General features: G+C 59.2%; 39 protein-coding genes and 1 pseudogene. 19 read left to right on the top strand and 21 right to left on the bottom strand.

Annotation, left to right across the window (positions count from 1 at the left end):
- Position 1: 1 nt before the first annotated feature.
- Positions 2-1177 carry an RNA-guided endonuclease TnpB family protein gene (locus SYN60AY4M2_RS13410; protein ID WP_099813142.1) on the top strand — a complete coding sequence of 392 codons (1176 nt, stop codon included), beginning with the start codon at positions 2-4 and terminating at the stop codon, positions 1175-1177.
- 116 nt (positions 1178-1293) lie between these two features.
- Here the strand turns inward: SYN60AY4M2_RS13410 and SYN60AY4M2_RS13405 are convergent, their stop codons facing one another.
- Positions 1294-1875 carry a Uma2 family endonuclease gene (locus SYN60AY4M2_RS13405; RefSeq protein WP_011430559.1) on the bottom strand — a complete coding sequence of 194 codons (582 nt, stop codon included), beginning with the start codon at positions 1873-1875 and terminating at the stop codon, positions 1294-1296.
- A gap of 133 nt (positions 1876-2008) precedes the next feature.
- Here SYN60AY4M2_RS13405 and purB point away from each other — a divergent pair, with 133 nt between their 5' ends.
- The 7 genes from purB to SYN60AY4M2_RS13370 all read left to right on the top strand — a co-directional run bounded on the left by purB (position 2009) and on the right by SYN60AY4M2_RS13370 (position 10289).
- Positions 2009-3304 carry an adenylosuccinate lyase gene (gene purB, locus SYN60AY4M2_RS13400; RefSeq protein WP_099813141.1) on the top strand — a complete coding sequence of 432 codons (1296 nt, stop codon included), beginning with the start codon at positions 2009-2011 and terminating at the stop codon, positions 3302-3304.
- 10 nt (positions 3305-3314) lie between these two features.
- The gene (locus SYN60AY4M2_RS13395; protein WP_099813140.1) at positions 3315-4295 is read left to right on the top strand and encodes an aspartate carbamoyltransferase catalytic subunit; all 981 of its coding nucleotides are present in this window, start codon (positions 3315-3317) and stop codon (positions 4293-4295) included.
- A 520-nt stretch (positions 4296-4815) separates the two neighbouring features.
- Entirely contained in the window at positions 4816-5877 is a 1062-nt protein-coding gene (gene pstS / locus SYN60AY4M2_RS13390) for a phosphate ABC transporter substrate-binding protein PstS (protein ID WP_099813139.1), read from the top strand.
- A gap of 148 nt (positions 5878-6025) precedes the next feature.
- Complete coding sequence (gene pstC, locus SYN60AY4M2_RS13385) at positions 6026-7009, top strand: phosphate ABC transporter permease subunit PstC (RefSeq protein WP_099813138.1); 984 nt, start codon at positions 6026-6028, stop codon at positions 7007-7009.
- 38 nt (positions 7010-7047) lie between these two features.
- Positions 7048-7941 carry a phosphate ABC transporter permease PstA gene (pstA, locus tag SYN60AY4M2_RS13380; protein ID WP_099813137.1) on the top strand — a complete coding sequence of 298 codons (894 nt, stop codon included), beginning with the start codon at positions 7048-7050 and terminating at the stop codon, positions 7939-7941.
- A gap of 70 nt (positions 7942-8011) precedes the next feature.
- Positions 8012-8809, top strand: a complete 798-nt coding sequence (pstB, locus tag SYN60AY4M2_RS13375; protein ID WP_011433507.1) for a phosphate ABC transporter ATP-binding protein PstB — start codon at positions 8012-8014, stop codon at positions 8807-8809.
- A gap of 112 nt (positions 8810-8921) precedes the next feature.
- Positions 8922-10289, top strand: coding sequence for an FAD-binding oxidoreductase (locus SYN60AY4M2_RS13370; RefSeq protein ID WP_099813136.1), 1368 nt, complete (start codon positions 8922-8924; stop codon positions 10287-10289).
- 22 nt (positions 10290-10311) lie between these two features.
- Here SYN60AY4M2_RS13370 and SYN60AY4M2_RS13365 read toward each other — a convergent pair whose 3' ends face one another.
- The 4 genes from SYN60AY4M2_RS13365 to SYN60AY4M2_RS13350 all read right to left on the bottom strand — a co-directional run bounded on the left by SYN60AY4M2_RS13365 (position 10312) and on the right by SYN60AY4M2_RS13350 (position 13948).
- Complete coding sequence (locus tag SYN60AY4M2_RS13365) at positions 10312-10779, bottom strand: DUF29 domain-containing protein (RefSeq protein WP_099813135.1); 468 nt, start codon at positions 10777-10779, stop codon at positions 10312-10314.
- A gap of 168 nt (positions 10780-10947) precedes the next feature.
- The gene (locus tag SYN60AY4M2_RS13360; protein ID WP_099813382.1) at positions 10948-11997 is read right to left on the bottom strand and encodes a permease; all 1050 of its coding nucleotides are present in this window, start codon (positions 11995-11997) and stop codon (positions 10948-10950) included.
- 78 nt (positions 11998-12075) lie between these two features.
- Complete coding sequence (locus SYN60AY4M2_RS13355; protein ID WP_099813134.1) at positions 12076-13212, bottom strand: citrate synthase; 1137 nt, start codon at positions 13210-13212, stop codon at positions 12076-12078.
- Positions 13213-13405: 193 nt separating this feature from the next.
- A complete protein-coding gene (locus SYN60AY4M2_RS13350) occupies positions 13406-13948 on the bottom strand; it encodes an NYN domain-containing protein (protein WP_011430571.1) in 543 nt (180 codons plus the stop codon).
- A gap of 401 nt (positions 13949-14349) precedes the next feature.
- Between SYN60AY4M2_RS13350 and SYN60AY4M2_RS13345 the strand changes: the two genes are divergently transcribed.
- The gene (locus SYN60AY4M2_RS13345) at positions 14350-16203 is read left to right on the top strand and encodes an AarF/ABC1/UbiB kinase family protein (RefSeq protein WP_011430572.1); all 1854 of its coding nucleotides are present in this window, start codon (positions 14350-14352) and stop codon (positions 16201-16203) included.
- 242 nt (positions 16204-16445) lie between these two features.
- Here SYN60AY4M2_RS13345 and SYN60AY4M2_RS13340 read toward each other — a convergent pair whose 3' ends face one another.
- Together SYN60AY4M2_RS13340 and SYN60AY4M2_RS13335 are read right to left on the bottom strand one after the other, a co-directional pair.
- Positions 16446-16829, bottom strand: coding sequence for a hypothetical protein (locus tag SYN60AY4M2_RS13340; protein ID WP_011430573.1), 384 nt, complete (start codon positions 16827-16829; stop codon positions 16446-16448).
- 371 nt (positions 16830-17200) lie between these two features.
- Positions 17201-17740 (bottom strand): ATP synthase F0 subunit B, encoded by a 540-nt coding sequence (locus SYN60AY4M2_RS13335; RefSeq protein ID WP_228375231.1) that lies wholly within the window; start codon positions 17738-17740, stop codon positions 17201-17203.
- Positions 17741-17919: 179 nt separating this feature from the next.
- On the opposite strand from SYN60AY4M2_RS13335, the gene SYN60AY4M2_RS13330 reads away from it, so the two are divergent.
- From SYN60AY4M2_RS13330 to SYN60AY4M2_RS13315, 4 genes are all read left to right on the top strand, one after another.
- On the top strand, positions 17920-18174 hold the full coding sequence (locus SYN60AY4M2_RS13330) for a DUF751 family protein (RefSeq protein WP_041439081.1): 255 nt from the start codon (positions 17920-17922) through the stop codon (positions 18172-18174).
- An 11-nt stretch (positions 18175-18185) separates the two neighbouring features.
- Positions 18186-18356, top strand: coding sequence for a PCP reductase family protein (locus SYN60AY4M2_RS13325; protein WP_011430576.1), 171 nt, complete (start codon positions 18186-18188; stop codon positions 18354-18356).
- Positions 18357-18439: 83 nt separating this feature from the next.
- Complete coding sequence (locus SYN60AY4M2_RS13320) at positions 18440-19975, top strand: site-2 protease family protein (RefSeq protein WP_099813133.1); 1536 nt, start codon at positions 18440-18442, stop codon at positions 19973-19975.
- A 44-nt stretch (positions 19976-20019) separates the two neighbouring features.
- On the top strand, positions 20020-21843 hold the full coding sequence (locus SYN60AY4M2_RS13315; RefSeq protein ID WP_099813132.1) for an aspartate kinase: 1824 nt from the start codon (positions 20020-20022) through the stop codon (positions 21841-21843).
- On the opposite strand, the gene psbA is transcribed toward SYN60AY4M2_RS13315, so the two are convergent.
- The 9 genes from psbA to SYN60AY4M2_RS13265 form a co-directional block, all read right to left on the bottom strand.
- A complete protein-coding gene (gene psbA, locus SYN60AY4M2_RS13310) occupies positions 21840-22898 on the bottom strand; it encodes a photosystem II q(b) protein (RefSeq protein ID WP_099813131.1) in 1059 nt (352 codons plus the stop codon). The genes SYN60AY4M2_RS13315 and psbA overlap by 4 nt on opposite strands.
- 323 nt (positions 22899-23221) lie before the next feature.
- Positions 23222-26446 carry a carbamoyl-phosphate synthase large subunit gene (carB, locus tag SYN60AY4M2_RS13305; RefSeq protein ID WP_099813130.1) on the bottom strand — a complete coding sequence of 1075 codons (3225 nt, stop codon included), beginning with the start codon at positions 26444-26446 and terminating at the stop codon, positions 23222-23224.
- A gap of 409 nt (positions 26447-26855) precedes the next feature.
- Positions 26856-27515 (bottom strand): Na(+)/H(+) antiporter subunit B, encoded by a 660-nt coding sequence (locus SYN60AY4M2_RS13295; RefSeq protein WP_011430581.1) that lies wholly within the window; start codon positions 27513-27515, stop codon positions 26856-26858.
- Complete coding sequence (locus SYN60AY4M2_RS13290) at positions 27512-28033, bottom strand: DUF4040 domain-containing protein (protein WP_011430582.1); 522 nt, start codon at positions 28031-28033, stop codon at positions 27512-27514. The genes SYN60AY4M2_RS13295 and SYN60AY4M2_RS13290 overlap by 4 nt, the downstream gene beginning before the upstream one ends.
- Positions 28034-28042: 9 nt before the next feature.
- The gene (locus tag SYN60AY4M2_RS13285) at positions 28043-28324 is read right to left on the bottom strand and encodes a monovalent cation/H(+) antiporter subunit G (RefSeq protein ID WP_011430583.1); all 282 of its coding nucleotides are present in this window, start codon (positions 28322-28324) and stop codon (positions 28043-28045) included.
- An 11-nt stretch (positions 28325-28335) separates the two neighbouring features.
- A complete protein-coding gene (locus SYN60AY4M2_RS13280; protein WP_011430584.1) occupies positions 28336-28587 on the bottom strand; it encodes a hypothetical protein in 252 nt (83 codons plus the stop codon).
- A complete protein-coding gene (locus tag SYN60AY4M2_RS13275) occupies positions 28584-28988 on the bottom strand; it encodes a Na+/H+ antiporter subunit E (RefSeq protein WP_041438403.1) in 405 nt (134 codons plus the stop codon). Before SYN60AY4M2_RS13275 ends, SYN60AY4M2_RS13280 begins: the two co-directional genes overlap by 4 nt.
- On the bottom strand, positions 28972-30462 hold the full coding sequence (locus SYN60AY4M2_RS13270; RefSeq protein ID WP_099813129.1) for a cation:proton antiporter: 1491 nt from the start codon (positions 30460-30462) through the stop codon (positions 28972-28974). Before SYN60AY4M2_RS13270 ends, SYN60AY4M2_RS13275 begins: the two co-directional genes overlap by 17 nt.
- Entirely contained in the window at positions 30455-30793 is a 339-nt protein-coding gene (locus tag SYN60AY4M2_RS13265) for a cation:proton antiporter subunit C (protein WP_011430587.1), read from the bottom strand. The genes SYN60AY4M2_RS13270 and SYN60AY4M2_RS13265 overlap by 8 nt, the downstream gene beginning before the upstream one ends.
- Positions 30794-30962: 169 nt before the next feature.
- Here SYN60AY4M2_RS13265 and SYN60AY4M2_RS13260 point away from each other — a divergent pair.
- Together SYN60AY4M2_RS13260 and SYN60AY4M2_RS13255 are read left to right on the top strand one after the other, a co-directional pair.
- Positions 30963-32046: pseudogene (locus SYN60AY4M2_RS13260) on the top strand (transposase).
- Positions 32047-32375: 329 nt separating this feature from the next.
- Entirely contained in the window at positions 32376-32897 is a 522-nt protein-coding gene (locus SYN60AY4M2_RS13255) for a MarR family transcriptional regulator (protein ID WP_228375232.1), read from the top strand.
- Between the two features lie 9 nt (positions 32898-32906).
- Here the strand turns inward: SYN60AY4M2_RS13255 and SYN60AY4M2_RS13250 are convergent, their stop codons facing one another.
- Complete coding sequence (locus SYN60AY4M2_RS13250; protein WP_099813128.1) at positions 32907-33182, bottom strand: hypothetical protein; 276 nt, start codon at positions 33180-33182, stop codon at positions 32907-32909.
- A 208-nt stretch (positions 33183-33390) separates the two neighbouring features.
- Here SYN60AY4M2_RS13250 and SYN60AY4M2_RS13245 point away from each other — a divergent pair, with 208 nt between their 5' ends.
- Positions 33391-33918, top strand: coding sequence for an NINE protein (locus SYN60AY4M2_RS13245; protein ID WP_099813127.1), 528 nt, complete (start codon positions 33391-33393; stop codon positions 33916-33918).
- Between the two features lie 7 nt (positions 33919-33925).
- Here the strand turns inward: SYN60AY4M2_RS13245 and SYN60AY4M2_RS13240 are convergent, their stop codons facing one another.
- The 3 genes from SYN60AY4M2_RS13240 to mfd are packed head-to-tail and all read right to left on the bottom strand — an operon-like array spanning position 33926 to position 39172.
- A complete protein-coding gene (locus SYN60AY4M2_RS13240; RefSeq protein ID WP_011430591.1) occupies positions 33926-34708 on the bottom strand; it encodes an ABC transporter permease in 783 nt (260 codons plus the stop codon).
- Positions 34705-35697 carry an ABC transporter ATP-binding protein gene (locus SYN60AY4M2_RS13235; RefSeq protein ID WP_228375236.1) on the bottom strand — a complete coding sequence of 331 codons (993 nt, stop codon included), beginning with the start codon at positions 35695-35697 and terminating at the stop codon, positions 34705-34707. The genes SYN60AY4M2_RS13240 and SYN60AY4M2_RS13235 overlap by 4 nt, the downstream gene beginning before the upstream one ends.
- 46 nt (positions 35698-35743) lie before the next feature.
- A complete protein-coding gene (mfd, locus tag SYN60AY4M2_RS13230) occupies positions 35744-39172 on the bottom strand; it encodes a transcription-repair coupling factor (RefSeq protein ID WP_240527899.1) in 3429 nt (1142 codons plus the stop codon).
- 457 nt (positions 39173-39629) lie between these two features.
- On the opposite strand from mfd, the gene SYN60AY4M2_RS13225 reads away from it, so the two are divergent.
- Complete coding sequence (locus SYN60AY4M2_RS13225) at positions 39630-41063, top strand: cytochrome ubiquinol oxidase subunit I (protein ID WP_099813125.1); 1434 nt, start codon at positions 39630-39632, stop codon at positions 41061-41063.
- Between the two features lie 161 nt (positions 41064-41224).
- Complete coding sequence (gene cydB / locus SYN60AY4M2_RS13220) at positions 41225-42274, top strand: cytochrome d ubiquinol oxidase subunit II (protein WP_099813124.1); 1050 nt, start codon at positions 41225-41227, stop codon at positions 42272-42274.
- A 109-nt stretch (positions 42275-42383) separates the two neighbouring features.
- On the opposite strand, the gene SYN60AY4M2_RS13215 is transcribed toward cydB, so the two are convergent.
- On the bottom strand, positions 42384-43907 hold the full coding sequence (locus SYN60AY4M2_RS13215; protein WP_240527861.1) for a mechanosensitive ion channel: 1524 nt from the start codon (positions 43905-43907) through the stop codon (positions 42384-42386).
- 64 nt (positions 43908-43971) lie between these two features.
- Here SYN60AY4M2_RS13215 and SYN60AY4M2_RS13210 point away from each other — a divergent pair.
- Positions 43972-44229, top strand: a 258-nt coding sequence (locus SYN60AY4M2_RS13210) for a helix-turn-helix domain-containing protein (RefSeq protein ID WP_143597331.1), incomplete at its 3' end; no start/stop codon positions are given.

The following is a 44229-nucleotide window of genomic DNA, read 5'->3' as shown; positions in this document are numbered from 1 at the left end:
CATATCCTGCAAGCTCAAGGTGTCCCCGTCGCAAGCCGCCAAATTGGACGCGACGATGGATGCCTTTGTACAGGCATTGAACTGGGTCAACCAGAACACGCAGGAGAAGATCGTCAACGCGGTCAAGCTGCAATCCCTTTGCTACTACGAGATTCGAGCCCGGTTCGGCTTGTCCAGTAACTTGGCTCAACAGGTGTGCAGACGGGTAGCGGGTTCCCGCAAAGTGGCTAAGCAGAAAAAGCGTCCCGTCAAGGAGTTTAAGAGCGGCTTTGTTACCTACGACGCTCGCATCTTTTCGTTCCGTCAAAAAGACTGGACGGTGTCGCTGACCACGGTTGAAGGGAGAGAACGCTTTGAACTGGCCATTGGCAACTACCAGCGTGGGATGCTGGCTGGTTCCAACCCAAAAGCTGCCACGCTGGTCAAGCGCAAAGATGGCTCCTACTACATCCAGATTTGCGTAGAGGAAAAGCCACCCAAGCAACAAGATACCGACAAGGTGATCGGGGTGGACTTGGGAAGGACAGATATTGCCCATACATCGGAAGGAGATAACTGGAATGGACAGCAGTTGAACCGAGTCCGAGACCACTACTCCCGGTTGAGGGCGGCACTCCAACGCAAAGCCAGTAAGGGCACACGCAGTTCGCGGCGCAGATGCAGAGAACTGCTGCAACGGCTGTCTGGCAAGGAGAGACGCTTTCAAGCGTGGGTCAATCATCGCATCTCTAAAGCTATTGTCTCTAGGGCAAAAGCTACCAACAGCGCTATTGCTCTGGAAGACTTGACAGGGATACGGGAGCGTATCAACCAACAACCCCGCAGCAAAGCCGAGCGACGCAGGGCCAACAGTTGGGCGTTCTACCAACTGAGGCAGTTTCTGGAATACAAGACTCTGCGTGCAGGAGTTGCTTTGATTCTGGTGCCGCCTGCCTACACGTCGCAGACCTGTCACAAGTGTTTGCACATCCATCCCGACCCTGCGCAATCCTATCGCAGTGGCAAGTCGTTCAAGTGTGGGCACTGTGGATGGGAAGGGGATGCGGACTGGAATGGGGCCAACATGATTGCCAAACTTGGGGCTGTCGTAAACCAGCCTAGAGGTCCGTGGTTGGCTTGCCAACTGCAGGGCTACCGAAAGCCCGCCCCGTACTGCGAAGCAGTCAGGGTCGGGTAGTTTACGGTCGAGATACCGACTCCTCTGCCAAGTCGTTCTGTGACGCGGGGCAGGAATGCCCAATGGCAAGGTTGGGAGGCCCAAGCTCTATTGGCTAGAGTGAGGGCGGGGGGATGTTACAAGGAAAGCTTCTGGAATAGATGAGCCACCGGCAGGGCAAATCCTGGAATAACCTCTTCACCTTCTAGAAGATCAACCGATTTCAGGAGGCGGTCAGGCTCTTGAGAGCTGCGATACACCAGGACGTAGTGCTCGCTGGGGTGAACCAGCCAAACCAGGCGGCTGCCATTTTCAAAGTACTCCACCAGCTTGTCATGAATTTCTTCAACCGTATTGCGGGGGGAAAGCACTTCAACAGCCAGATCTGGAGCGCCTTCCAAAAATCCTGTGGGCAGTTCAGCCATGCCCTGCAAGCGTTCTTTAGCAAAAAAAGAGATGTCAGGGGAGCGCCAATTTCCACTCTTCATCTTAAAAGCAGTGCTGGAATCTAAAACGATCCCCAGCTTGTTGGACAAAACGTAGGGGGTCAAAGCTGCCAATAGGAGGCTGCAGACATAACCATGGAGTGCCCCCGCGCTTCCCATATCAATTGGCTTTCCATCAACAATCTCGTAGCGATGTCCCTCCCTGGACAACGCCATGAATTCTTCGGCTGTCCAAGCTCTTTTTCCCTGAGTTGGCACAGCTCCGACGGTCATCTGCAAACTCCTTGCTGCTCCTTCGACACCGCAAGCCAAGCCCGCAGGGATCCCCCAGCGGCTTTTCCTCGAGGGGGGACGCCAAAGGCTAGAATAGTTTAGATCATCCTAATGTACCGACGGAAAAGGCACCTTGATCGAGCGCTACACTCTGCCCGAAATGGGTCAGATTTGGTCCACTGCCCACAAGCTCCAGACCTGGCTGCAGGTGGAGCTGGCTGTCTGTGAAGCGCAAGCGGAGCTGGGGCGGATCCCGCAAGAAGCCCTGCAGGAGATCAGAGCCAAAGCCGCCTTTGACCCGGCGCGGGTTTTGGAAATTGAGGCGGAAGTGAAGCACGATGTTATTGCCTTCTTAACCAACCTCAACGAGCACGTGGGCGAGGCAGGGCGCTACATCCACCTGGGCCTGACCAGCTCGGATGTGTTGGATACGGCCCTGGCCCTGCAGCTTGTGGCCTCGGTGGAGATCTTGCAAGCCCGCCTGGCCGACCTCATCGCTGCTATCCGCGACCAAGCTCGGCAGCACCGCTACACCCTCATGATCGGCCGCACCCACGGTGTTCACGCCGAGCCGATTACCTTTGGCTTTAAGCTGGCAGGGTGGCTGGCCGAGTGCCTGCGCCATCAGGAGCGGCTGGAACGCCTGCAAGAGGTGGTGGCAGTGGGCAAGATCTCGGGGGCAGTGGGCACCTACGCCAACGTGCCTCCCCAGGTGGAGCAGTTGGCCTGCGCCCGCTTGGGGCTCAAGCCGGATACGGTCTCAACCCAGGTGATCTCGCGGGATCGCCACGCCGAGTATGTGCAAACCTTGGCTTTGATTGGCTCTTCCCTAGAGCGCTTTGCTACTGAAATCCGCCACCTGCAGCGAACAGAGGTACTGGAGGCTGAGGAGTACTTTGCCCCCGGCCAAAAGGGATCCTCTGCTATGCCCCACAAGCGCAACCCCATCAAGGCGGAACAACTGACGGGGCTGGCCCGTCTCCTGCGCGGGTATGCCGTCTCGGCCCTAGAAAACATTCCCCTTTGGCATGAGCGGGACATCTCCCACAGCTCGGTGGAGCGGGTTATCCTGCCCGATGCCTCCATCCTCTGCCACTACCTGCTGGTGAACATGGCCGACCTGGTGCGCCACCTGCAGGTTCACACCGGCAACATGGAGCGCAATCTCAACCTCTACGGCGGCGTCATCTTCAGCCAGCAGGTGCTTCTAGCCTTGGTGGAGAAGGGCTTGAGCCGCGAGGAAGCCTACCGCCTGGTGCAGGAAAATGCTCACCGCGCCTGGAACCAGCCCGGCGGGGATTTCCGCGCCAATCTGCTGGCGGATCCCCGGGTGATGGCTCACCTCAGCGAGGCGGAACTGCAGGCTTGTTTTGATCCGCGGCGCCACCTAACCCATTTGGACGAGATCTTTGCCCGCCTGGGCATTTGAGGGATCCCCTATGGTTTGGCAGCGACAGCACGTCTTGGGCTTGGCGGACTTTACCCCCGAAGAATATCAAATCGTTTTGCAAACCGCTGCCAGCTTCCAGGAGGTGTTGACGCGGCGGTTGCCCAAGGTGCCCACCTTGCAGGGGAAGGTGGTGGTGACGCTGTTCTTCGAGCCTTCCACCCGCACTCGTTCCAGTTTTGAGCTGGCGGCCAAGCGCCTTTCGGCAGATGTGCTCAACTTTTCCCCAGGCACCTCTTCCTTGGGCAAGGGGGAGACGCTCTTGGATACGGCCCGCACCTTTCTGGCCATGGGATCCGATCTCTTGATCGTTCGCCATGCCCAGGCAGGAGTGCCCCAACAATTAGCTGCCGAGATCGACCGCCGCGGATCCCCTGTGGGCGTTCTCAATGCTGGGGATGGCCTGCACGAACATCCCACCCAAGGTTTGCTGGATTTGTTTACCCTCTGCAGCCATCTGGATCCCCGGCGTCCCCGCCTGGAGTTGCTGCAAGGGATCAAAATCGCCATTGTCGGCGATATTCTCCACTCGCGAGTGGCCCGCTCCGATATCTACGCCCTGGTGGCCGCCGGAGCTGAGGTTCACTTAGCCGGCCCTCCCACCCTGTTGCCCAAAGATTTTGCCCAGTTTGTGCCCGGCCATACGCTCCCTGTCCATTGGCAGCTGGAGCCTGCCCTCGAAGGGTCGCGTTTTGTTATCACCCTACGCCTGCAACAGGAGCGCATGGGCGAGTTCCTTCTCCCCAGCCTGCAGGAATACCACCACCTTTTCGGCCTCACGCGGCAACGACTGCGCCTGTGTCACCCGGATGTCAAGCTTCTGCACCCCGGCCCGGTCAATCGCGGTGTGGAACTCAGCTCCGAGGTGATGGAGGATCCCGGCTTGAACCTGATTGAGCAGCAGGTCACCCACGGCGTGGCGGTGCGCATGGCCCTGCTGTACCTCATGGGGGGCGGGCGGATCCCAGCTTAGAGCCCAGATCTTTCTCTGCTCGGGGAACATGTAGAGCTGCCTCACGTCTGGAGTGTTGAAGTCCATCTCCTAGCTAATTCTCTCTGTCAAAAGTCGGAAGAAGCTCTGGCCAGAGCTTTTACCGCCCTGCTGAAATCATGTCCAAGCTTGCCGAGAGGGGAGCAACATCTTTGTATCAAATTTTACACATCTTGGATCTGGATCCAGTTTTTTTGCAGCCGTCCCAGCTCAGCTCTTATTCAAGTTATGTTTGTTGGATTGGTTGTCAAATGAGTTGTCAAACGAGATAGAAGTTCAGCAGCATAAGCCTTTTTGCGGATCCTGGGCTCCAGGATCCTGATTTTGCTGAAATCCAAACTGGCCAAAACCACCAGATGGAAAATCGAGGTTTGGAAACGAGCCAGCACACTCAAAAATATCGATTTTTCTCTTGACTTAACCCAAAGTTAACCTTTAGATATCCTTCCGTTAACTTTGAGGTTATAGAGTTGAAGATGTTGATTTGCCACAGATATTACCTATGCGAACCCTGCTTTCTGCTTTCTCCCTCACCGCTCTAACAGTAGGATTTCTAACAGCGACCTCGGCTCAAGCCCAAACCGTGCAAATCTCCGGGGCGGGCGCGACCTTTGCGGCTCCTTTGCTGCAACGTTGGTTTGACGCCTACAACCGCACCGTAGACCCCACTGTGCAAGTCAGCTATCAGTCTGTCGGTAGTGGTGCTGGCCTAGAGCAGGTGATCAATGGCACTGTGGACTTCGGCGCTTCCGAGGCGCCTTTCTCCGGTGCTCGCCTGGAAAGCTTCCGAGCTAAATACGGCTATGATCCCCTACAGTTGCCTCTGGCGGGAGGGGCCATCGAGTTTGCCTATAACCTGCCCGGCATTGAAGACGGAGAGCTCATCCTGAAGCGGAAAACCTACTGCGGCATCGTGACCGGCGAGATCACTCGCTGGGACGACATTCGCATCAAGGCCGAGAACCCAGGTATAGCAAACAAGCTGCCACCCCTGGACATCACCTGGGTACACCGCTCTGATGGTTCTGGGACTACCTTTGTGTTCACCAACCACATCAGAACTGTCTGCCCTAATTGGACAGCCGGTGCTGGTACTTCTGTCGAGTGGCCTGTTGGCATTGGAGCCCAAGGGAATGAGGGCGTAGCCGCCACCATCAAGCAGGAGCCAGGGGCAATTGGCTACGTGAACCAGTCCTATGCCAAGCTGGAAAAGATGGCCACTGCTCGCTTGGAAAACAAAGCGGGCAACATTGTTGAGTTCTCGACTGAGGCAGCTACCTCGGCGCTGGATGCTCCCATTCCTGATGACTTTGCGCTGTTGGTGCCCGACCCGGAAGGGCCAAATGACTACCCAATCGTGGGCTTGTTCTGGGTGATGCTGTACCGCGAGTATCCCGATCAGCAGAAGCTGACCAAGCTGGTGGAGACTCTGAAATGGACCCAGGGGCCAGAGGGTCAAGCCATCACCAAGGAGCTGGACTACATCCCTATGCCTGAGGCGGCTATCCAGCGGATCTTTGCAGAGCTGGATGCCATCACCGTTAACCCCAATGCGGTGCGATGACTGGGTTGCAGCCTGAACTCCACTAGAGTGGAGCTGGTGGCCGTCTGAGGAGGCAGATGAGGCTTTCTCGGTCGGCTGCTGGGCTTACCTTGCACGGTGGGATTTTTAGGAAAGATTTTGAACCGAAGATGATCATGGGAGAGAGGCTATGACTTCAGCGGCTACGGGTTATGGTTCACCACCAAACCCGGATATCGATGTTGACATTGAGAAAAAGGCGAGCCTGTCTCGGGCTGTTGATGTGGGCTTTGTCCGCCTGACGCTGGCCTTGGCAGGGTTTGCCGGCATTATCCTCATCTGGGTGATTCTTCAAACCACCGAAGCGGCTCTGCCGGCGATTCAGCAGTTTGGCTTGGGCTTCCTGGTTACTGCCCGCTGGAACCCGGTGGAAAACATCTACGGGGTGCTGCCGCAGATTTATGGCAGTTTGGTAACCTCTCTGGTGGCTTTGATTTTTGCCATCCCTCTGGGCATTGGCACTGCCATTTTTTTGACGGAAGGTTTTGCCCCCAAGTGGGTAACGGAGCCGATTAGCTTTGCCATTGAGCTGATCGTGGCCACTCCCAGTGTGGTGCTGGGGCTGTGGGGGATCTTTGTGCTGATTCCAGCAGTGCGGCCCATCTTTCGAGCCATTAACCAGACGCTGGGTTGGATCCCTTTCTTGGGTGGCCCGGCTCCGCGGGGGCCCAGCTTGTTGATAGTGGCTGTGGTGCTGGGGATCATGATCTCTCCCATCATCATCTCCATTACCCGCAGTACCCTTGAATCTCTGCCACGCAGCCTAAAAGAGGGGGCTTTGGCTCTGGGGGCAACCCGCTGGGAGACCATCTTAACGGTGATGATCCCTGCCGGCCTGTCGGGTATCGTCAGCTCGATCATGCTGGCGCTGGGACGGGCTTTGGGAGAGACCATGGTAGCGGCCATGCTTTCTGGCAACGCCAACCGCATCAATATCTCCCTAATGCAGCCGGGATCCACCATTACCGCCTTGATTGCTTCTCAGTTTGGGGAGGCAGGACGCTTGCAGGTTTCGGCTCTCATGTATGCCGGCGTGGTGCTGATGGTGCTGACGTTATTGGTCAACATCGTTGCCGAGATCATCATCCGCAAGTTTCAAAACTTGGAGCAGTAACTTGGGAAGCAGAAAGAAGATGAAGGAGCACTGTTATCATGTCCGACTCAGCACAGCTTGCCCCTGAGAAGGTTGACATCGACATTACTCGTGCCGCCATTGCCCCTGTCCGCAATTACACAGGCATTGTCCTAACCCTGCTGAGTGGCCTCTTTGTGGCGGTGATCATAGCTTCCCTATCTTGGGTGCTGTGGGATGTGGGCAAGGAAGGCATCCAGCGGATAAATTGGGATGTCCTCACCCAGACCCGCTACCCTGCCCCTGGCCTGGCGGAAGGGGGCTTTGGTCACGCAATTGTCGGCAGTTTAATGGTGCTGGCTACGGGGGCGGCTTTGAGCTTTCCCTTCGGCATCTTGGCGGCAGTGTACTTGTCTGAATTCGGTCGCGGCACCCGCTTGGCTTATCTGGTTAAGTTTTCCTGCAATGTGCTCACGGGGGTACCGGCCATTCTCTGCGGCCTGTTTGCCTATGCTGTGGTGGTGAGGGGATCCGGCTTTTCGGCTTTCTCGGGAGGGGTGGCTTTTGGCGTGCTGATGCTGCCGATTGTCATCCGCTCCACCGAGGAGGCGTTGCTGCTGGTTTCGCCCGACATGCGCTTGGCTTCCCTTGGCCTGGGCTCAAATCGCTTTCAGACCACAATGCGCGTTGTTTTGCCGGCAGCGGCACCGGCCATCGTAACCGGGCTAATCCTGGCTTTGGCCCGAGCGGCAGGCGAGGCTGCACCTCTGCTCTTTACCGCCTTCAACAACAATTTCTGGTCTACTGATCTCTTTGGCCCGGTGGCTACCTTGCCGGTGATGGTCTACTTTTTCTCCATCATTCCCTACAGGGTGCAGCAGCAGCTGGCTTGGGCGGGCGCTTTGGTTTTGTTAGCCATTGTTTTGGCGGCCAGCTTGACCGCTCGCTTTTTGGTGTACAAGACCAGGAAATAGCCTGAGGATTCTCAACAAAGTCTTGAATCGAACTCTTCGTCGAACTCTAGCTCTTTTTGTGAGTGCTGCCATGCAAACTCAATCTCTTAACCAGACCTCTTACGTTTTCAGGACCGAGAACCTGAATGTCTACTATGGCTCCAATCTGGCGGTAAAAAATGTTACTCTGGACATCCCAGCCCGACAGATTACTGCGTTTATCGGCCCTTCCGGCTGTGGCAAAAGCACGATTCTGCGCTGTTTTAACCGCACCAACGATTTGATCCCCGGTGCTCGTGTAGAGGGCAAGCTCACCTACCACGGCAAGGATCTCTACGCCAAAGAGGTCGATCCGGTGGCGGTGCGGCGGCGTATCGGCATGGTCTTCCAAAGACCCAATCCCTTCCCCAAAAGCATTTACGACAACGTGGCCTACGGCCCGCGGGTGCTGGGGATGAAGGTAGACTTGGACGAGGTGGTGGAAACCTCGCTGAAACGGGCTGCCCTCTGGGATGAAGTCAAAGACAAGTTGAAAGAAAATGGTCAGTCGCTGTCGGGAGGGCAGCAGCAGCGCTTGTGTATTGCCCGCGCTCTGGCGGTACAGCCGGATGTGATTTTGATGGATGAGCCCTGTTCGGCGTTGGATCCCATTTCCACCCGCCGTATCGAAGAGCTGATGAAGGAGCTGGAGGAGGAATATACCATCATCATCGTCACCCACAACATGCAGCAGGCCAGCCGCGTCTCGGATATGACGGCTTTCTTCAGTGTGGAGCTGGTGGGATCCAACCGTGTGGGCGAGCTGATTGAATTTGACAGAACTGAAGTCATCTTCAACAGCCCCACCAAGCAAGCCACAAGAGATTATGTGGAGGGCCGCTTCGGCTAATCGACCTGGCCGGACAGGGATCCTTCCCATACTGTTCTCGGCAAACCCTTTTGCAGGCAATTTCTGCCGATGATGGAGTCTGAAGAACCGTTGCACCCAAATACGGATACCTATGATCGTTGCCGCTCCTGACAAGCTGCAGGCTTTGCGTTCTGACTTAGAGGGTATTGAGATCATCACTGATCCGGCTCAGGTGGCCAAGTTGTCGTTGGATTTTTACCACTACAGCCCCGTGCTGAGCCGACAACTGAGCGACAAGCGGGGAGATTTGGTGGTGCGCCCCGCCGATGAGGCCGAGGTGATGCGGGTGGCAGCGGCCTGTGCCAGGCTGCGGATCCCGGTTACGGTGCGCGGTGCCGGTACTGGTAATTACGGCCAATGTATCCCGCTGGCCGGGGGTGTGATCCTGGACATGGGCAAGCTCAACCAGGTGCTTTGGGCAAAGCCGGGCTTGGCGCGGGTGCAGGCGGGGGCCAAGTTGATGGCCATCGACAAACACACCCGCGAGCTGGGCTGGGAGATCCGTATGGCCCCTTCCACCTACCGTACGGCCACTATTGGGGGGTTCATTGCCGGGGGCAGCGGCGGCATTGGCTCTGTGACCTACGGCCAATTGCTGGATCGGGGCAACATCTTGGGGCTGCGGGTGATCACAGTCGAAGAGGAGCCGCGGGCCCTGGAGCTGCGGGGAGACGACGTGTTTAAAGTCAGCCATGCCTGGGGCCTCAACGGGATCATCACAGAAGTAGAGATCCCGCTGGCGCCGGCCTACCCATGGGCAGAGCTGGTGGTGGCCTTTCCCCCTGAGGTGGGGTTTATGCCCTGCGCCCACTTTGGGCAGGCCCTGGCCGAGGCAGATGGGATCCTCAAGAAACTCATCAGCCTGCACGCCTGGCCGATCCCTCGTTACTTCGTCCCCCTGCAGGACTACTTGCCCCAGGGATCCGCCGTGGCCCTGGTGATGGTGGCCGAGCCCAGCCTGGAGCCGTTGCTGGAGCTAATTCGGGAACATGGCGGCCAGGTGGTCTACAACAAAACGGCGCAGGAGGCGGCCAAGGGGATCTCGCTGGGGGAATTTTCCTGGAACCACACCACCCTGCACTGCCGCAGCGTGGATCCCAATTTGACCTATCTACAATCGATTTTTCCGCCCGACCGGGAGCTGAAGTTGGTGCAGCACCTGTACGAGCACTTTGGCGACGAAGTGCTGATGCACCTGGAATGGATTCGCATACGCGGCCAGGTTGCCCCGGTCGGCCTGCAAATTGTGCGCTTTACCACTGAAGAACGCCTCAACGAGATCATGCGCTATCACGAGGCGCAGGGAGTCTTCATCGCCAACCCTCACACCTACATCATCGAAGAGGGGGGTCGCAAGGTGATGGATCCGCGCCAGATCCGATTCAAGGAAGAAGTGGATCCCTACGGGTTGCTTAACCCCGGCAAGATGCGCAGTTGGCAAGGGCGGGCTTCTGCTTGACAGTGCCGAGAGGTCTCTATCCTTAGGCGATCTCTGAGTTTCCTCTTCCAAAAGGAGAGGGGCTTGGCAGCCAATCTTCTGCCAAGGCCAGCTCCAAAGCATAGGGACAAGTCTCCGGAAAGGCCGAGATATCCATACCGGTTTGCTGAGCTGCATGGCGGCGTGCCCGTTGATAGCTCTTTTCCAGTTGCTCGGCCAGATATCCTCTTAAGCTGGGGCTATCTTCGAGGGCCAATTCAATTTGGGTTCGCGCATCTGTGATGGAATCCAACCAGCTATCTGAGCGGCGCTGAGGTTGATATTGCCACTTGAGCAAATGCAGGAGAAGGCGAGTTAATTGGCTGGTCATCCCTCGCCGTTCGCTCTTACCCAAATCCTCAACCTCTTCAATTAAATGGATTAGATCAATTTCTTGCCAACGTCCCTCCCGCAAGAGCTGGGTTGTTTGGGCAATCCACAAGTTAAAATCTGCAAAGTATAGGTTGCTCACGGTTCTATCCTGCCGCCTGTATGTAGTCGTTTCAGCTCCAGCCGGGACAATGCCCTCCTGCCCAACTTCTCAATCTCAGAGATCCTGGCACTCTGAATATCTCAGCCTAATCGCCGCTGACCCTGCAGTTAAGCTATCGTTCGCTGCGGGGACTACCTATCCAAGATTTTAACTACAGTAGTAATTGATGGCCAAAGCCCCTACTAAAGTGAACTGAAAAGTCAGGAGCACCAAGTAGAAAATGGCGCGGGGCCTGAACAAAGTCAGCATCAAGCCAATGGCCTTCAGGTCCACCATCGGCCCAAACACCATAAAGGCCAACAGGGATCCCGGCGTGAAGGTGGCGGCAAAGGAGAGGGCAAAAAAGGCATCCACCGTCGAGCAAATGGAGATGATCCCGGCCAGCGCCATCATGATCAGGATCGAGACCAGCGCATCTTGGCCATAATCCAGCACAAACGAACGCGGGATCACCGTCTGCACGAAGGCCGCTACTGCCGAGCCCAGGATGAGCACGGATCCCAGCTCGCGAATCTCTCTAGCCCAGGTTTGCAGCAGCAGCAATCCCTTTTGCCGCCAAGAGAGAGCAGGGGCAGCGGCCAGCGCCGCCCGATACACCTCTTCAGCCCTCTGCAGAGTGGCCAGGGATCCGCCAGAGGGAGCAGGGCCTCGCGAGCCAATCCAGAAGGTGCCCCCCTGCAACAACGGCGAGCGGGAGGTGCTTTTCAGAGCTGCCTCTTGGCAGCGGTTGCGCTGCAGCTCTCGCCAAACCGCCGGTTGCAACAAAGGCTCCAGATCTTTTTGCACGCTGAAGAGCAAGCCGATGGCCACCGCAATGCCAAAAGAAAAAAGAACCCGGTAGGCCACCAGCTCCGGCATGTTGCGAAAGGCAATCCACGTGGAAAAGATCACCACCGGGTTAAACACCGGCGCTGCCAACAAAAAAGCCACCGCCACATGGGGTGGGATCCCCTTGATCACCAGTTGCCGGGCCACCGGCAGGTTGCCGCACTCGCACACCGGAAAAAAGAACCCCAAAGCACCGCCAGCCACCGCGCTGCCGATTTTGCCTTTGGGCAGGAAGCGGGCCAACTGGGATCCCTCGACAAACACCGCCATCAGCCCCGAAAGGAACACCCCCAAGAGCAAAAAGGGCATGGCCTGCACCACGATGCTCAAAAAGAGGGTGAACCCATCGCGCCAGAGAGGAGAATCCAAAAGGCTCAACGCACCACCTCACACCAATTTGGGCTCTATTGAGTTGGGATCCCGGCCCAGCGCCCTGTCAAACCGCCCTCAACTCCGCTCCTCGATGGGGATGTAGCGCTGCTGGCGTTCACCTGTGTACACCTGGGTGGGTCGGAAAAGCCGATTATCGGACAACTGCTCCCGCCAATGGGCCAGCCAACCCGCCGCTCGGGCAATGGCAAACACCGGTGTAAACAAATCTTCTGGGATCCCCAGCTTGGCGTAGACCAACCCTGAGTAGAAGTCCACATTCGGGTAGATCCCCTTCGGCCCCAGCAACTCCTCGCACACCCGCTCCACTTCCAGGGCGATGTCGTAGTACTTGTCGTGGCCGTAGCGCTCGAACAGCTCCTCTGCCAGCCGCTGCAGGATGGTGGCCCGCGGATCCTTCACCTTGTAAACGCGATGGCCCATGCCCATGATGCGCTCTTTTTTGGCCAGCTTCTCTTCGATAAACGAGCGCACATTTTCCACCGAGCCGATTTGTCGCAACAGCCTCATCACCTGTTGGTTGGCCCCGCCGTGCAACAGCCCCGAAAGGGTACCCACCGCCGTGGCCAGGCTGCTATAGGGGCTGGCCAGGGTAGAGGCGCTCACCAGCAGGGCAAAAGTAGAGGCATTGACTGTGTGTTCGGCGTGCAAGATCAGGCAGGTATCGAAGATGCGGGCCAGCCAGGGATCCGGCTTCTTGCCGGAGAGCATGTAGAGGAAATTGGCGGCATGATCCAGGCTGTCGTCGGGGGGGATGGGATCGTTGCCCTGGCGCATCTGGTGAAACATCGCCACCATCGTCGGCAGCTTGGCGAGCAGACGGGTAACCGTGCCGAACACGTAGTCGGGATCCGCCTCTCGCACCGGATAGAACATCCCCAGACTGGCAACACAGGTTTGCAGGGCATCCATGGGGTGGCCCGACTCGGGAAACGACTTGATCATGTCGCGGATGCGGTATTTCACCCGCCGATGGCTGCGGACGGCCTGATCGAAGTTGTCCAGCTCGGCTTGCGTCGGCAGCTTGCCGAAGATCAGCAGATAGGCCGTCTCCAGAAAGGTGCTCTGGGCCGTCAGTTCCTCGATGGGAATGCCCCGATACTCCAGGATCCCTGCCTGGCCATCGACAAAACTAATGTTAGAGCGCGTGGCCGGAACGCCTTCTAGCCCCGGCCTGTATTCGCCATCCGCCATAGTCGGATCCCTGAAATGAGCCCCCCAAGGAGAGAACAGGGGCGTCACTACATTCGCTACATTAAAGCAGATCTGGATCTCTGAAGCCAGATCCCGCCTTTGCCTACCCTGAGAAGGGCTTTGGCAACCCATATCAGCCAGGGTGAGAAAGACCCTGCTCCGGTATCAGGTTTGCCTCGGAGCACCTCGCCAGTTAATGTACGGGATCCCGACCGGAGAGTCGCCAGCGGTTGAGGCGAGAGAAGGTCTCCGGGTTCAAATAGAAATCAATGCCCCGCCTGCTCGGCAGCCGCTTGGGCTGGATGCGCCGGATCTGCTCTTGAGCCTGCTGCACTTCTGCCCACAGTTGTTCTGCCGAGAGCCATTCTGCGTTGTAGCCGCCGATCACCCACTGCTGGACGCGATCTGAGGTGGCCACCCGTACCCGATAAGCCTTTGCCTGCAACTGAGCACAGAGCCGTTCGATGCAGGCGTCGGCAGTTTCCCCGTAAGCAGTGTAGAAAATCTCGATGCCGGAGGGAGAACGCTCCTGTCGGGCAGGAGTGGGCTGGGTATAGGCGTCGTACACCACAGTCGCCCGGTAGCCGCGGAAAGCCACGTAGCTGGCCAAAGATTCCACCAAGCGCAGACGCGCCAAGTCCAGCAGGGAGCGACGTGCCAACTTCTTTAGGGTGGGCCAAGCTCCGATGATGTTGTAGCCGTCAACCAATAAAACTGTGGGGGAGGAAGCTGTCATGCATAGTGGTGGATCCCTTGCCCAGGATCGCACCAATTTGTATCAGTTTGCACCCTTATCCTAATCCTTATCAAAGAGCGCCGTAAAGACCCTTTTGAGGCTGGCCCACTCACAGTCTTGGGCTTGCAAGTGAACCAGGAGAGGAAGACTGCCTCAAAGACGCCCCCCAGGGGTTGCAAGTCCTCAAGGAAAGCAGTCGTAAGGGGTCTGCCTCAGGCCCAAAGCTTTTTTCTACGCGACTTCCCTTGAGCGGTTGGGTGTTACTTTTCGCCTGAGTTCGCCCGCAGGTTTGTCGAGAAGACCATTTTTACCGCACCCGAGCTAGCAAGTTAAGATGTGTTACGAGATCCGTCGGGACTTCTATGGGCGCAATACCGTCAACAGCAGCAGTAACCAAACCAGTGGCAACCCAGCCTCGACCGGCTTCGGCAGCGGCGGGGGCTGAGGTTACCCTGTCGCAGCCAGCCCTGCGCTACGATCCGGAGCAATTGGCCGAGCAATACCGGGGGCGCTGGGATCTGGTGCTGGGGCGTCTATTCCAGTTGATCACCCCCTTTTTGGGTCTGTTGGCCTGGGTGTTTTGGGATCGCTGGCGAGGGGTGGAGCTGAAAAATCGGCCCAAGCACGCGGCGCGGCTGCGGGAGATCCTCACGGAATTGGGGCCGACAGCTATCAAAATTGGCCAGGCTCTCTCCACCCGTCCTGACCTGGTCTCGCCTCTTTTTTTAGAAGAACTGGCCAAGCTTCAGGATGAGCTGCCCCCCTTCGACAATGCCACCGCCTTTGCCCTTATCCAGTCGGAGATCGGCCAATCGGTAGAGCAGATCTTTCGCGAGATCGGCCCGGAACCGGTTGCCGCTGCCAGCCTGGGGCAGGTTTACCAGGCCTATCTGCACACAGGGGAGAAAGTCGCCGTCAAGGTGCAGCGGCCCGATTTGATCGGGCGCATCTCCCTGGACATGTACATCATCCGCAGCCTGGCCGCCTGGGCCAAGCGCACCTTCCGCCGCATCCGCAGCGACTTGGTGGGCATTGTGGATGAGTTTGCCGGGCGGCTTTACGAGGAGATGGACTACACCCAAGAGGGCCGCAACGCTGAGCGCTTCCTGGAGCTGTACCGCCACCCCTCCATCTACGCCCCGAAAATCTATTGGCAGTACACCCGCACCAAGGTGCTGACGATGGAGTGGATCGACGGCATCAAGCTGACCCAACTCGACAAAATTGCCGCTGCAGGGCTAGATGGACGGCACCTGATCGAGATTGGGGTTAACTGCTCCCTTAAGCAGCTTTTGGAGCATGGCTTTTTCCATGCTGACCCCCATCCGGGCAACCTCTTGGCCATGCACGACGGGCGGCTGGCCTACATCGACTTTGGCATGATGAGCACCATCCAGCCCCACCAGCGCTACGGCCTGATCAAGGCCATCGTCCACTTGGTGAACCGGGATTTTGTTGCCTTGGCGCAGGACTACGTGGATCTGGAGTTCCTGGATCCCGATACGGATCTCACCCCCATCATTCCCGCTTTGGAAGCTGTCTTTGCCGAGGCCCTGGGCAGCTCCGTGGCCGAGCTGAACTTCAAAAGCATCACGGATAAGCTCTCGGGGGTGATGTACGATTTTCCCTTCCGCGTGCCTGCCTACTACGCCCTGATCATCCGCTCTTTGCTCACCCTGGAGGGGATCGCCATCAGTTTGGATCCCAATTTCAAGGTGTTGAGCGTGGCCTATCCCTATGTGGCCCAGCGGCTGCTCACCGACCCGGCTCCAGAGCTACGCGCCGCCCTGCGGGAGCTGCTGTTTAACCAGGGGCAATTCCGCTGGAACCGCCTGGAGAACCTGCTGCGCAACGCCGCCAACAGCGAAGACTTTGACCTGCAGGGATCCCTGGAAAAGGCCGTCGATTTTATCTTTTCCGAGCGGGGGGCTTTCTTGCGGGAGCGGCTGGTGGATGTGCTGTTCTCCAGCTCGGGGAACGGCACCTCAGACGGCTTGGCTCATTTGCAACGTCTGTGGGAACTCCTCAGCCGCAACCCGACCTTTCAGCCGCTGCAGCTTCTGCCCATCGTCGCCAAGATAGCCACCAAGCCGGAAGCCCAGCAACTGGGCCGGCAATTGGCCTCCCGCTGGTTGCAACGCTCGGCAGCCCGGCTTATCCGCGACCTATTGTTGTCGGAGGATGAGAAAAAGCCCGTAAACGGGCACAACGGGAGCCCTGGGCCGATGAAAGCTGCAAAACCTGCTGCTGCCTGACCTTCCCCTTGCGCTGAACAGACCAGAACCTTTCTGCTCTGCGGGGCAACAAGACCAGCCTCCGGGAAAAAGCTTTGGGTTGCCCCGCGAGTGTCGGCCACTAACTAAGAAGAGCAAGCCGGGAAAATCCCAACGACATCCTTATGTTGAGAGAAGCAGGCAGAAGGAACTTTCCCGGCTGAACCCAATGGCGCAGTCTCTTCAGCGTAGTTCAGGTCTGCCCCGACGAGAGTCTACCTCTCCTAGCTGGCGCTCTCGTCTTTGGGGCTGACGGCATTGAGGGCTAGCGTCATCCACTCAGAAAATTCATCGCGGCGGAAAACCTGGGGGCAGGAGCGCGGGCCAAAACGCAGCAGGCTGGGCATGCCGTACTCCTTGAGGCGGTTCTGCAGCCAGGTGCCAACGCCGGTTTTGCCGTCGTTGGGCATTTCGGTTTGGAAGTCGCTGTACATCAGCAACAACTGGCTGCGAGATTGGAGCACAGCATTCTCTTGGATCAACTTCGGCAGGGAGAGGCTGGCGGCTGGATTGGCCCCTTTGATCCCTTTGGCCGATTCACGGCGACGGCTGCGGGAACGGGAGTTGGCATTTTCGCGGTTCTTACGGGCTTTCGGTTCAATGGTCATAGAATCTCCTAGACGACTGAGTGGTTCCCCAAAAGGGGTAAAAGCCGGAACTCGCAGGCTGAGGACAGAGCCCGCCGCGGAAGGTAGCTCGATGAGTCCAATGTTGGGGCAATCGCTGAGAAGAGGAACACACGCTCTCAGTTAAGCGAAGGGAGAACTGCGCCAGCTTGCCACAAAAGCTCGAGGTTCCTTGCCTGCAGCAGCAATCTACAGCGCGTCGAGTTCCTGGCCGCCCATCCGAGACTTGTCTTCGTCTTTCCTGGCGGAGGTTAGTTTGGTTACCACAGATCCGCAGGGTAAAGAAGCCCGGATGCTACCTTTTATATTGGCCTAAAACTGAACCGATGAACACTCTCTGGTCGAGCACAAATTTAGGTCTGAAGGTTTTGTCGCCCGTTGCGGATCACCCGCAGAGACTCCAACAGCCGCAGCTCTAGGTCTTGCAAAACCTGATCCACGTAATGATGGGCCTCCCGTTGTAGGCGCTCCGACTCCTGCAGCGTCTGTCGCCGCACCTCCTCGCTCTGTTGGTAGGTTTGTCGCAGCAACTGTTCTGCCTGCGCTTGAGCCTGGCGTAGGATGGTCGATTCGCTGACGAGCTGCTCGGCGCGGCGCTGGGCCACGGCCACGATCTCCTGGGCGTAACGATGGGCCTCGGCCAAAATCTGATCCCGCTGGCGCAGCACCTCCTCGGCTTCCTCCAAGGCTGTGGGCAGGTTGAGGCGGATGAAGTCCAACTGCTCCAGGATCTTCTCTTCGTCGATAAGGGTGCGAGACCAGAACAGACGAGGACTGCTGAGAATGGCTGCCTCCAGTTGATCCAAAGCCTCCTGGACGCGCATCAGCGCCAGGGTCTGTTCCCCAAGCAGGTCACCGGCGCGATTGAGGGCATCGGGGGGCAATTCTCGCATCAGGCCAGAGAGTGGGTGGCTGGGCTGAGCTAAGCAGGCAGGATAACGCCTACCATATCAGGTTCTCGCGGTTCTGAGCCTGGGCGGCTTCCCCCTGGTTCCTATCCCTCTTCAGCCGGGGGGACAGAAACCGGTCTCTGTGGCAAACTGAGGGGAAGTTGTTGGATTGCGATCTGCCCATGCCACAGCCGCAGCCTCCTCGTCGACTGGAAGATCAATTTGTGGAGAATGTCTCCCGCTACCCTACCTACTTCATTACCGTCTTGCTGGGGGGGATCTGGGCTGGCTTACAGCCTTTTGTTAACCTGTACCGCAAAAGTCCGACCTCGGCAGCCCTGGTTGTGCTGGGATCCCTGCTGTTGCTGCTGTTTGTCTATTTCACCCTGCGAGGCATGACAGGGCACACTCTCCTGCCGGCGTGGATGTTGCGTTGAGGGCAGGGGGGATGGACGAAGCGATAGAGTGGACGCCAGAAGCAGAGGCGCGCCTTAAAGAAATCCCCTTCTTTGTGCGTCCGGCTGCCCGTAAGAAGATTGAACAGTTTGCCCGCGAAGCCGGGATCCAGAAGATCACAGTGGCAGTTTACGAGCAGGCCAAGCAAAAGTTTGGCTCTTGAGGGATCCCCCCTGCTGGCCATAGCAGGGAGATTGGGTTTGCCGCTAGCTTGGTAGAGGTGTTCTCCTCTGTTTTTTGCAACTCATGGCAGATTGGATCCTGTTGGCACTGGTGGGTTCTGCAACCTACCTGCTGCTGCAAAAAAGTGTGGCCCGCCTCTCCAAGGTGCCCTGGCGGATCCTGTGGCTGGTGATGATGATGCCCCCTTTGATCTGGGTGCTGGGGCGTCAGGTGTTTCAGTACGAAATGCCCCCCCTGCTCATGTTGGGGCTGTTTCTGGCTTCCTATTTTACCAGCATGACTTTGGTACGCCGGGGGCGCCTCCGACCTCCAACGGCAGGCTCTCAACCGGGGGCGGAAAACACCTCGCCGGTTGCGGGATCGGATCGCGAGTCTTTGCTTGAAGCAGAGGAAGAAAAGGAGGACAGTGCTGCAGATCTGGCCTCGGCGGCTCTTGTCCACACCCCCATCTCGGAGGTGCCGCGAGAAAAGCTCAACCACTGCTTCCCCTGGAATGTTTTTTATTTGCAAAGCGTGGAGTACCGTCCCCAGGCCATCATCTGCCGCGGCAATTTGCGGGCGGATCCCACGGAAGCCTATGAGCGGGTGCAGCGCAATGTAGAAAACACTTTTGGCAAACGCTTCTTGGTGGTGCTGCAGGAGGGGTTTGCCGGCAAGCCTTTTTTTGCCTTGGTGCCCAACCCGGCGGCACGGCGCTCCCTAACCCGTCAGCAGGAGTGGCCTCTGCTGGCGCTGGGGCTGCTGCTGTTTACCTTTTGGACGACTCTCACTGCCGGGGCCCAGGCGGCTGGGGTCGGCCCTGACCGGCTGCTGCATCTCCCGTCTCTGCTGAAGGGGTTGCCCTACGCAGTTGGGATCCTGGCCATTCTGGGATCCCATGAGGGGATCCGCTACTGGGTGGCCCGCCGCCACGGCATCAAAACCTCGCTGCCCTATTTCATCCCGGTGCCCTTTGTGTTGGGAACTTTCGGGGCTTTCATCGAGCTGAAAGAGCCGGTGCCCAACCGCAAGGTGTTGTTTGATATTGCCATTGCCGGGCCGCTGGCGGGCAGCCTGGTTGCTTTGGCGATGTTGCTGCTGGGGCTGTCCTTTTCGGCGCCTGGGGATCCGCCGGCGGTGCCGGAGGGGCAGCCCACCCCAATTAGCTTCCATCGCATCGACCCACGCCTCTCGGTGCTGCTGGCGATCTTGGCGCGTATGGTGCTGGGGGATCAGTTGCAGCCGGGCCAGGTGATCGATCTGCACCCGCTGGCCTTTGCCGGCTGGCTGGGCCTGGTGGTGATCGCGTTTAACCTGGTGCCGGTGGGCCAACTGGATGGGGGGCACATTGTCCACGCGGTGTACGGGCAGCAGATGGGAGCCAATGTGGGCCGGGTAGCTCGCTGGCTGGTGCTGCTGTTGGCTTTGACGGTGCAGCCCTGGCTACTCTTGTGGGCGCTGCTGCTGTTTGTCATCTCCAGCGCCGACGAGCCGGCCCTCAACGACGTCACGGAGCTGGACGAGGGGCGGGATCTGCTGGGGCTGGGGATGCTGACGCTGCTGGTGCTGATCCTGCTGCCGGTGCCGCCCTTTTTGCAAAGCTGGCTGGCCTTGGCCTAGTTCGGGATAGGATCCAAACCACGTCAACCAGCTCAGCCCTGGCTATGCAAGCGGGTTTAATTGTCCAGAAGTACGGCGGCACCTCCGTCGGCTCCATCGAGCGCATCCAAGCCGTGGCCCAGCGGGTGGCCCACACGGTGGATCGGGGGCAGCGGGTGGTGGTGGTGGTCTCGGCCATGGGGGACGAAACCGACCGCCTCGTGGAGCTGGGGGAGCAGATCTTGCAGGGATCCCCGACCACGCCGGCCCAGTGGCGGGAGTGGGACATGCTCCTTTCCACGGGCGAGCAGGTAAGCATTGCCCTGCTGGCGTTGGCGCTGCAGCGCTTGGGCTATCCTGCCGTTTCGCTGACGGCGGCTCAGGTAGGGATTGTTACCACCCGGGATCACGGGCGGGCCCGCATTTTGCACATCCACACCGACCGCCTCTGGCAACACCTAGAGCGGGGAGAGGTGGTGGTGGTGGCCGGGTTTCAGGGCATCACCAGCCCGGCGGAGCTGGAGATCACCACCCTGGGGCGGGGGGGATCGGACACCACAGCGGTGGCCTTGGCGGTGGCTTTGGGGGCAGAGCTGTGTGAGATCTACACCGATGTGCCGGGGATCTTTACCACCGACCCGCGCAAGGTACCCGAGGCCAGGCTGTTGCCGGAGATTACCGCCGACGAGATGCTGGAGCTGGCCAGCCTGGGGGCGCAGGTGCTCCACCCCCGCTCGGTGGAGATTGCCCGCAACTACGGCGTCAAGCTGCGGGTGCGCTCCAGCCTAGAACCGTTGCAGGCGGGATCCGAGGGCACCCTCATTCTTGCTCCCCCTCCCCGTCCTCGCCCCGCCGACAGCAGCATTGAGCTGGGCCAGGCAGTGGATACGGTGGAGCTGGATCGGGATCAGGCCAAGTTGGTGCTGGTGGGAGTGCCGGATCGCCCGGGCATTGCCGCGCAACTGTTCCAGGAAATTGCGGCAGCCGGGATCAATGTCGATTTAATCCTGCAGTCGCTCCACCTCAGTGCAGCCGAGGGATCCCCTATCAACGACATTGCTTTTACCGTCAGCCGGGCGCAGGCGGCCCAGGCGGCAGCCGTGGCGCGGCAGGTGGGCCAGGAGCTGGGGTGTAGGGAAGTCATCGTCGATGAGGCGGTGGCCAAAGTCAGCATTGCCGGGGTGGGGATGATGGGCCGCCCGGGCATTGCCGCCCAGATGTTCCAGGTGCTGGCAGAAGCTGGGATCAATCTCCAAATGATCTCCATGTCGGAGATCAAGGTGAGCTGTGTGGTGGCTGACGAGCGGGCCGGGGAGGCCGCCCTGGCGCTGGGGGAAGCGTTCCAGGTGATCCCCCATTTGCATCGGGTCAAGGCAGCCCCTTGCGGGGATCCCCGCCCAAGCGACCACCCGGTGCGCGGCGTTGCCCTGGATTTGAAGCAGTCGCGGCTGGGCCTGCGCAAGGTGCCGGATCGCCCGGGGACGGCTGGCCATCTGTTTGGACGCCTGGCCGCTGCCGGTATCATCGTCGACACCATCATCCAAAGCCAGCGGGGCTACCACAACGGGATCCCCAGCACCGACATCGCCTTTACGGTGCCTCAGGATCAGGCCAGGGCGGCTGAGGCCGTGTGCCGGCAGGTGGCCGAGGAGCTGCAGGCGGCGGGGGTCGAGACCGACCACGACATTGCCAAAGTCAGCATCGTCGGTGCCGGGATGGAAACATATCCCGGCGTGGCTGCCCGTTTGTTCAAGGCTCTGGCCGACGCCGGGATCAACATTGAGATGATCGGCACCTCAGAGATTAAGGTGAGCTGCGTGGTGCGGCGGGAGCAGGGGGTGCGTGCCCTCCAGGCCGCCCACCGTGCCTTCGGGCTGGATCGACCCTAGTCCACCTTGGCCGCTAGCAAGAGAGGAAAGTGGTGGGCGTTGGGGGCGTGCATGGCCTGGATCCCCAAGTTGGCGCGGTTGAGGAGATCGGCGTAGGTAGGGATGAACCGGCCTTGGCTGTCCAGGAGGGACTGGTTAAAGTTAAAGCCATTGAGGTTAAAGGCCATGAGGCCGATGCCGATTGCCGCCGCCCAGATCCCTAAGGTAGGCAGGGCCGCCATCCAGAAGTGGACAGAGCGGCTGTTGCGCCAGCCAAGGCTGGGGATCCCCAACCGCCCCAAGAAGGCGTAGTGGCCGGCCAGGAAGTTGTAGGTGACCTCCTGCTGGCCAAAGCGGTAGCCGGCATTGACTGACTCCTCTTCTGAAGTCTCCCGGATCAGGCTAGAGGTTACCAGGGAGCCGTGGAGAGAAGCCAGTAGGGCGCCGCCGAACACCCCCGCCACTGCCAGTTGGTGCAGCGGGTGCATGAGGATGTTGTGTTCCGCCTGGAAGGCCAGCATGAAGTGGAAGGTGCCGGCAATGCCCAGCGGCAGCCCCTCCGAAAAGCTGCCCTGGCCGATGGGATAGACCAAGAGCACCGCCGTCGCAGCCGCCGCTGGGGCGGAGAAAGCCACCGCAATCCAGGGGCGCATGCCCAGCCGGTAGCTCAGCTCCCACTGCCGGCCCAAATAGCACCAGATGCCGATTAAAAAGTGGAGCACGATGAGCTGGTAGGGGCCGCCGTTGTAGAGCCACTCCTCCAAAGAGGCAGCTTCCCAGATGGGGTAAAAGTGCAGGGCAATGGCGGCTGAGGTGGGCACCACCGCCGCAGAAATGAGGTTATTGCCCCCCAACAAAGAGCCGATCACCGGCTCGCGGATCCCGTCCACATCCACCGGCGGAGCGGCAATAAAAGCGATAACAAAACAGAAGACCGCCGCCAACAACGTCGGGATCATCAATACGCCAAACCAGCCGATGTAAAGCCGATTTTCGGTGCTAGTGATCCATTGGCAAAAACTTTCCCAGCTCCAGAGCCGCCGTGCGGCAGCGGAGCGCCGAACAACCACACTCATAGGCCAACTCCTAGAAAATTTGAGGAGAGCTTTCTCCCACTTGCTCTTAGCAAAGTGACCTCAGGAAGTTACTCAGCCTTGCCCTGAGGATTCTTCTCCTTCCACGCTAGACAGTCTCAAGAAAACTGCCAAGGATACCTAACGTCTGCAGCCAAAATGTGAAATAAATTGATTTATCGATACAAACATGCAGATTAGTATTGCAGTTTATATTCCACCCCTTTTCCCAGGCCTCAAGAGCCAGTTTTTGCAGTCGAGAACTTCAGGATTTCTTAAGGTGGAGGTCTTAAGGATTTCTTCAGAAAAGCAACCCCGGCAGGCTCCTATCGCCCAATTTCGGCGTGAAACTCCTGCAGGGACTTCACCCCCAGGGATCCTGACTGCAGAGCGCGGATGGCGGCGGCGGTAGCCCTGGCTCCAGCCAGAGTAGTGACCAAAGGGATCTTGTAGGCCAGGGCGGTGCGGCGGATCTTCTGCGCATCCTGTTGGGCTTCGCCGCCAGAAGGGGTGTTGACGATGAGCTGAATCTGGCGGTTTTTGATGGCGTCGATGACGTGGGGCCGGCCCTCGTGCAGCTTGAGCACCTTCTCGACCGGGATCCCGTGCTCGGCCAGCACTTTTTGGGTGCCGGCAGTGGCCAGCAGGCGAAAGCCCAGCTGGACAAACTCTTGGGCCACCGGGATCACCGCCTGCTTGTCGCGGTCGCTGACGCTGATGAACACCGTGCCCTCTAGGGGCAGGTCCTGGCCGGCAGCCAGTTGCGCTTTGGCAAAGGCGCGGCCAAAGTCGGTGTCAATGCCCATCACCTCCCCAGTAGAGCGCATCTCCGGCCCCAGCAGCGTGTCGGTGCCGGGGAACTTGTGAAACGGCAGCACCACTTCCTTAACAGCCACGTAGGGCGGGATCACCTCCTGGGTAAAGCCCAGCTCTGCCAGGGTTTTGCCGCTCATCACCTGGGCAGCGTAGGCGGCCAGGGGGTGGCCAATGGCTTTGCTGACAAACGGCACGGTGCGGGAAGCGCGCGGGTTGGCTTCCAGAACGTAAACCTGCTCTTTCTGGACGGCGTATTGGACGTTAATGAGCCCCACCACCTTGAGAGCTTGGGCCAACTTCACCGTCCAGTCGCGGATCACCTGCAGCACAGCAGGGCTGAGAGTGCGGCTGGGCAAGACACAGGCAGAATCCCCGGAGTGGATCCCGGCCTGCTCGATGTGCTCCAGGATCCCGCCAATGGTTACAGCCCCGGTGTGGTCGGCAATGGCATCCACATCCACCTCCACCGCGTCTTCCAGAAACTGGTCCACCAGCACGGGACGGTCGGGATCCACCGCCACGGCTAGCTGCATGTAGCGCCGCAGGTCTTGATCCGAGTAGACAATCTCCATGGCCCGTCCCCCCAGCACATAGCTGGGCCGCACCACCACCGGGTAGCCGATGCGGCGGGCAATCTCCAGGCTTTCTTCCACGCTGCGGGCAATGCCGTGGGCCGGCTGGCGGATCCCCAATTCCTGGAGCAGGCGCCCAAAGCGGCCGCGATCCTCGGCTATGTCGATGGAGTCAGGAGAGGTGCCCCAGATGGGGGCCTGGGCTGCTGCCAGCCCCTGGGCCAGCTTCAGGGGGGTTTGGCCGCCAAACTGCACGATTAGGCCCAGCGGCTGCTCCGCTTCCACCAGGTTCATCACTTCCTCATGGGTCAGGGGCTCGAAGTAGAGGCGATCGGCGGTGTCGTAGTCGGTGGAAACGGTTTCTGGGTTGGAATTGACCATGAGGGTCTCATACCCCAGGCGGCTGAGGGCATAGGCGGCGTGGCAGCAGCAGTAGTCGAATTCGATCCCTTGGCCGATGCGGTTGGGGCCGCCCCCCAGAATCATCACCTTTGGCTTGGTGGTGGGAAAGATCTCGGATTCGCTCTCGTAGGTGGAGTACTGGTAGGGGGTAGCGGCCTCGAACTCGGCGGCGCAGGTGTCCACCGTCTTGTAGGTGGGGATCACCCCCAAGCTCTGGCGACGGGCCCGCACCTGGGCTTCCCTGGAGCCGGTCAGGTGGGCGATCTGCCGGTCGCTGAAGCCCATTTGCTTAAGGTGGCGCAGATCCTCAGCCGTCAGGGATCCCAATTCCCGCCCCTTGAGGACCTGCTCCACCTCCACCAGCTCCTGCAGCTTGTCGATAAACCAGGGATCGATGTGGGTAAGCTGAGCAATTTCCTGAACGGAAAAGCCCATGAGCAGAGCCGTGCGGATGGTCAAGAGGCGCAAGGGGTTGGGGGTGCGCAGGTTGGCCCGCACCTCCTCTGGGGTTGGGAAGACTTCCGGCCTGTCGCTGCCAAAGCCGGGGCGGTCGATCTCCAGGGATCGCAAGGCCTTCTGGATGGACTCCTGGAAGGTGCGGCCAATGGCCATCGCCTCCCCCACCGACTTCATCTGGGTTGTCAAAACGGGCTCTGCCCCAGGAAACTTTTCAAAGGCAAAGCGGGGGATTTTGGTGACCACATAGTCAAGGGTGGGCTCGAAGCTGGCCGGGGTTTTGCGGGTGATGTCGTTGGGGAGCTCCGGCAGCGTGTAGCCTACGGCCAGCTTGGCGGCGATCTTGGCAATGGGAAACCCAGTGGCCTTGCTGGCCAAAGCAGAAGAGCGGGAAACCCGCGGGTTCATCTCGATCACCCGCACCTCGCCGTTGGCGGGGTTGACGGCAAACTGCACGTTGGATCCCCCGGTTTCCACCCCAATCTCGCGCATGATGGCGATGGCGTAGTCGCGCAGCCGCTGGTACTCCTTGTCGGTGAGGGTCTGCGCCGGGGCCACGGTGATGGAGTCGCCGGTGTGAACCCCCATGGGGTCGATGTTTTCAATCGAGCAGATGATCACCACGTTGTCCGCCAGATCCCGCATCACCTCCAACTCAAACTCCTTCCAGCCGATCACCGACTCCTCCACCAGGATCTGAGAGACCGGGCTGGCCTCCAGGCCGGCGGCGCAGATCTCTTCAAATTCTTCTTGGTTGTAGGCCACCCCTCCCCCTGTGCCCCCCAGGGTATAGGCGGGGCGGATGATGAGGGGATAGCCGATCTCGTGAGCGATCTGCTTGGCTTCGGCCAGGCTGCGGGCCAGCCCCGAGCGCGGCACCGCCAGGCCAAGCCGCTGCATCGCCTGCTTAAACAGCTCCCGATCCTCGGCTTTTTCGATGGCCTCCCGCTTGGCCCCGATCAGCTCCACCCCGTACTGGTCCAAGATCCCGCGCCGGGCCAGCTCCACCGCTACATTGAGGGCCGTCTGTCCCCCCATGGTGGGCAGCAGGGCATCGGGGCGCTCCCGCTCGATGATCTGGGCCACGAAGTCCGCCGTCACCGGCTCGATGTAGACGCGATCCGCCATACTGGGATCCGTCATGATGGTGGCCGGGTTGGAGTTGACCAAGATCACCTCGTAGCCCTCTTCTCGCAGGGCTTTGCAGGCTTGGGTGCCGGAGTAGTCGAACTCGCAGGCTTGGCCAATGACGATCGGCCCCGCTCCGATGAGCAAGATCTTGTGAATGTCGGTACGGCGCGGCATAGGGATCCCAGGGGTGGCAGGGTCAGCCTTCTATTGTAGAGGTCGCCTGCAGGTCAAGTTGCTCAACGGACAGGGAAACGTCCTGCTGTCAACGCTATCTTTGCGGCAAAGCCATCCATGGATCTGCCGATCGAGGAGACGCTCTACGGCCACTCCAATTGTTCGCAACGTTGATGGGGCCATTGTCAAAGTTCTGAAAGAAAGGGCTAGGCCTCACGGTGGGAGTGCAGAAGCCGAACATCGCAAAATCCTCAAGCAAGTCTTACTCCAACTTGCAAAAAAGTCCTTTGCCAAGTGCTCGGATCGATCCCAAACATTGGTGAAGATTCGGACTTCGAGCGGATGCAAGAAGATAACACCGCCCACGATGTATTGGCTTGACACGAGCGTTATCAACCCGTTCGAGCCTTCATAACAAGCCGCGGTAGCGAATAAAAATTAAAATCGCCGCCCAGGATCCCAGCGCCACCTTGATGGCCACCAAAATGTTGAGGATTGGGATCCAGCCGCCGCTAAAAAGTGCCCCCAGCTCGCCCTTGGGTAGTTCCCAACCGGCCAGGGCGATTACAGCCACCCCGATAAACGTCACCACCGACAGCTTCTCCCACATCGCGGCTTGCCACCGCTTGTAGATGGCCTCCATCCAGGTCGAAGAGGCGGTGATCGCCACCAAGCCAATCGCCGTTCCTCCCGCCACGCCGGCAGCAAACCCCCCGCCCGGCGTCAGGTGACCCCGAATGGCCAGCTCCACCCCAATCAGAGCGGAGATGGTGGCCCCCACCCGCGCCAACACAATTGAGGGAATATCGGTAAACTGAGCTACATTGGCCGTCGGTCGCTCATCCGCCAGCAGGTACTGCGCGCCCAGAATGGCCGTAGAAAACACGACGACTTCAAAGACGGTGTCGTAAAGGCGGTTGCGCAGGATCAAGCCCGTCACCGTATTGGGCACGCCGCTTTCTCCGGCCAGAACCGCCACAGGCTCAAAGGCAGGAGAAACAGCTCCCGCGTCGGCAACCATGAGCTGCAAGGCTGCCAGCAGCGCCGCCACCCCGTACAACCACCTCATGGCAGGAGGACCTCAGAAAGCAGGGCTTGTTGCGTCAAGATGGCCTGCAGGCGGGGCACGCGCGTTACCAAGCGATACTCTGCCACCTCCTCATCGGGCTCAAGGGCAATGGTGTGCACCTCCCGGCTGTGAAGGGCAGCCAACAACGCCTCTGCACTTCCATAGACGGCCAACTCCAGACGCATGTGGTACTGCTGTAGCCCTTGGCGCATCTGCTGTAACAACTGCTGTGCTGCTGAGGTCCTGGCCGCCAACAGAGGACTGTCTTCGAGAACGCCCAAGCGCATACTCAACGAGGAACGCACCGCGATGGCATAGAGCGTAATGGACAGCATGGTGCCCACCAGCGCCTCAGTAAGCGCCACATCCGCCGCCCCAAACAAGGCATAGATCAGAGCAGCGATGGATCCCAGAATGCCGCGCATCACCAAGGCATGATAGGGATTGGTCTGGGTCACCACCAAGGCAGCCGTCAAGGGCAACAGCAGGGCGATCACCAGCAACAAAGTCTCTTCCATCCTGTCCTCCTATAGGGACTTGCGCTGCGAGCAAAAGGCCAGCACATAGCCCAAGATGGTGTTCCAAATGGCCAAGGAAATCAGGGCCAACACCAGCAGAGGCCACTCCCTTGGGATCCGCAGCAACAGCCCCAGCATGATGCTCATGGATCCCAGCGTGTCCGACACCGAAAGGCCGTGCAGCTTAAACAAAATCGAGCGATCCCCAAGGAGCGGCGCTGTTCCCCACAGCCAAAACAGCACCCCGATCCCAAACAGAAGATAGCTGAGAGCCTCCACCAAAACTTCCATGTTGATTCCCCTTAAAGCATTTCCAAGCGCTTGAGCACGTGGGCCAGCAGCATTAGGGCTGCATTGCCCACCGACAAAATCAAGACCCCCACAATCCCGATCATCCAGTCATCCCGCACCACAGATACCACCAAAACCAGGATGGCCGTCTTGGTCGATAAGCTGGCAAAAGCCAGCATCGTCTGCCAAATATCCTCCTTCAGCCAGGCGGCATACAGCGGCAGGCATAGGGTCAAAGTCAGCAGAAACAGCAGTAGATTCACGCCTCCTCCCGCGGCTTGAGCAGATGCACCTCGTAGGTGCCTTGGGCATCGCAATTGAGCACAATGGTTTTGGGCGTAAAAGTAATCAAAAAGATGTCGAGAAACACTAGTCCCGCCGAACGATTGGGGAGAGTTTGTTTGTATACAACCTCCTCTACGGTGTGGGGTCTGAGGATCATCTCAAAGGCCTCCCAGTAAGCTTTCGGAACGGCGAAAACGATCTCCCTGAGCACCCGCCCCCAATCCCGCCACCGCACCGGCGCAGAGGCCTGCCGAGGCAGCAGCAGCGTCGCCGCCACCCCGATGGCCACATTGTCCCAACTCAGATTACCCGTCAGCAAAAACCAAATCAAAAGCCGCAGGCCAATTTCCAGCAAGCCCAACTCAGGGTAGCGCCACATGGTTCACTCCACTTAGCAGAATCCAGGCCAGCACCAACACCACGCTCAAGCCGCCCACCACTGCCTCTAGCCCTTCATCCAGACGCCATCCCTTCACAGGAATTCGCTCCCAAAACCAGCCCAGCGGGATCCCGAGGCCCAAGCTAAGGAACGCCTTGATGAGATTATCGACGTCATAGGCCGCTGGCAGCCAGAACCAGAGCAAGCCCCCGCCCCAAAGGACTAGGGCCACCTTGTCTGGCCAACCGGCTGCCGGGGTAGTGTCCCCGTTTGTTTGAGAAGGAAAAGCTCGCAGCACCCGCACGGCTATGCAGGTGGTGCCGACAGTAACCCCCACCAGCAGCCACTCGTGCCAGGGATCCAGAGCTGACAAGCTAAGGGCCTTGGCTGCATAGCCCAAAGTGCCGGGCACCCCCGCCAGCGAGGCCGTCCCCAAGATCAGCAGCGACCAGCGCCAGCGATTGGTTATCGCAGCCCCGACAAACAACAAGGGCTTCGCCAGCCCATGGGCCAGGCCGTACAAACCCGCCCACTGGGGTGCAGCGATGACAAATCCCATCTGCGACACCGAGCTCCAGGCCAAAAGGCGCTGGGGCGTGCTGGCCATCAAAGCCAGAAGGATCCCAAAGACCGCCGCGCCTGCGCTGAAGTAGGGCAGCCCCTGCGCCAAGACGGGCGAGAACTCGCTGCAGCGCACAAGGGCCATGGCGCCTGCTTTTGTAGTAAAACCGCTGAGCACCGCCGCAATGACAGGATCGGCAGTGGCGTAGGTGAGGGGCAGCCACAGGCCGGCGACGAAGACTGCCCCCTTGGCCAGAAGGCCAACGGCAATCAAGGCAAGAGCCGTGGGGTCGGCCAGGGCCAAGCCGCTCATCGCCAGGGATCCGGTGCGCACATAGACCAGCATGGATCCCACCAGGTAGAGGAGCATGGCCACATTGCTCATGAACAGGTAGCGCAGCCCCACCCAGAGCTGACGGTCGCAAGAGCGGTGCGGGGCGCTTTCCCCCAGGATCGGCTGGGACTCTGCTCGGCGACTGTAGGTGAGCAGCAAAAACACGCCGATGCTGAGCACCTCCAGGGCCACATAGACGCTGATCAGGTCAGCGCTGATGACGACGGCGTTGGCGCTGCCGTGGACGATCAGCAACTGCATGGCCAGAAAGCGGCTGCCCACAAAGCGCCGATCCAAATACAGGGCCACCCCAAGGGTGACCAGGCCATGGGCCAGGAGCATGGCCGCGGCGTTGCCATCGATCCGCAACGTCACCCCGAAGTGATCCAGCAACTGGAGCTCCAACGGCGCAGCAGTTGCCCCTGGCAGGCCTCCCTGCTGCACTGCGTAGGCTATCGTCAGTCCAGCCATGATGACCAGGCTGGGACGGGTCAAAGCCGGCAGCAAGTAGGTGGCAAAGGCCAGCCAAAAGGGCAGTGCCACCCAGACCAACGTCGGTTCGGTCGTCAGCTCAGTCATCAGCTACCGCCTGCTCAATACTCTCCACTTCCAAGGTGGGATGATCGCGGGACAGCTTCATCACCCCCACCAACATCAGGGCTTGTACCGACAGGCCGATGACGATGGCCGTGAGGATGATTCCTTGCGGAACCGGGTCGGCATAGTCCACCTGGCGCCAGGGCTTGTAGATGGGAGTGAACACGCCGGTGCGGGCGGCCCAAATGACAAAAAAGGCGATGACCCCGGTGCTCATCACATCCATGGCCAAGATTTTCATGATCAGATTGCGCTTGACCACCACTCCCCAAAAGCCCAGCAGGATCGTAAGGATAATTGCAGCGTGTGCCATGGGTACCTTGCCGTTTGAGCCTCGATGGTGATTTTCCATTCAGCTAGAAGCCGCAGGAGCCCTGCTCCGTACCCCCCTATATCCCCCCCGTATACGGGGGGACTGGGGGGCCGGGGGCCGGGCCGGTCAGTGACGGGAGAAATGCGGTCTGTTGATGTACCATCACAGCATGACTCAAGTCCTGACCATCTCCTGCAAGCTCAAGGTATCTAATTCCCAAGCCGCCAAGCTGGATGCGACTCTGGACGCCTTTGTGCAGGCCTTGAACTGGGTCAACCAAAACACGCCGGAGAAGATCCTCAACGCCCTTAAGCTCCAATCTCTGGGTTACCGCGACATCCGTGCCCGCTTTGGCCTATCCAGCAACCTGGCACAACAGGTATGCAGATGGGTGGTATCTGCCCGCAAGACTGCCAGCCAGAAAAAACCGTCCGGTCAAAGCCTTCAAGGCGGGCTTCGTGACCTACGCTGCCCGCATCTTCTCCTTCCGAGCGAAAGACTGGACAGTATCGCTCACCACCGTTGAGGGGCGGGAACGGTTGGAGCTGTCCATCGGCAACTATCAACGAGGGATGCTGGCCGGCACCAATCCCCAATCGGCCACGGTGGTCAAACGCAAAGAGGGTTCTTACTCCATCCAGATTTGTGTGGAGCATGACCTGCCGGAGCCGCAAAACACCGCCAAGGTCATGGGGGTGGACTTGGGTAGAAAAGACATTGCACACACCTCAGAGGGGGATAACTGGCATGGACAGCCGTTGAACCAGGTCAGAGACCACTACTTCACTACTTCTGGTTGAGAGCGATCCTCCAACAAAAAGCCAGTCAGGGCAGACGCAGTTCACGGCGGAGATGTCGGGAACTGCTGCAACGGCTGTCTGGTCAGGAGAGACGCTTGCAAACCTGGGTCAATCCCTGCATCTCCAAGGCTATTGTTTCCAGGGCAAAGGCGACCGATAGCACGATTGCCTGGGCAGACCTCACTGGAATCAGAGAGCGTGTCAACTCACAGCCGCGCAACAAAACCGAGCGTCGGCGGTCCAATAGTTGGGCGTTCTATCAACTGAGGCAGTTTGTGTACTACAAGGCGCTGCGGGCTGGGGTGAAGGTTGTGGTGGGACGCAGACTACAACGGAGCGTTAGCATCAGCGAAGCGTAGCGCCTATGTCATTGCACTTTTGGGGGCTGCTGTAAACCAGCCGCCCTACATCCCCCCGTATACGGGGGGAAGGGGGGCGGTCGGAGTCGGGTAGTTTACTATCCAACTTCCGCAGCCGCAGCAGCCAGATGGCGACATCTCGTCCGAGGGATCCGCCCAGACGCAGCCGGGATCCCCAGGGCTGAGGCTCGAGGTCGCTGAAAATAAGCTGGAAACACACTGGGCCGTTTCCGGTCTTCGCCCCGCTTCCCTAAGCCCCCTCTGGATATGGAGAGAGCTCTTGTACGCTGCCTTGGGATGGAATAGCTTCATGGAGTTGGTGTAATGGCCGTCAATTTGCATTAGGACTATATTGCAGTCGGCTATCATGAAGCCAAAACTGTTCTTGTCGGATGGATTAGTCTCGTTCGACGATCTGCAGCGATGCCCAGTTCTGCTGAGTCTCTGTCCTCTCCGCTTCCCCAAGGCGAGGCCCTCAAGCCCTCGGTGGTGGCGGCGCGGGAGCCTTTTTTGGGGCTGCTGAGGGATCTGGCACGGGCTTACCAAGCCTTTGAAAATTACGCCGGCGCTCACATTCGGCAGATGGGGCTGACTGCCCCCCAATTTGACGTGTTGGTAACCCTCGGCAACACCCCCGGCCTGACGATGAATGTCCTGGCCCAGAAGACACTGGTTACCAAGGGGACGCTGACCGGGATCGTGGATCGCCTGGAGCAGAAGGGGTTGGTGCGCCGCGAGGTACCCCCAGAAAACCGCCGCTGCTTCAAGATCGTGCTTACCGAAGAGGGGGAAAAACTGTTTGAGCAGGTTTTCCCGGCCCATGTGGCCTACCTAAAGGAGCGCTTTCAGAAGTTGGATCCAGAAGAGATGGCCCAGATCCAGGCTTGCCTGAAAAAGCTGCAGTCTATTTTCCATCTCCCTCGGGGGCAGACCCAGGATTGTTGAGGAGGCCTCTTACCCCAAGACCCAGAGCATCAAGACGACGCCCAGGGTAACGGCGGCAAAGAGGGCGTAGCTAATCCGGCGCAGCGGCTGCAGTTGCATGGCATGTAGATCCTTAAGCCAGCCCAGCCCCAGCGATTCCACAAAGCGATCCAGCACGGCCTGCATGGGGTAGGCGTAAACGGATCCCTGTTCTTTGAAGTTCACCAGCAGGACCAGCAGCGTGGCGTAGCCCCAGAGGAGGCCCCAGAGCACAGCACTCAACCCGATCAAGATGGGCTCAAGCATCGAGCTTCCTTGGCCTTCGGTAGGCGTGACCCCCGCTTCCTCAGTGTGACGAAGTTTTGCAAGATGGAAGGGTTGGATCCCATTTTCAGGCTCTTTTCTGCTTGAAGCCACATCCAGGCCTGCTTTTTAGGACAGGGGAAGGAGGGTTGTCCAACGCAAAAGATGGCAGACTAGGGTTACCTGCCCTACCTCTTCTGGACGAGTCCCTATGAGCTCTCGCTACCTGCTGCTCCCCGCCGAGCCCAAATCGGTCGGTATTGCCTATCTCCTCTGGGCGCTGGGCATATTCGGCATCTGCGGTGTCCATCGCCTCTACTTGGGCAAGACTGTGACGGGCCTTCTCTGGCTTTTGACCTTTGGGCTCTTGGGCTTTGGCCAGTTGATCGACCTGTTTCTGATCCCAGGCATGGTGGACGACCACAACTTCAAGCTGGCCGTCTTGCAGGGGATCCGCCCCTCTCCGGCTCCCGCCAAGGGGGTCTCGGCGCCGCCTCAGCCTTTGAAGGGTCAGGCTTTGATGCGGGAGATCCTGCGGCTGGCGCAGCAGCGGCAGGGGATCCTCACCCTCTCGGAGATCGCCATCGAACTGCCTGCTGATTTTGACGAGATTGAAAAGGCGCTGCGAGAGCTGAGCCGCCGGGGCATCGCCTCCCCCGAGAACAACCTAACCACCGGCGCCGTGGAGTACCACTTCCCTCACCTGTTGCGCTCCCCTGGCGACCGACGCTCCCTCTGACAACGTCCTACTGGGATCCCAGGATGCCGCGCTGTTTGGCTAGCTGCATCGCCCGGCGAAAGGCCAGCAGCCCCAAGGCGAAGTAGAACACGCCGCTGGCCAGAGCCATGAGCAGCCGCAAGGGATCCAAACCCGCCTCCCGCACCATCACATCTCGCAGCAAGCCGGCCCCCGCCGTCATGGGCAGCATCTGCCCCAGCCACTTCAGGGATCCCGACCACTCTTCTGTGGGGGTGGCCAACAGAAACAGCAGGCCAAATTGGCTGAGGATCAACAGTTGTTGGATGCGCTTCCAAATCAAGGCGGCGGATCCCAGCAAAAACGAGAAGCCATAGGCCCCCAGCACCACGCTCGCCAACGGCAACAACAGGGTGGGGGGAAAGTGCAGCCGGCTGCCGGTAAGCAACAGGATGATCCCCAAGATAACGACAACGGTTGAAAAGCGCAGCACCAAGCTGGCGCAGGCCCGCGCCAAAAACAGGGTGGCCGCCGAAAAGGGCGAGAGCAACACCTGCTCCAAGGTGCCTGTCTGGGCTTCCACCTGCAGGTTGAGGGCAATGTCGTTGACCACAAAAATGACCAGCGTCCAGAGCACATAGCCAATCACCACCGCATCCAGCCGTTGTCCAAACTGCGAGGCCGGCCCCGCCACATACTGAGCGCCGGCAAAGAGGGCATAGAAGAAAAAAGTGGTGATCAGGATCCCGCCCAGGGCTTCTGCCGGATAGCGGATGTACTGGATCCAGGCCCGCTTCAGCTCGGCCCAAAATAGGTACAGCAGTGGCCTCATCCCTGCTCCCTTCTCCTTTTCAACAGCTTGAGGAAAATGTGGGTGAGATCCGCTTCCTCGCGCTTGATCCTGAGCAAGGGCAAGGGCTTGAGGATCTCCAGCACCTGATACAAAGTCTCCGAGGAGCCGCTGAAGCGCAGCTGATGGGATCCCAGGATCTCCACCCCTTGCTGGGCCAGGCGTTCCGCCCGGCTGGGATCCAGCTTCTGCTCCAACTCAATCCGGTAAGAGCCGGCGGCGCCGGCAAACTGCCGGATCATCTCCTGCGTGGGAGCTTGGGCAATAATTATCCCCCGCTCGATCACAGCCACTTGGTCTGAGAGCGCCTCGGCTATATCCAGTTGGTGGGTGGTGAGGAGAATGGCCCGACCTGAAGCGGCAATTTGGCGGATCAAGGATTTCACCGCTTGGGCGGCTTCTACATCCAACCCCAAGGTAGGCTCATCCAGCAACAGCAGAGCCGGCTGGTGCAGAAGGGCAACAGCAATGGCCACCTTCTGCTGCATACCCCGCGAAAGGGTTTGCACGGCAACATCCCGCTTCTCCCCCAGGCCAAAGGTCTCCAGCAGCTCTGCCCCCCGTTGGCGAGCCGTTCTGGGGGATAACCCCCGCAGCACGCCAAAGTACTCCAGGTTTTGCAAGGGGGTAAGCCGCCAGTAGAGGTTGCGATTGCCTTCCAGCACCGCTCCCACCTGGGCCAGCGCACCCGGATCGGCGTGGGGATCCCGCCCCAGGATGCGCACGCTGCCGGCATCGGGCTGGATCAGCCCGGCGATCATCTTGATGGTGGTGGTCTTGCCGGCCCCGTTGGGCCCCAGAAAAGCCAGGATCTCCCCTGCCGCAATCGCCAGGGAGACATCCACCACTGCCCGAACCTCCTTGCCCCCCTGCCGGTAGGTTTTCTGAAGGTGGTGGGCTTCTAGAACCTTCATGGGGCAAACACGAGGCAAAAGGGAGTGCAAAAGTTCCACCCGAGAAGGGCCGGCCATCCATCCCAGTTTCTCACGGCAGAGCCCAGCCCCCCCGCAGCCAGGACTAGGTGGCTGTTGGGATCCGGGCTTCCATCAGGGCCAAGCTCATTTTGTCCAGCCACTGCAAAAGGTTGTCCAGTTGCTGGGCCGCAGGCACCATTCCCAGGCCCCGCACCGTCACCTTGCCCGGCTGATAGACAAAGCGAGACTGCAAATGGGCCGGCAGGGCTTCCTTGAGGCGGTTCCAGGCCGGCTCCTCCATGGGGGTTTCCAAAAGCACATGCTCCTTGGCCGGCCTAATGCGGGAAAAGCCCAGCGTGCGGGCCAAAATCTTCAGCTCCATCACCCGCAGCAGCTCCTGGGTGGGCTTGGGCAAGGGGCCAAAGCGATCCTGCCATTCCTGGGCAATTTGCAACAGTTCGACCCGAGAGCCGGCAGCCGCCAATTGGCGATAGGCCTGCATCTTTTGATCTTCGTCAGGGATATAGCTCTGCGGGATCATGGCCGTTATATTGAGGTCAATTTGCGTGTCTTCCACCTGCGGGATCTCTTGGCCGCGAATTTCTCGAATCGCCTCTTGCAACATCTCCAAGTAGAGATCAAAGCCCACCGCGTTGAGTTGTCCGGATTGCTGAGTTCCCAAGAGGTTGCCAATGCCGCGAATTTCCATGTCCCGCAGCGCCAACTGATAGCCGGATCCCAGTTGGGTAAATTCCTGAATGGCCTGCAGGCGCTTGCGGGCCTCTTCGGTGAGGATGCCATCTTCTCGGTAGAACAGCCAAGCATGAGCTTGGATCCCGGCCCGGCCCACCCGTCCTCGCAATTGGTAAAGCTGAGCCAGACCAAACTCCTGGGCATTTTCGATCAAAATAGTGTTGACACGGGGAATATCTAAACCGGATTCAATAATGGTGGTGCAGACCAAGATATCGATTTCTCCGTTGTTAAAAGCTAGCATGGTCGCTTCCAGCTCCCCTTCCGGCATCTGCCCATGGGCAATGGCAATGCGGGCACCGGGCACCCATTCCCGCAATTTGGCGCTGGTCTCTTCGATCCCTTCAATGCGGTTGACCACATAAAAGACTTGCCCGCCGCGATCCAACTCTTGGCGGATAGCCGTGCGAATGACCTCAGGATTGTAGGGAGAAAGGTGAGTTTTAATCGGGCGCCGCGAGGGCGGGGGAGTCTGGATCAGGCTCATTTCCCTCAACCCCGACAAAGCCATGTACAGCGTGCGGGGAATGGGGGTAGCCGTAAGGGTGAGCACATCCACCTGGGTTTTGAGGAGTTTAATTTTCTCTTTTTGGTTGACGCCAAAGCGCTGTTCTTCGTCAATGACCAGAAGACCCAAATCGCGAAACTGCACATCCTTGCCCAAAAGTTGGTGGGTGCCCACAATGACATCGAGTTCGCCACTTTTGAGGCGGGCCAGGATCTCTTTTTTCTCTTCGGGAGTGCGGAAGCGGTTGAGCAGGCCCACTTGAATGGGGTAGGGGGCAAAGCGCTCTTTGAGGGTGTGGTAGTGCTGCTGAGTGAGAATGGTGGTTGGCGCCAAAAGGGCAACTTGTTTGCCGGCGGTTACGGCTTTGAAAATGGCGCGGATGGCCACTTCCGTTTTGCCAAAACCCACATCCCCGCACAGCAGCCGATCCATGGGGCGGGGAGACTCCATATCCCGCTTGATCTCCTGGACGGCGCGAATTTGATCCGGTGTTAGAGGATAGGGAAAAGACTCCTCAAACTCCTGTTGCCAAGGAGAATCGGGCGGGAAGGCATAGCCCTCCTGTTCGGCCCGTTTGGCGTAGAGCTGCAGCAGGTCAAGGGCCACTTTACGCAGGCTCTTTTTGACTTTTTGCTTGGTCTTTTCCCAGGTGCTGCCGGACATTTTGTGCAGTGCAGGGGGCCCATCTCCACTGGCCCGGTAGCGCGAGAGGGAGTTGACCTGGTCGGCAGCCACCCGCAACAAGCCATCGCTGTATTGAATGACCAGGTATTCTCGGGTTTCGCCGCCAATGGTGAGGCTTTCCAGCCGTAAGAACTGGCCGATGCCATGGGCCTTGTGGACAACAAAATCCCCCGGCTTGAGCAGGTTGGGATCCACCTGGCGGAAGCTGGCCTGGCGGCGCTTGCGCACATAGGTGGGGGTGGCCAGGCTGTGCTGGCCGAAAAACTCGCGGTCGGTGAGCACCACCCACCCCAGCGTGGGCAGCAGGAACCCCTCCAGCTCAGCCAAGCCGGAGTACTTCAGGGCCACCGGCGTGTAGGACTGGAGCTGGCGCTCGATGGCGGGGAAGTCTTTGGGGTTGGGCACATACTGGGCCGGGCAGTCGTGTTCCTGCAGCAGGGCCACGGTGCGGGAGGGCTGGGCAGAGAGGATCCACACCTGCAACTGCTGCTTGCGGTACTCGCGCAGGGTTTTGGCCAGGGATCCAAACTGGTGGGGGATGGTAGGAACGGGCCGGCTTTTCAGGTCGATGGCGGCGGATTCGGCGGGGTCGGAGCTGGCAAAGGCGCGGGCCAACAGGCGGGGGAAGGGATCCCATTCAGGGGCCTCGAGATCGAAGGGGCGGTGGAAGGGGAGCAGAGCCGGCTCGGCAGCCTGGGCCAACTGCCACTGCTCTTGGGCGTGGTCTAGCCACTGCCGGCTGTGGGCCTGGCACTGCTCCGGCTCGTCGATCAGGATCAAAGTATCGGGATCCAAGTAGCTCAGCAGGTTGGCCGGAGGATCGTAGAGCAGGCCGAGAAAACGGCGCAGGCCTTCAGGGGGGGCGGATCCCTGCGCTAGCTGCTGCCGCAGGGCGGGGGAAAGCTGCTCCATCTTTTCCTGGAGCGCCGGCCAGAGGATGGGTCCATAGCCGGTGGGGGTCAGCCAGACAGAGGGGATCCCGTCTTGAGAGCGCTGGCTGACCGGGTCAAACTCCCGCAGCCGCTCCAGCTCGTTGCCAAACCACTCCAGGCGCACCGGCCACTCGCAGGCCACCGGGAAAACGTCGAGAATATCGCCCCTTTGGCTCCACTGACCCTCACTTTCCACCAGGCTGACCCGCTGATAGCCCAGCCGGGTCAACTGCTGCCCCAACTGCTGCGGCGACAGCTCCGCGCCGGCTTCCAGCCGGAGGCAGAAAGACTGAAACACCTTTGGGGGGGGGAGGTGGGGTTGCAGGGCCCGCTCCGTGGCCACAATGGCCATGCCCTTTCTGCCCTGGAGACAGTCGGCCAGCACCTGCAATTGTCCCCACACCAGCTCCGGCTCCAGGTCAAACGGCTCGTAAGGGGAAGCCTCGGAGGTGGGATAAAGCTGCACGCTCTCCCAGCCCATGCCCTCCAGTTGGGCCGTCCAGCGGCCCGCCTCTTCCAAAGTGGCAGTCACCACCAGCAGGGATCTTCCCTCCTGCTGGGCCAAAGCCGAGGCAACTAGCCCCTTCGCGATCCGACCTGCCCCCTGAATGGCAGCCCGCCGCCGCGATCTCAAGCGGGCGGCCAACTCTTGCATCGAGCCCGATCGGGCGAGAAAGTGCACCAGCGGGACAAACGACATTTTCCTCCCACACTGCCAACTCAAGCCGGGATCCCAATTCTGGCAGGCTCTGCGGCCAGTTTGCATGACGTTACTCCCGCCTCTCCACCAGCCATTTCGGGAGCCCGGACGCGGATCCCTAGGCTGCCGAGTTTAGAACCCTGTTTATTCTGTAGTCTGCTTTACACGAAGAGAACCCCTCCTCTCAGGATCCTAAAGTTAACCTTTAGAATCGAGCAGCCCATCGATGGTCTTGGTCAAGATGCGATCTTAGAAGAAGGAACAAAGAGGATAGCCTTCCCGGCCTCATTCAAATGGGTAGGGATGTCTGCAGCTGAGAAGATATCCCCCCTACATAGGGATGTGCCTGCACAAGCTGTAGCAGAGATTGTCGGGAAAAGTCGAATTCGCCCATCCAAACTTGGTGCCAATCATGTTTCTAGATACCCTTGCACTTTCTCGTCTCCAGTTTGCCCTCACGGCCATTTTTCACATGCTGTGGCCGGTTTTAACCACAGGAATGTCTATTTATCTTGTGGTTATTGAGGGGCTCTGGCTGAAGACTCGCAACCTCGATTACTATCGCCACGCCCGTTTTTGGTCGAAGATCTATGTGTTGAACTTTGGCATTGGCGTGGCCTCTGGCTTGCCGATGGCCTTTCAATTTGGCATGAACTGGGCCCCTTTTTCGGAAGCAGTGGGAGACTTTTTTGGAACCGTCCTGGGGTTTGAGGGCACAATGGCCTTTATGCTGGAGGCCAGCTTCCTGGGGATCATGCTTTTTGGCTGGGAGCGCGTGCCGCCGATCATTCACTGGATCTCGACAATCTTAGTGGCCTTCGGTGCCAACCTCTCCACCTTTTGGATCCTGACGGCCAACTCCTGGCTGCAGACGCCGGCAGGTGGGGTATTTGTCGATGGAAAATTTGTGGTGCGCGACTACCTGCAGGCCATTTTTAATCCCTTTATGCTCAACAGCTTTCTCCACATGTTCTTTGCCACCCTGGAGACTTCTTTGTTTGTGGTTGGTGGCATCAGTGCCTGGTACATCCTCAAGGGGCGGCATGGCGAGTTTTTTTCCCGTTCCCTCAAAGTGGTCCTGGCGATGGCTCTGGTGGTGGCCCCCTTGCAGGTGTTTATCGGCCACTTGAGCGCGGAGCAAGTGTATCGTTATCAACCGGCCAAGCTGGCGGCCATGGAGGCGCAGTGGGAGACGATCCCCGCCGGCGAGCGGGCGGATTGGAGCCTGTTGGCCTTGCCCAACGACCGAGAGGAGCGCAACGAGTGGGAGGTGAAGATCCCTGGTGCCCTGGGCTATCTGCTGGAGTTTAAGCCCAGGCTGGATCGACCGGTTTATGGTTTGAAGGCTTGGGAGCCGCAAAATCGTCCTCACCTGATTGGCCTGATCTACTACTCCTTTAGGACGATGGTGGCCATTGGCCTCTTTCTGGCCGGGCTTATGGGGGTTACCTTAATCCAGTGGCTGAGGGGCAAGCTGTCGGCGGAGGCCCTCTCCCAGCAGAAGTGGCTGATGTGGGCCTGGGTCTTCGCTGGCCCGCTGGGCTACATTGCCGTGGAGACCGGTTGGATCGTCCGCTGTGTGGGCCGGCAGCCCTGGATTGTGTACGGGCAACTGCGCACCGCAGAAGCGGCTTCACCGCTGCCGCCAGGAGAGGTGCTGTTTTCTTTGGTCGGCCTGAGCGCCTTGTACACGGTGTTTTTCGTGGCCGCTCTTTACTTTGGCAGCCGCATCATCCGCAAAGGGCCTAATCTGGAGCTGCCTGCCCCCGTTCCGGCAACCCAGCCGGTGATCGTGATCGAGCCTGCCAGCCACGAGCCGGATCGCCGTCCTGCGGAAGCTCGGTAGCGCCGGTGCAGCTCCAACAGAACCCAGGCGACACAGCAGGCTCCTTATCCAAACAGCAGCCAAGCCGTTGGTTACGTCGATTTCCAATTCCCCTCTCCCAGAGGGCGAGGGGGGGTAATGTCTCGAACTGGTTGGAAATACCCAAAGCGGAGAGAAGGACGATGGAATCTTTCGAGCCTTTACAGCAGTTTTTGCCGCAAGTCTGGTTTTTTATCCTCGGTCTATTCCTATTCCTTTATGTCTTGCTGGATGGATTTGACTTGGGAGTGGGCATCCTCTCCCTGACGGCCTCCAGCGAAACGCGCCGCAGCATTCTCATGACCAGCCTGGGCAATGTTTGGGATGCCAACGAGACCTGGCTGGTGCTGATGGGGGGATCCCTGTTCGGGGCCTTCCCCCTCGCCTACGCCACCATTCTCAACGCCCTCTACCTGCCGCTGGTGATCATGGTGGTGGGCCTGATCTTGCGGGCCGTTTCCTTCGAGTTTCGGGAAAACGCCGACAACAAGCTGGTCTGGAACCTGGCCTTTGGGGTGGGTAGCTTTTTGGCGGCGCTGGGCCAGGGGTTTGCCTTGGGCAGCGTCTTCGAAGGGATCCGGGTGGACGAAGCCGGCCACTTTGCCGGCAGCCCCTGGGATTGGCTGACCTGGCGGACAGTGTTGGTGGCCCTCACCCTGATTCAGGGCTATGTCTTAGTTGGCTCGGCCTACTTAATTGTGAAGACCACGGGGGAACTCCAGAAAACCTACTACAAAACGGCAACCATCGCCACCTGGACAACGTTGCTGGGGGCAGTGTTTATCACCATCAGCACCCCCATCATGTCGGAGCAAGCGCGCTCCCAACTTTTCTCGCCTCCTCTTTTCTATATCTTTGCTGCCATCCCCGTTTTGGGGCTTTTGTTGGTGGCTCTGTTGCTGCGCAGCCTGCGCCGGCGAGAAGAAACTAGCGTGTTGGTTTATACCTTTCTCATCTTTGCCCTTTCTTTTATTGGCCTGGGGTTTATGGTTTTCCCCAACATTATTCCTCCCAGCGTCACCATCTACGAGGCAGCAGCTTCTCCCAGTTCGCTGGTGTTTATGCTTACCTTTATTGGCTTTTTGATCCCGGTTATCTTGTCCTACAACATCTACAACTACGTGGTGTTCCGCGGCAAAATTGTGGTGCAGGAAGCAGCAGCAGAAGAGGCCAAAGTTCCGGAAGCAGCTTAAAAGGTCTCAGCGCAATCCAATTGAAACCCCGCCGGACGTTTTGCCAGGCGGGGCAGGCTTTTATCTTGCAGCTCTGGGAAGCTAGACAGGGTTAACCGTCTCCAAGACTTCACTCCCGCTTAAGCCACTGCCGGATTTGCTCGGCAGCCACATCGCGACCTCCCAAGCCAAAAGCCAAGGCCACCGCGACGGCAATCGCGCCCAGCACCAAGCCAAAGGCCAGCACCACGATATCGGTGGCCACGCCCATCTGCTGCAAGGCCATGGCGCCGACAAAGACCAGGATGGCCGCCCGCGCCGCCTGGGCCAGCACCCCTGAGGAGGGGTTGCCCAAGCTCTTGATCATGGAATGGGCCAAATTGGCCAGGTAAAGGCCGATCCCGAACACCAGGGCGCCGATGAGCACCCGACCGGAAATCAGCAACAGCCCCTGGACGATGTCGGTCAAAGCGGCAAACTGCAGCAACTCCACCGCCGGCACCGCCCCGAACAAGACCACGCCCACCCAGACCACCAAGCCGGCAATCTCAGAGGGGGTGCGCCGCTTCGCCAACGCCGAGGGATCCCCTTCGGCGGCGGGAGCTTCAGGAGCAGGGGCCGAGGGCAAACCAAGGCCGGCAGCCAAGCGGTCGAAACCGATTGCCTGCAGCAACTGGGTCACCAAGCCAGCCAAAAACTGCCCCAGCCAGTAGAACACGGCCAGGATGAGAGCAGATCCTGCAATTCGGGGAATGGCCCGCAACACCTGCTCCAGCATCGCCACCGCTGGATCGGAGATGGCCCGGATTTCCAGGGCCTTGAGGGCGGCAATCACTGCCGGGATCAACACCAAGACGTAGGCCACTGTGCCCACCGTCTGGGCCAGCTGGGGAATGCCAAAGCGTGCCCCCAAGCGGTTGGCTCCCGTTGCGGCTAGCAAATTGGAGATGAGGCCGCGTACGATGCGGGCCAAAAACCAGCCCACCACACCGATGACCACCGCTCCCAAAATGCGCGGCACCATCGATAGGATTTGATCCAGCAGGTTTTGTACCGGCTGCAGCGGCCCCCGCAGGTTGAGCGTATCCAGGATGAGCGGCAAGAAGAACAGGAGAACCAACCAGTAGAGCGCGTCGCCCAAGGCTTCATTCAAGAGAAAAGGAGCGACCTCGTTAGCGCCCCCCTCTGGCTTAGCGGCCGTTCCCTCTGGAGCCCCCTCTGCTCCTGCTTCCGGTTGCAAGGGCTGAGCCAGCCGCTCGTCCAAGTTAAAGCGCCGCAGCCCTTGGATAACCGCCAGCCGGGCAACCGTGGCCACCGCCCAGCCCACCCCCAGCAGCACCAGGGTTCCACCCAGCCGCGGCAGATAGACGAAAATTTCTCCCAAAAACCTGTTGAGCGGCTCGGAGACGGCCTGAAGCTGTAGGGCATTCAGCACCGCCACCAACACAAAAGCCAGGATGATCCAGTAAACCGCAGCAGCCACCCAGCGCTCGGTTTGCGGCAGCTTCTCGCCGGGCCTTTGGCCCATAATCCAAGCGGCCAAGCGGTTATCGAGCTGCGTCCGCTTGAGCAGCCCCCGAACGCCAAAGGCCACCGCTCTGGCCACGATCCAACCCAGAATTAAGATGCCAATCGCCGCCAGGAGATTGGGCATAAAGTCGATACAGCCTTTTAATTTAAAATGGGGTACAGGTATTCAAGAGGAAGGAGAGAAAGGAATGCCGACTCATTCTTTGGATTTGCGGCAAAGAGTTGTAGCAGCCTACCAGGCAGGTAACACCTCCATCCGCCAGGTAGCTAAACGCTTCATGGTGACCAAAAGAACAGTACACCGCTGGGTGCGTCAGTACCAACAAACTCAAGATTTAGCCCCTAAGAAAGCAGGCACCAAGCGAGTGGGCATTTTGGAACAACATCGGCAGGAAGTGATGGCAATTATTACAGAACACCCAGACTTCTACCTGTGGCAGTATCAA

The sequence above is a fragment of the Synechococcus sp. 60AY4M2 genome (genome assembly GCF_002760375.1).
In the GTDB taxonomy this organism is placed as follows: domain Bacteria; phylum Cyanobacteriota; class Cyanobacteriia; order Thermostichales; family Thermostichaceae; genus Thermostichus.
Note: the sequence above shows the minus strand (reverse complement) of the source record. Positions and strands in the feature narration are given on the sequence as shown.

Coding starts and splice junctions, on each gene's coding strand:
- SYN60AY4M2_RS13225 (WP_099813125.1), top strand. CDS start 39,630: ATGTTTCTAGATACCCTTGCACTTTCTCGTCTCCAGTTTGCCCTCACG.
- SYN60AY4M2_RS13350 (WP_011430571.1), bottom strand. CDS start 13,948: ATGACAGCTTCCTCCCCCACAGTTTTATTGGTTGACGGCTACAACATC.
- SYN60AY4M2_RS13265 (WP_011430587.1), bottom strand. CDS start 30,793: ATGGCACACGCTGCAATTATCCTTACGATCCTGCTGGGCTTTTGGGGA.
- SYN60AY4M2_RS13330 (WP_041439081.1), top strand. CDS start 17,920: ATGCCACAGCCGCAGCCTCCTCGTCGACTGGAAGATCAATTTGTGGAG.
- SYN60AY4M2_RS13295 (WP_011430581.1), bottom strand. CDS start 27,515: ATGAGGTGGTTGTACGGGGTGGCGGCGCTGCTGGCAGCCTTGCAGCTC.
- mfd (WP_240527899.1), bottom strand. CDS start 39,172: ATGCAAGAGTTGGCCGCCCGCTTGAGATCGCGGCGGCGGGCTGCCATT.
- SYN60AY4M2_RS13335 (WP_228375231.1), bottom strand. CDS start 17,740: ATGCGAGAATTGCCCCCCGATGCCCTCAATCGCGCCGGTGACCTGCTT.
- SYN60AY4M2_RS13245 (WP_099813127.1), top strand. CDS start 33,391: ATGAGCTCTCGCTACCTGCTGCTCCCCGCCGAGCCCAAATCGGTCGGT.
- SYN60AY4M2_RS13240 (WP_011430591.1), bottom strand. CDS start 34,708: ATGAGGCCACTGCTGTACCTATTTTGGGCCGAGCTGAAGCGGGCCTGG.
- SYN60AY4M2_RS13355 (WP_099813134.1), bottom strand. CDS start 13,212: ATGGCGGATGGCGAATACAGGCCGGGGCTAGAAGGCGTTCCGGCCACG.
- pstB (WP_011433507.1), top strand. CDS start 8,012: ATGCAAACTCAATCTCTTAACCAGACCTCTTACGTTTTCAGGACCGAG.
- SYN60AY4M2_RS13405 (WP_011430559.1), bottom strand. CDS start 1,875: ATGACCGTCGGAGCTGTGCCAACTCAGGGAAAAAGAGCTTGGACAGCC.
- pstA (WP_099813137.1), top strand. CDS start 7,048: ATGTCCGACTCAGCACAGCTTGCCCCTGAGAAGGTTGACATCGACATT.
- SYN60AY4M2_RS13275 (WP_041438403.1), bottom strand. CDS start 28,988: ATGTGGCGCTACCCTGAGTTGGGCTTGCTGGAAATTGGCCTGCGGCTT.
- SYN60AY4M2_RS13395 (WP_099813140.1), top strand. CDS start 3,315: ATGGTTTGGCAGCGACAGCACGTCTTGGGCTTGGCGGACTTTACCCCC.
- SYN60AY4M2_RS13250 (WP_099813128.1), bottom strand. CDS start 33,182: ATGCTTGAGCCCATCTTGATCGGGTTGAGTGCTGTGCTCTGGGGCCTC.
- carB (WP_099813130.1), bottom strand. CDS start 26,446: ATGCCGCGCCGTACCGACATTCACAAGATCTTGCTCATCGGAGCGGGG.
- cydB (WP_099813124.1), top strand. CDS start 41,225: ATGGAATCTTTCGAGCCTTTACAGCAGTTTTTGCCGCAAGTCTGGTTT.
- SYN60AY4M2_RS13215 (WP_240527861.1), bottom strand. CDS start 43,907: ATGCCCAATCTCCTGGCGGCGATTGGCATCTTAATTCTGGGTTGGATC.
- SYN60AY4M2_RS13315 (WP_099813132.1), top strand. CDS start 20,020: ATGCAAGCGGGTTTAATTGTCCAGAAGTACGGCGGCACCTCCGTCGGC.
- SYN60AY4M2_RS13325 (WP_011430576.1), top strand. CDS start 18,186: ATGGACGAAGCGATAGAGTGGACGCCAGAAGCAGAGGCGCGCCTTAAA.
- SYN60AY4M2_RS13270 (WP_099813129.1), bottom strand. CDS start 30,462: ATGACTGAGCTGACGACCGAACCGACGTTGGTCTGGGTGGCACTGCCC.
- pstS (WP_099813139.1), top strand. CDS start 4,816: ATGCGAACCCTGCTTTCTGCTTTCTCCCTCACCGCTCTAACAGTAGGA.
- SYN60AY4M2_RS13320 (WP_099813133.1), top strand. CDS start 18,440: ATGGCAGATTGGATCCTGTTGGCACTGGTGGGTTCTGCAACCTACCTG.
- SYN60AY4M2_RS13235 (WP_228375236.1), bottom strand. CDS start 35,697: ATGGCCGGCCCTTCTCGGGTGGAACTTTTGCACTCCCTTTTGCCTCGT.
- pstC (WP_099813138.1), top strand. CDS start 6,026: ATGACTTCAGCGGCTACGGGTTATGGTTCACCACCAAACCCGGATATC.
- SYN60AY4M2_RS13370 (WP_099813136.1), top strand. CDS start 8,922: ATGATCGTTGCCGCTCCTGACAAGCTGCAGGCTTTGCGTTCTGACTTA.
- SYN60AY4M2_RS13290 (WP_011430582.1), bottom strand. CDS start 28,033: ATGGAAGAGACTTTGTTGCTGGTGATCGCCCTGCTGTTGCCCTTGACG.
- psbA (WP_099813131.1), bottom strand. CDS start 22,898: ATGAGTGTGGTTGTTCGGCGCTCCGCTGCCGCACGGCGGCTCTGGAGC.
- SYN60AY4M2_RS13340 (WP_011430573.1), bottom strand. CDS start 16,829: ATGACCATTGAACCGAAAGCCCGTAAGAACCGCGAAAATGCCAACTCC.
- SYN60AY4M2_RS13285 (WP_011430583.1), bottom strand. CDS start 28,324: ATGGAAGTTTTGGTGGAGGCTCTCAGCTATCTTCTGTTTGGGATCGGG.
- SYN60AY4M2_RS13255 (WP_228375232.1), top strand. CDS start 32,376: ATGCCCAGTTCTGCTGAGTCTCTGTCCTCTCCGCTTCCCCAAGGCGAG.